This is a genomic window from Herbaspirillum rhizosphaerae (assembly GCF_001189965.1).
Taxonomy (GTDB): domain Bacteria; phylum Pseudomonadota; class Gammaproteobacteria; order Burkholderiales; family Burkholderiaceae_D; genus Herbaspirillum; species Herbaspirillum rhizosphaerae.
The window spans coordinates 1-57384 of sequence record NZ_LFLU01000005.1 but is presented as its reverse complement, the minus strand read 5'-3'; the positions used below and the strand labels follow the sequence as shown (position 1 = coordinate 57384).

Genomic DNA, 57384 nt, shown 5'->3' with positions numbered 1-57384 from the left:
GGCCTGGCGCTCGGTATTGACCTTGAGCGGCGATCCTTCGTCAGACCAGATCGAGGCGTATTTCTCCGCCGATTTGCCGGAGCGAAACGGCAGGATGATGCCGTTCAGGATGAACCACCACACTGCCTTCGGAATCTCCACCACCCGCGGATCCGACAGGAATTGCTTCAGATAGCGGCGCACCGCGCGCGCGGTCGGCGCGTCAGGGGTGCCGAGATTGACCAGCACGATCGCCGTGCCGGCCGGCGTGCCGTGGGTATAAGGAGGTTCTTGGCGAAATGACATGGAAGTCCGTGATGGTCTGAATCTGGATCTGGCGATGGCTGGGAGGCAGCGGCCTCAGAGCGCGAGTAATTCGCGCGCGTGCTTGCGCGTGGTCGCGGTAATTTCCAGGCCGCCCAGCATGCGGGCGATTTCTTCCACGCGCGACTTGGCGTCCAGCGCCTCAATCTGCGACACGGTCTTGCCGCCGTCGTTGCGCTTGCTGACCTGGAAGTGCTGATTGCCCTGGCTGGCGACTTGCGGCAAATGCGTCACGCACAGCACCTGGCGATCCTGGCCGAGGCGTTTGAGCAGGCGGCCGACCACTTCGGCCACGCCGCCGCCGATGCCGCTGTCGACTTCGTCGAAAATCAGGGTCGGCGTCGCCGTCGAGCTCGATGCGATCACGGAAATCGCCAGCGCGATACGCGCCAGTTCGCCGCCGGAAGCCACCTTCGCCAGCGGCCGCGGCGCCACGCCGGCATGGCCGGCAACCAGGAACTCGACCTGCTCCAGACCGTAAGCCGCAGGCTCGCCGGCTTCCAGTGCAATCGAAAAGCGTCCGCCGGACATGCTCAGATCCTGCATCGCCGCGGTCACCGCTTCGCTCAACGCCTTGGCGGCTTTGGTGCGGCCTTTGGACAATTTCATCGCAGCGCCGGTGTAAGCCGCCTTGAGTTTTTCTTCCTGCGCCCGCAAGGCGTCGAGGTCGCTGGCGTCGGCCAGCTGCTTCAACTCTTCGGCCAGCTTGACGTGTTCCTGCGGTAGTTCATCGGGCGTGACGCGGAATTTGCGCGCGGTCGAATGGATCGCTTCGAGACGCCCTTCCACCTGCTGCAAACGCGCCGGATCAAGCTCAACCCGGCCCAGGTAATCGTTGAGCGCGTAGACCGCTTCCTGCAATTGAATCTGTGCGGGTTCCAGCGCATCCATGACAGGTTTCAGAGCGGCGTCGACGTCGGTCAGCTTGCTCAGTTTTTGCGTCAGCGACGAGAGTTGCGACAGGATCGGCGACTCCGATTCGGAAATCGCGCTGAGCGCCTCCTGCGCGCCCTCGATCAGGCTCGCAGCGTGCGACAGGCGGCTGTGTTCGTTGCTGATGTCGGTCCACTCGCCGGGCTTGACGGCCAGTTTTTCCAATTCGTTGACCTGCCACTCGAGACGTTCGCGTTCAAGCAGGACGTTCTTGGCGTTGATTTCAAATTCTTCGCGTTGCTTCGCCAGCGCGCGCCAGGTTTTGTAGGCGGCGGCAACGGCCTTTGCCTCATCCAGCAAACAAGCCTGATTGTCCAGCAACTGGCGCTGCGCATCGGCCTTGAGCAAGGACTGGTGCGCATGCTGACCGTGAATATCAACCAGCAGTTCGCCCAGTTCGCGCAACTGCGTCGCAGTGGCGGCAATGCCGTTAATGAAGGCCTTGGAGCGTCCGGCGTTGTCGATCACGCGGCGCAACAGCACCGCGCCGTCTTCGTCGGCGAACTCATGCGCTTCCAGCCAGGCGGCGGCATCGTCGCTCACGCTGAAGTCGGCCGTGATATCGGCCTTGGCCGCGCCCTCGCGCACCACGCTGGCGTCGCCGCGTCCGCCAAGGGCCAGCGCCAGCGCATCGATCAGGATCGACTTGCCCGCGCCGGTTTCGCCGGTGAAGACGGAAAATCCGGGTGCGAACTCAAGTTCAATGGCATCGACGATAACGAAATCACGAATCGACAGGGTACGCAGCATGGGATTTTGTAGTGATGTTTTGGAAATATTGCTTGCTGCATCCGCGCAGACACAAGCCGCGGGCGCAGAGATTGGTCGTTATTGTAAACGGCCTTCTACGGAGGGGTATTCGTTCCAGTGAAGTTTCTGCCGCAAGGTGTCGTAATAGCTCCAGCCCTCAGGATGCAGGAAAGTGATCTTGTGCGCCGAGCGCTTGATCACGATCAGGTCGCCATGGGTCAGGCTGGTCAGCGACTGCATATCGAAATTGGCGCTGATGTCGCGGCCGTTGACGACGCGGATCGAGATTTCACAGGAATCGGGAATCACGATCGGACGATTCGACAAGGCATGCGGCGCAATCGGCACCAGCACGATACCGTGCAGGCTTGGATGCAGGATCGGACCGCCGGCCGACAAGGCGTAGGCGGTCGAACCGGTCGGCGTGGCCACGATCAAACCGTCGGAGCGCTGGTTGTACATGAAGCGACCGTCGACTTCGACGGTCAGCTCGACCATGCCCGAAGAGGCGCCGCGCGCCACCACCACGTCATTGAACGCCAGCGCATTGAAAATCTGTTCGCCGTCGCGGAACACCGTCGCCTCCAGCAGCGAGCGCGTCTCGGCGTCTACCTTCCCGTCCAGCATGTCGGCCAATACCGGTATCATGCGGTCTAGCGAAATATCCGTCATGAAGCCCAGCCGGCCCTGGTTGATGCCGATCAGCGGGACATTGAACGGCGCCAGCTGGCGGGCAATCCCGAGCATGGTGCCGTCGCCGCCGACCACGATGGCGGCGTCGGCGAACTGGCCGATCTGTTCCGGCGACATGGCGTCGTAGCCTTCCAGCGCGACGTTCTGCGCGGTCTCGGCTTCAAACACGATGGTGTGGCCATGCGCTTCCAGGAAAGCGGCGATGTCCGACAAGGATTGGGCGATACCGACGGCATGAAATTTGCCGACGATTGCAATGGTTTTAGGCGTTGCCGCCTGCACGGGTAATTTGATGGGCCACATGCTGCGGATTAAAGCATAATTCGGGGCCTGTTAACAATGAATTTACGAATGCGAACGCGCGGCAGGCGTTGACTGCCTAGGCGCAGCGACGCGTCGTAGCGGTGCTACGGCAAGGAGCTGCAACAACGGCAGGCGACGCCTGCAGCCGTTCCCGAAGGGTTTCAGCCAGGCAGTGCGCTGGCGGCGTTGCATGGCTTGCAGGTGGGCCCGCCACCTGCTACGCCACGCGCCTTGCCAGCACACTGCCTGGCTGAAACGCATCTCGTAAATTCATTGTTAACAGGCCCCAGACGACTTTGAATCGATTTTGATGAACAAAACAAACATACAGGCGGTCCTGTTCGACCTTGACGATACGCTGTGGGCCATCGAGCCGGTGCTGCATCTCGCCGAAAGCCAGTTGTACGACTGGCTGCGCCAGCATGCGCCGAATGTGGTCGAACGGGAAACGATAGAAAGCCTGCGCGCACGCCGCATCCTGCTGGCGAAAAGCGATCCGAAGTACAAGATCAACCTGTGGGCCTTGCGCCATGCCGCGTTGATCGCGGTGCTGAGCGAACATGGCGAAGATCCGGCGCTCGCCGATCCGGCCATGGAAGTTTTCACCACCGGCCGCAATGCGGTCACGCCCTTCGACGATGTGGTTCCGGGCTTGCTCCAGCTGAAACCGCGCGTCCGGCTCGGCACCGTCTCCAACGGTTTTGCCGATCTCGGCCGCATCGGGCTGGCGGAGCATTTCGAGATTTCCATTGCCGCGCACCAATTCGGCACGGCAAAACCCGATCCAACCATCTTCCACGCGGCCTGCACGGCGCTGGACGTGGCCCCGGAGCACACCGTCTACGTCGGCGACGACCTCACGCTGGACGTGCTGGGCGCTCAGCAGGCCGGCTTGCGCGCGGTCTGGATGAACCGTTTCAAACGCGAGCTGCCCGACCATGTGCGCCCCGATGCGGTCTGCGCCGACCTGAGCGAACTGGCCAGCTGGCTGGCGGCATGATGCATATAAATGAGAAGACGCTGGCAGGCCTGCCGCCGGGTCGTTAGAATGAAGACATGCAACTAGACAATCGCGCTCAAACCCTGCTCAAGGCACTGGTCGAACGGTATATCGCCGACGGCCAGCCGGTCGGCTCGCGCGCGCTCTCCAAGATTTCGGGACTCGAACTGTCGCCGGCGACTATCCGCAACGTCATGGCCGACCTGGAAGACATGGGCTTCGTCGCCAGCCCGCACACTTCCGCCGGACGGATTCCGACGCCGCGCGGCTATCGCGTGTTCGTCGACACGCTGCTGACCATCGAGTCGATCGACGCCATCGACGAAGCGACGCTGGAAACCAAACTGCAATCGCGCTCGCAGCTCAACTCGCCGCAGAAGATCATTTCCAATGCGGCGCAGGTGCTGTCGTCGCTGTCGCAATTTGCCGGCGTGGTCATGACGCCCAAGCGCGAATCGATTTTCCAGCAAATCGAATTCCTGCGCCTGTCCGAAAAACGCATCCTGCTGGTGATCGTCGGCCCGCGCGGCGATGTGCAAAACCGCCTGCTGCTGACCGATGTCGACTACACGCCGTCGCAACTGGTGCAGGCCGCCAACTACATCAACCAGCACTACGGCGGCCTCGGCTTCGATGAAGTGCGCCTGCGCCTGCAGAACGAACTGCGCCAGCTGCGCGACGACATGACCAGCCTGATGCAGGCCGCGGTCGAAGCCGGCAGCGACGCCATGGCGGACGAATCCGACAACGTGGTGATTTCCGGCGAGCGCAATCTGCTGAGCGTCTCCGACCTCTCGTCGAACATGACATCCCTGCGCAAGCTGTTCGACATGTTCGAACAGAAGACCAGCCTGATGCAGTTGCTGGACGTATCGAGCAAGGCCACCGGCGTGCAGATTTTCATCGGCGGCGAATCGCAACTGGTGCCGATGGACGACATGAGCATCGTCACCGCGCCGTATGAAGTCAACGGCAAGATCGTCGGCACGCTGGGCGTGATCGGTCCGACGCGCATGGCGTACGAACGCGTGATTCCGATTGTCGACATCACCGCCAAATTGCTGTCGAGCGCGCTGAGCAATAATTGAGCGATAACTGAACGCCGCGGCGACAGGCAACGGGAATGTTGCAAACGCCTTACCCAACTTTACGCGCGCAGGACCGACAATAAAAAAGCCATCCGGCCTTACCGCCGGATGGCTTTTTTACACATGACGCTGAATTGCTGCTGAACGCCGAACCTGCTGCCTGGTTACTTCTTGGTTTTCTGGCAATCCCGGCAATGTCCGTAGAGCGCCAGCGCATGGTCGGCAATCTCGAAACCGTGCTCCTGGGCAATCTTGACCTGGCGCTTTTCGATTTCGGCATCGAAGAATTCTTCGACCTTGCCGCAATCCAGGCAGACCAGATGGTCATGGTGCGAGCCTTCGTTCAGTTCGAACACGGCCTTGCCGGTTTCGAAGTGATTGCGCTGCAGCAGGCCGGCCTGCTCGAACTGAGTCAGCACGCGGTAGACCGTCGCCAGTCCCACGTCCAGATTGTCGGCCAGCAGGATTTTGTAGACATCTTCGGCACTGAGGTGGCGCACCTCGGTGTTTTGGAAGATTTCCAGGATTTTCAGACGCGGCAAAGTAGCTTTGAGGCCGCTGGCTTTCAGTTCGGATGGATTATTAGGCATGTTTCAGTAAAAATCGGGTTATCTGCTTTATCATATAGCGTTTTAGCACAATTGCTCAACCAATTGAAATCTTTATGCGAATGTTGCCTTCCTACCGTATTACCGCCCTCGCGCTGATCGCGCTGGGCTCCCTGCTGTCCGGCTGTGCATCTAACAAACCGGCAGAAGGCGCAGCATCGGCTGACGCAAGCGGCGTACATGTGATCAAGAAGGACGGCAGCCTGTTCGGCTTCTTCAAACCTTATCGTATCGATATCCAGCAAGGCAACTTCGTTTCCAAGGAAATGGTCGCCCAGCTCAAACCCGGCATGACGCGCGAACAGGTTCGCTTCGTGCTCGGCACGCCGCTGCTGACCGACGTGTTCCACTCGGACCGCTGGGATTATGAATTCCGCCTGGCCAAGGGCAACGGCGAAATCATGAGCAGCCGCGTTTCGGTGTTCTTCAAGGACAATCTGATGGACCGCTACGAAGGCGGCGACAACCTGCCGACCGAGCAGGAATACCTGTCGCTGATCGCCGGTTCGAAGAAAGGCGCGATGCCTGAGCTGTCCGACACGCCGATCGCCCCCACCATCACGAACAAGTAAGAAGATTTAGCAATATGAGCGCACTGAAAATCGCCGTAGCCGGCGCTTCCGGCCGTATGGGCCGCATGCTGATCGAAGCCATCCAGAACGCCGACGACATGGTATTGGCCGGCGCGCTGGACGTGCCGGGCTCGCCGAGCCTGGGCACCGATGCTGCCTCTTTCCTCGGCAAGCCCGCCAACGTGGCGATTGAATCCGACCTGGCCAAAGGTCTGGCCGATGTCGACGTCCTGATCGACTTCACGCGTCCGGAAGGTACGCTGAAGCACGCCGAATACTGCGCCGCGCACGGCATCAAGATGGTCATCGGCACCACCGGCCTGGAACAGGAAGCCAAGGACGCCATCGCCGCCGCCGCGACCAAAACCGCGATCATGCAGGCGCCCAACATGAGCATCGGCGTCAACGTCACGCTCAAGCTGCTGGAAATGGCCGCCAAGAGTTTCACCCACGGCTACGACATTGAAATTATCGAAGCCCACCATCGTCACAAGGTCGATGCACCGTCCGGTACTGCGCTGAAGATGGGCGAAGTGATTGCCGACGCCATCGGCGTCAAACTCGACGACGTCGCCGTCTACGCCCGCGAAGGCATCACCGGCGAACGCGATCCGTCGTCGATCGGCTTCTCCGCCATCCGCGGCGGCGACATCGTCGGCGACCATACCGTGCTGTTTGCCGGCATCGGCGAGCGTATCGAAATCACCCACAAATCGTCCAGCCGCGTCACCTACGCCCACGGCAGCCTGCGCGCCGCGCGCTTCCTGGCTGACAAGTCGACCGGCCTGTACGACATGCAGGACGTGCTGGGACTGAAGTAAGTCATCTTCGATCCGGCGCGCTTGTTTCTATCGCGCGTCGGATCAGATCCGCCGCAAATCTGCTGAGAATCTTTTGACGGATGACCGCTCCAACGGATTGCCATCAACTCTGTCGTTAACCAAGAGAACACACCATGGAACAAACCGTTGGATTCGCCCATTACTGGGCACAAGGCGATGCCATTTCACATGCCGTCGCTTACGCCTTGCTGCTGATGTCCATCGCCAGCTGGTATTACATTCTTTCCAAAACCTGGAGTTCCTGGCGTATCCGCCGCAGCAGCAACGCGCTGGACGGCTTCTGGAAAGCGCCGACGCTGACCGACGCCATTGCCGTGATGCAAACCGTCGACAGCGAAGAAATCTATGTTCCCCTGGCGCTGCGCTCGTCCGAAGCCGCCAGCATTTCCTCCAAACAGCAAGGCGCGCCGTCGCTGAATGCCGCCACCGATCCCGGCGAACTGATCACGCGCACCCTGCGCCGTGAAATCAACCGCGTCTCGGCGCGGCTGGAACGCGGCCTGACGCTGCTGGCCTCGGTCGGTTCGACGGCGCCCTTCGTCGGCCTGTTCGGTACGGTCTGGGGTATTTATCATGCGCTGGCGGCGGTATCGGCCAGCGGTACGGTGCAGATCGACAAGGTCGCAGGTCCCGTCGGCGAAGCACTGATCATGACCGCGCTCGGCCTGGTGGTGGCGATTCCCGCGGTGCTGGCCTATAACGCCTTCACGCGCATCAACCGCCTGACACTGGCGGAGCTGGACGGCTTCGCGCACGACCTGCATGCTTACCTGACGACCGGCGAACGCGTCGGCGAGAGGCAATCATGAGCTTCGGCGGCTTCAACGACAATCAGCATTCCGGCCCGATGGCAGAGATCAACGTCACGCCGATGGTCGACGTGATGCTGGTGCTGCTGGTGATTTTCATCCTCTCGGCGCCGCTGTTTACACATTCGCTGCAACTCGACCTGCCGACCGCCAAATCCGCGCCGGCGCCGGAAAAGCCGCAGACCGTCAGCGTCGCCATCGATGCCGCCGGCAAACTGTACTGGCAAGACCAGCCCGTCACGCTGGCCGAACTCACCAACCGCATGAGCGCGGCCGCCGCCAAACAGCCGCAGCCGGAAGTCCAACTGCGCGCCGACAAAGCCACGCGTTATGAAGTGATTGCGGATGTGATGTCGGCCGCGCAAAGCAACGGCCTGAACAAACTCGGTTTCGTCACCGATCCCAAACCCGATACGCCTGCAGGCGCGGAGAAAAAATAATCATGCCAACCGCCCGCCTGAACGGCGAACTCATCACCGACTGGGACAGCTTCCATAGCGAATGCGAGAAAGTATTCGGTTTTCCCGATTTCTACGGCCGCAACATGAACGCCTGGGTCGACTGCCTCAGCTACCTGCGCGATGACGACGGCATGAGCAAATTCGTACTGAAGGAAAATGAAGTGCTGACGATCGAAGTCCAGCACAGCGACAAACTGCGCGCCGCCGCACCGGACATCGTGGAAGAACTGCAATTCTGCGTCGCCATGATCAACGAACGCTGCGAAGACTACGAAGAAACGGCAACGCTCAAGCTGGCGTTGCTGTAATCCCCTCGCCGCCGTCCGGCGATGGCTTGATCAGTCGATCATTCAGTCGATCACTCAGTCAATCAAATTATCGCCGTCATAAAACGGATACGGCCCGTCGAACTCGCCAACGTAAGCGGTGTGACTGATCAGCCCGGCCTGCCCGTCCCACAGATGCAACTGGAATCCCGGCGGTTCCATGACGAACTGCGACGCCGCCTGCGGATCCAGATCCAGCATCACCTGATGCGACACGCCCGGGCAGGTTGACGCTATCGTGCCGCCGAAACGCGCAGTGATCGGCCGGTGCAAATGGCCGCACAAGACGCGCTCCACCTGCGGATGGCGCCGCACGACCTCTTCCAGCAACTGCGGATTCGCCAGCCCGATATCGTCCATGTGACCGATGCCGGTTTTGAACGGCGGATGATGCATCACGATCACCGTCGGGCGCTGCGGCTGTTCGCTCAGCACGCGATCCAGCCACACCATGCTGGCAGACGCAAGCTCGCCGTTGCTGGAACGCGGGATCACCGTGTCGAGCGCAACGATGCGTAGTGCATGATCGTCGATGACGTACTCGATGCGCTCGCTGTTCTGCCGCAGATAGGCATGCTCCGGAAATGCCTCACGCAGCGCCTGGCGCTCATCGTGATTGCCCGGCAGCAGGTAGTAAGGCACGCTCAGCGGCGCCAGCAAGCTGCGCAGCATCGCATACTCTTCCGCCAGGCCGAAGTCGACCAGGTCGCCCGTAAACACGACGGCATCGGGACGCTGCTTCAGTTGATTCACCTGCGCGATGCAGCGGCGCAGGCTTTCTGCCGTATCGACCACCTTGTAGGATTTTTTGCCTGCGGCCTTGATGTGCAGGTCGGAAATTTGACAGAGGATCATGGACGCTCCTCCCCTTCCCATGGCTTGCCGGGCAACTGCATGACGGCATGCTCAGGCACGCGCAGACCGATGCGTTCGCCTGCATGCCAGACGCCGCGGCGGCGCGTTTCCACGATCACCGGCAGCTCGTCGCCGATGTCCACCAGCAAACGCGTGCGATCGCCCATGAAGAAGGTCGACATGACGTCGCCGAAGATTTCCGCGCCGACGGTTTCCAGCGGCACGATGTCGACGTCCTCGGGACGGAACATCGCGGTCATGGTCTGGTTGTCCCTCACCGACGCCATCGGCACCGCACCAGCAGCGAACGACAGCTGGCCTGCGCGGCCGATGCCCGTGACGCGATTCATCGTGCCGATGAAGTCGGCGACGAAGGCGTTGACCGGACGATAGTAAATGTCCTGCGGACTGCCGATCTGCGCGATCTTGCCGCGTTCCATCACCACCACGCGGTCGCCCAGCGCCATGGCTTCGCCCTGATCGTGCGTGACGTAAATCGCCGTGATGCCGAGCTTGCGCAGCAACTGATTGAGATCGGCGCGCAGGGTTTCGCGCAGCTTGGCGTCGAGCGCCGTCAACGGCTCGTCCAGCAGCAAGACTTTCGGCTCCACCGCCAGCGCGCGCGCCAGGGCGACACGCTGCTTCTGGCCGCCCGACAACTGGTCGATGCGCCGATGGCTGAGCCCTTGCAGGTGCACCATTTCCAGCAGCGTCTCTATCTTTGCCAGCCGCTCGGCAGACGCCATTTTGCGAATCTTGAGGCCGTAGGCGATGTTCTCGCCGACCGTCATGTTGGGAAACAAGGCGTAATTCTGGAACACCATGCCGACGCCGCGTTTTTCGATCGGCAAGTCGGTCACGTCGTCGTTGCCGAACATCACGCGGCCGCCGGCGTCGGGAAACTCCAGGCCGGCGATCAGCCGCAAGGTGGTAGTCTTGCCGCAGCCTGAAGGTCCGAGCAGGACCAGCGTCTCGCCGGGATGGATTTCCAGGTCGATCGGTTCCAGCGCAGGCGCGCCATTGCCGAAAGTCTTGGCGCAGTGAACCAGCCTGATGGAGAGCGGCGGGGCCGACATGGCGGACATGAACGACGGAGATGTTGTATTCAAAGGCTTGCTCATAAGCGTACTCGTGCGCGTGTAGTCTGCGTCACCCATTGCATGGCGATCAGCAGCGGAATAATCATGAAAAGAAAAATCAGGGTGTACGCCGAACCGACTTCCAGGCGCATCGAGGCGTAGCTGTCGGCCAAGCCCACCGGCAAGGTCATGGTCAGCGGCGTATGCAGCATCCAGGTGATGTTGAACTCGCCGACCGACAACGTCACCACCATCAGCGCACCGGCCAGGATGCCGGACATCACGTTGGGGATCACCACGCCGAAGAAGCGCTGCGACATGCTCGCACCGAGGCTGGCGGCGGCTTCTTCCAGGACCGCCAGTTGCGACGATTGCATCACCGCCAGCACCGGCCGCACCATGAACGGCAGCGTGAACAGCACGTGCCCCACCAGGATGAACAGCAGGCTGCCGCGAAACGCGCGGTATTGGCCATAGGCCATGATCAGCGCCAGCGCCGTCGCCAGCCCGGGAACCGCCACCGGCATCATCAGCAGTTCTTCGAACACGCGCGCCAGACGACTGTTGCCGCCTTTGTAGCGCGCCAGCATGTAGGCCAGCGGCACACCGGCGACCAGCGTCACCGCCAGGCAGGCCAGCGCGATGACGATGGAACGCCAGATGGTCATCTGGTAGGTGTCCCACACCTGCGCCACCCAGCGCAAGGTGAAGCCGCTGGACAAGCCGACGAAGAAATTCTCCGTCACGCCGGCCAGCATCGACAGCACCACCGGCACGATCAGGAAGGCGCACACCAGCAAGGTGAACGCCAGTTGCAGATAAAAACGAAAAGATCGCTTCACAGTCTCTCTCCCTAAGCCGTCGCCGGCACAGTGCTGCCGGACAGGGAACGCGCCAGCGCCAGGGCGATCCAGGTGATCACGCCGAGCACGATCGACAAGGCTGCCGACATTGCAAAATTGGCGTAGCTGGTGAATTCGTTATAGATCGCCATCGGCAAGACATCAATATTGGTCGCCAGCGTGAACGCGGTGCCGAAAGCGCCGACGCTGGTGGCGAAGCAAATCGCCCCGGACGAAATCAGCGCAGGCGTCAGCGCCGGCACCACGACGTCAAGGAATACCCGCGCCGGATTCGCACCGAGCGATCGGGCGGCTTCTTCCAGCGAAGGATCGAGCTTTTCCGCCGCGGCAATCACCGTCAGGATCACGCGCGGAATCGAAAAATACAGATAGCCCAAAAACAAACCGGCCAGCGAGTAGGCAAACACCAGCGATTCACCGAACAGCTTGTCGGTCAGCGCGCCGATCAGCCCCTGGCGTCCGGCCAGCATGATGACCATGAAGCCGACCACCACGCCGGGGAAGGCCAGCGGAAACGTCAGCATCGCCAGCAGCAGCGGCTTGCCGGGAAAACGGTTGCGTTGCAGGAACAGGCCGACGAAGGACGAAATCGCCAGCGTCGCCACGGTGACGACGCCCGACAGCACCAGCGTCGACACCAGGCTCCACAAATAGTGGCGATTGGTGACGACGGCCAGATAGGCCATCGCACCCGTCGGTCCGCTGGCGCCGACGCCGACCAGACGCAGCATCGGCAGCAGCCAGAACGCTGCGAACAGCGTCATGCCCGGCACCGCAAACAGCCAGACTTTGCTGCCCGGGCGTTTGCGGTTCGAGCGATGAGACTTGTTGGTCACGTGCGACGACATGGTTACTTCACTTCAGCCAGGTAACGTTCGCTGAACTGGCGCTGTACTTCAGCCATCTTGCCGTAGTCGACCGATTTGGCGCGGGCGTAGTCGGCTGCCGGCAGGAAGCGTGCTTCGGCTTCTTTCGAAATGGCCGAGGCGCGCACCGGACGCAGATAGGCGTTGGCCCAGATTGCCTGGCCTTCGTTCGACAGCAGGAAGTCCAGCACCTTCTTGGCGTTGGCCTGGTTCGGACCGTTCTTCACGAGGCTGACGACGTAAGGCACGGTGACGCTGCCTTCGGCCGGGATCACGAATGCGACGTTGGCCTTGTCCTTGTACTTGGCGCGATAAGCGTCGAAGTCGTAGCCGAACAGGATAGGAATTTCACCCGAGATCAGGCGTGCGTAGGAAGTTTGCTTCGGCACAATCGGTTGATTTTTTTGCAGCGACTTGAAGAAGTTGATGCCGGGCGTGAAGTTGTCCAGCGTACCGCCCAGCGCCTGGTTCACCGCCACGGCGCCGACATAGCCGACGAAGGCGCTGGCCGGATCGAGGTAACCGATCAGCCCCTTGTATTCAGGCTTGAGCAGGTCCGCCCACGAGCGCGGCACCGGCTTGCCTTTCAATGCATCGACATTGACCATGAGGCCCATGGTACCCGAATGGATCGTGGTCCAGTAACCTTCCGGATCTTTCAGACCGGCAGGCACGTCATTCCAGCCGGCCGGCTTGTACGGGGTGATGATGTCGTTTTTCCTGGCTTCGATGCCGAAGGTCACGCCGACATAGGTGAAGTCGGCAACCGGGCTGGCCTTCTCGGCCATGATCTGGGCCAGCGCCTGACCGCTGTTCTTGTTGTCGGGCGGCACGGTGATGCCGGTCTTTTCCTTGATGGTCTTGATCTGGGTCGCCCAGTCAGCCCATTCCGGCGGACAGTTGTAGCAGATGACGTTTTGCGCCGCGACGCTGAACGAGGCCGCGAGCGCCGCACCGGCTGCCAGCGTCTGAAGAACTTTGGACGATTTTGCAAATAAACGCATTTGGATTCCTTTCTGTTGCTGTTGATATTGTGTAAAACGAGAGCGGGTGAGGCAAAACGAAAAACTCAGGGAACAAACCGCTGCACCGACCCGCCGTCGCGGATCGCATGCGCGAGAATGCTGGAAGCAGGCTGACCGGCTTCGCCGATACCGGCTTGCTCGATCGCCGCCACCAGCGTGCGCAGCGCGACCTCGCCGATCTGTTCCGACGGCTGCACGGCGCTGGCCAGCACGGGCGACATCATTTCGCCCAGCGGAATGCCGTCGAAGCCCATCACCGAAATATCCTGCGGCACGCGCAAACCCAGCGCGCGCAAGTCGCGCATGGCGGAGAACGCCAGCAGATCGTTGGAACAGAACAAGGCGCTCGGCCGTTGTCCGGCATCGGCAAAAGACTGCAGGTGGTCGACGCCAAGGCCGGTGTGGCGCGGGACTTCGATCGGCGTCATCGGCGCCAGCCCGCGTTCGCGCATGGCGTCGAGATAGCCGTGGTAGCGCTGGATCGCCCGGTCGGAAGCGTGGAAATAACCGGTTAGCATCTGGATGCGGGTATGTCCCAGCGCGATCAGATGCGCCACCGCATCGTGCGCTGCAGCGCGGTTGTCGACCGAGACCGACAAACGCGACGTCTGCTGCGGCTGGTTGTAGGTCAGCACATAAGGAATACCTTCGCTGTCGAGCACGTCCAGCGTGTTGCTGGCGCTGGCGTCGGCGACCGTCAGGATGACGCCGTCGACGCGATGGCTCAACAGCAGATCAACCGCGGCGGCCTCGTCTTCCTGGCGGTATTCGGTAGCGGTGAACATCACCGAATAATCCAGCGCGCGCGCCGCCAGTTCGATGCCCTGCAGGCATTGCGCAAACACCGTATTGGACAGCGTCGGCACCACCACGCCGACGGTGCGCGAGCGCCCGGCGCGCAGGTTGCGGCCGTTGAAGTTGGGCCGGAAGCCCAAGGCGGCGATGGCCTGATTGATCTTGTCGGCGGTATCCGAACTCACTGATTCCGGCTTGTTGAGCAAGCGCGACACCGTCGCGGTGGAGACGCCGGCTTGCTGGGCAACTTGTTTGATGGATGGCGGCACGATGTCGGATGATGACCGTTATGAAAACGATTACATCGTGCCAGCACAATATGACGAGCCTATGACGATGAACATGTCCGATCGCATTGGCAATTATTTCACCCAGGAAATAAAAAACAGTTTCCGCCTGGTCATTTTTCATGGCCAAACTGACATCAACGCTAAACTGCGTGGACACAGGGGCGAGCCAGTATAATGTCGGGTTTCGATCTTTCCTTTGCCTCAACCCGTCATGCAAGATAAATATAGCCCCGCAGAAGTAGAACAATCCGCGCAGCAGCACTGGATCGCGACCGACGCCTACAAAACCGTCGAACACGCGAAAGACAAGAACGGCCGCGACAAGAAGAAGTTCTACGCCTGTTCGATGCTGCCCTACCCATCGGGCAAGCTGCACATGGGCCACGTGCGCAATTACACGATCAACGACGTGATGTACCGCTACCTGCGCATGAGCGGCTACAACGTGCTCATGCCGATGGGCTGGGATGCGTTCGGCATGCCGGCAGAAAACGCGGCAATGGCCAACGGCGTGCCGCCGGCGCAATGGACTTACTCGAACATCGAGTACATGAAGAAGCAAATGGCTTCCATGGGCCTGGCGATCGACTGGTCGCGCGAAATGACGGCCTGCTCGCCTGAATACTACAAGTGGAACCAGTGGATGTTCCTGAAGATGCTCGAAAAAGGCATCATCTACAAGAAGACCGGCACCGTGAACTGGGATCCGATCGACCAGACCGTGCTGGCCAACGAACAGGTCATCGACGGCAAGGGCTGGCGCTCGGGCGCGGTCATCGAGAAGCGTGAAATCCCGATGTACTACGCCAAGATCACCGACTACGCCGACGAGCTGCTGGAACACGTCGAAACCAAACTGCCGGGCTGGCCCGAGCGCGTGCGCCTGATGCAGGCCAACTGGATCGGCAAGTCGACCGGCGTGCGTTTCGCCTTCCCGCATGACATCAAGGATGACGGCAACGAAGGTAAACTCATCAACGACGGCAAGCTGTGGGTCTTCACCACGCGCGCCGACACCGTCATGGGCGTGACCTTCTGCGCCGTAGCGCCGGAACATGCGCTGGCGACTTACGCCGCGAAGAACAATCCTGCGCTGCAAGACTTCATCGCCGAATGCAAAAAGGGCAGCGTCATCGAAGCCGACATGGCAACGATGGAAAAAAAGGGCATGCCGACCGGCCTGTTCGTCACGCATCCGCTGACCGGCGCACAAGTTGAAGTGTGGGTCGGCAACTACGTGCTGATCACCTACGGCGACGGCGCCGTGATGGGCGTGCCTGCGCATGACGAACGCGATTTCGCCTTCGCCAGGAAATACAATCTGGCGATCAAGCAAGTCGTGGCCGTCGAAGGCAAGACCTACTCCACCGACGCGTGGGAAGAATGGTACGGCGACAAAGAAGGCGGCAAGACCGTAGCCTCCGGCAAATACGACGGCCTCGGCTATCAGGCTGCGGTCGATGCGGTTGCCGCCGACCTGGCCGCCAAGGGCCTGGGTGAAAAGAAAGTCACCTTCCGCCTGCGCGACTGGGGCATCTCTCGCCAGCGCTACTGGGGCACGCCTATCCCGATCATCCATTGCGCCGATTGCGGCGACGTGCCGGTGCCGGAAAAAGATCTGCCGGTCGTGTTGCCGGAAGACTGCGTGCCGGACGGCAGCGGCAACCCGCTCAACAAGCATGAAAAATTCCTGCACGTCGATTGCCCAAGCTGCGGCAAACCGGCGCGCCGTGAAACCGACACGATGGATACCTTCGTCGACTCGTCGTGGTACTACATGCGTTATACGTCCCCGAAGAGCAACGACGCGATGGTCGATTCGCGCAACGATTACTGGATGCCGATGGACCAGTACATCGGCGGTATCGAACACGCCGTGTTGCACTTGCTGTACGCGCGCTTCTGGACCAAGGTCATGCGCGACTTCGGCCTGGTGAAATTCGACGAACCGTTCACCAACCTGCTCACGCAAGGCATGGTGCTCAACGAAACCTACTATCGCGAAGACGCCGCCGGCAAGAAGACCTGGATCAATCCTGCCGACGTCGAACTGACGCACGACGACAAGGGCCGTCCGGTCTCGGCCATCCTCAGGGAAGACGGCCAGCCGGTCATCATCGGCGGCACCGAGAAGATGTCGAAGTCCAAGAACAACGGCATCGATCCGCAAGCGCAGATCGACCAGTACGGCGCCGACACCGCGCGCCTGTTCACCATGTTCGCTTCGCCGCCGGAGCAGACGCTGGAATGGTCGGGCACCGGCGTCGAAGGCGCCAACCGTTTCCTGCGCCGCGTGTGGGCGTTTGCGTATAACAACGCGGCCCGCATTCAAGCTGCCGGTACAGTCGACGCTGCACAACTGACCGACGCGCTGAAGACATTGCGCCGTGAAGTACACAAGGTGTTGCAGCAGGCCGATCATGACCTGAAGCGCATCCAGTACAACACCGTGGTGTCGGCCTGCATGAAGATGCTCAACACGCTCGAAGCCGCCAAGCTGGAAGACAGCCCGGCTGCCAACGCCGTGCTGGCGGAATGCACCTCGATTTTCCTGCGCATCCTCAATCCGATCACGCCGCACATTACGCACGCGCTGTGGCAGGAACTGGGCTTCGCCAAGCAGCAAGGCGACATCCTCGACGCCGAGTGGCCGCAAGTCGACGCCGCCGCGCTGGAGCAAAGCGAGATCGAGATGATGATCCAGGTCAACGGCAAACTGCGCGGCAGCATCACCGTCGCCAAGAACGCCGACAAGGCCGCCATCGAAGCGCTGGCGCTGGCCAACGAAAGCGTGCAGAAATTCCTGACCGGCGCACCGAAGAAAGTGATCGTCGTGCCGGGCAAGCTGATCAACATCGTTGCCTGATATCGATAGTCGTCACGATACGCAAAACATCACGCCCACGAACCTGAACACGGACATCTACATGCCATTTCAACTTCACCGACGCAAAGCGCTGCAATGGTTCCTGATGCTGCTGGCAGCGGGCATGCTCAGCGCCTGCGGCTTTCACATGCGCGGACCGGCGCAGCTGCCCTTCAAGTCGATTTACCTCGGCTTTTCCGGCAACTCGTCGCTGGGCACTGAACTGAAACGTTACATCCGCGCCAGCGGCGTGCAGGTCACTGACAGCGCCACCGAAGCGGAAGCCATCCTGCAGGTGTTGGCCGACACGCGCGAGAAGAAGATCCTGTCCCTGAACACCAACGGCCAGGTGCGCGAATACAGCCTGTATCAACGCTTCAGCTTCCTGGTCAAGGATCAGGCCGGCAAGGTGCTGATTGCACCGGCGTCCATCGTGCTCAAGCGCGACATCACCTATGACGCCAACCAGGAACTGGCGAAGCAGGCCGAAGAAGCGCTGCTGTACCGCGACATGCAGACCGACCTGGTGCAACAGATCCTGCGCCGCCTGTCCGCGACCAAGACCAACATCGACGAAACCGTCGAGGAATAACAGATGCAGCTGCGGCTAGACGCGCTCGACACGCACCTGGCGAAATCCTTGTCGCCGCTGTATGTCATCGCCAGCGACGAACATCTGCTGGCACTGGAAGCCGCCGACAAGATCCGCAAGACCGCGCGCGCCAACGGCTACACCGAGCGCGACGTGCTGGTGGTCGAACGCAGCTTCAAATGGGGCGAGCTGCTGGCCGCCAACCAGTCGCAATCGCTGTTCGGCGACAAGAAACTGATCGAGCTGCGCATCCCCACCGGCAAACCCGGCAAGGATGGCGGCCAGGCGCTGCAGGAATATGCCGCCAACCTGAACCCGGACAACCTGACCATCATCAGCCTGCCCAAGCTGGACTGGGCCACCGCCAAAGCGGCGTGGGTCGGCACCTTGCAGCAGGCCGGCGTGTACATCGACATCCCGCTGGTCGAACGCGCGCATCTGCCCGGCTGGATAGCCAATCGCCTCACCGCGCAGCAGCAGAGCGCCGACCGCCAGTGCATGGATTTCATCGCCGACCGCGTCGAAGGCAATCTGCTCGCCGCGCATCAGGAGATTCAAAAACTCGGCCTGCTCTACCCGACCGGCAAGCTGAGCTTCGAACAAGTGCACGACGCCGTGCTGAACGTGGCGCGCTACGACGTCTTCAAGCTCAACGAAGCCATGCTGTCGGGCGACGCCGCGCGGCTCATGCGCATGATGGATGGCCTGAAGGGTGAAGGCGAAGCCCTGCCGCTGGTGCTGTGGGCCGTGGCCGAAGAAGTGCGCACGCTGCTCAAGCTGAAGTCCGGCGTCACCCAGGGCAAGCAACTGGGCATGCTGCTCAAGGAATACCGCATCTGGGGTCCGCGCGAGAAACTGATGGAACCGGCGTTGCGCCGCATCAGCCTGGCGACGCTGCAGACCGCGTTGCAGGAAGCCGCGCAGATCGACAAGATGGTCAAGGGCTTGCGCGCCAAAGCATTTTCCGGTGATGCCTGGGATGCGCTGTCGCAGCTGGGCCTCAAGCTCGCGCGCGGCTATTGAAGAATACTTAAGCTTAAATACTCATCATGACGATCGACATCGAACACTACATGACCGACATCGGCCGGCGCGCCCGCAAGGCGTCGCGCGCCATGGCCAAGGCGGATACCGCCGCGAAAAACCGCGCGCTGACGCTGATCGCCGCCGCCATCCGCCGCGATGCAGATACGCTGCGCGCCGCCAACCAACAAGACCTGGCCGCTGCACGCGCCAACGGTTTATCGGAGGCCATGCTGGACCGCCTGACACTGTCCGACAAAGCCATCGCCACCATGGCCGAAGGCCTGGAACAGATCGTCGCCCTGCCCGATCCTATCGGCGAAATCTCCAACATGAAATACCGCCCGACCGGCATCCAGGTTGGCCAGATGCGCGTCCCGCTGGGCGTCATCGGCATCATCTACGAAGCGCGTCCGAACGTCACCGTCGACGCCGCCGGCCTGTGCATCAAGAGCGGCAACGCCACCATCCTGCGTGGCGGTTCCGAAGCGATCCACTGCAACCAGGCGTTGTCGAAACTGGTCAAGGAAGGCCTGGCCGGCGCCGGTTTGCCGCAGGATGCGGTGCAGGTAGTCGAGACCACCGACCGCGCTGCCGTCGGTGCGCTGATCACCATGACCGAGTACGTCGACGTCATCGTGCCGCGCGGCGGCAAGGGATTGATCGAACGCCTGATCAAGGAATCCAAGGTGCCGATGATCAAGCATCTGGACGGCATCTGCCACGTCTACATCGACGACAAGGCCGACCTGCAAAAAGCGCTGGATGTCGCTTTCAACGCCAAGTGCCATCGCTACGGCACCTGCAACACCATGGAAACCCTGCTGGTGGCGCGCGCCATCGCGGCCGATGTGCTGCCGAAGCTGGCCGAGCTGTACCGCGCCAAGGACGTCGAGCTGCGCGGCGACGCCGAAAGCCGCCTGATACTGGCCGGCTATCCGCTGCTGAAAGAAGCCGTCGAAGAAGACTGGCGCACCGAATACCTTGCGCCTATCCTGGCAGTGAAGATCGTCGCCGACATGGACGAAGCGATCGAGCACATCAATACTTACTCGTCGCAGCATACCGACGCCATCGTCACGGAAGACTACACCCGCGCCATGCGTTTCCTGCGCGAAGTCGATTCGGCCTCGGTCATGGTCAACGCTTCGACGCGTTTTGCCGACGGTTTCGAATACGGCCTCGGCGCCGAGATCGGCATCTCCAACGACAAGCTGCACGCACGCGGCCCGGTCGGACTGGAAGGCCTGACCTCACTCAAATACGTGGTGCTGGGACAAGGGCAAGTACGTCAGTAAGCACACAACCGTCGTCCTCCCTTAATAGCCGTCGCCAAAGGAAACTGCATGCTCTGGATCAAAGCCCTGCACATCGTGTTCATCGCCTCGTGGTTCGCCGGTTTGTTCTACCTGCCGCGCATCTTCGTCAATCTGGCGCAGGAAACCGAAACCCTGGTCACGGAACGCCTGCTCGGCATGGCGCGCCGCCTGTATCGCTTCACCACCATCCTGGCGATTCCGGCGATTGCGCTGGGCCTGTACCTGTATCTGGTTATCGGCATCGGCAAAGGCCCCGAAGGCAAAGGAACGGCGGGCTGGATGCATGCCAAGCTGGCACTGGTGATTCTGGTGATCGGCTATCACCATGCCTGCGGTTCGCTGCTCAAAAAATTCGAAAATGGTCAAAACAAGCGCAGCCACAAGTGGTTCCGCTGGTTCAACGAAGTCCCGGTATTATTGCTGCTGGCGATCGTGATTCTGGTCGTCGTCAAACCGTTCTGATTTTTATCTGTATTTTGCTGGTCCATCTTCGATTCACCCGACCCACCTTTTACGGAGTCCTTCATGGGCAAAGTATGTGAATATTTCTTCGCGCCGCATTCTCCCTTTGCCTATCTGGGGCACGCGCGTTTTGTCGCTATGGCCAAGCAATACGACGTGCAGGTCGTGCTCAAGCCCTTCGACCTGAGCAAGATTTTCGGCCAGTCCGGCGGCTTGCCGCTGGCCAAGCGTGCGCCGCAACGCCAGGCGTATCGCCTCAAGGAACTGGCGCGCTGGAGCAAATTCCTCGGCCTGCCGATGAACCTGCAGCCGACTTATTTTCCGGTGCAGAGCGACGCCGCCGCGCGCCTGATCATCGCCACGCAACTGGCGCACGGCACCAACGCAGCGCTCGAGCTGACCGGCGCCGTCATGCGTGCGATCTGGGAAGAAGAAAAGAACATCGCCGACACCGACACGCTGCTGGCCATCGCCAACGGCCTCGGCCACGATGGCGCCAGCCTGCTGAAGTCTTCCGAGACCGCCAGCGTGCAGGCCGAGTTCGATCGCTTCAGCGAAGAAGCGACGGCGGCCAATGTCTTCGGCGCACCATGGTTTGTAGTTGACGGCGAAGGTTATTGGGGCCAGGATCGACTCGATTTCGTCGAACGCGCATTTGCAGAAAAGTAAGTAGCAGACGTAAGCAACAAGCAGCAGTAAAGAAGCAAAGCCGTCGTTCCCGCGCGGGCAGGAGCGGCGGTTTGGCATTTATGCCGTTATCATTTTTATGCCCGGCACACACTGATTTATCAACGGACAAAAGGTACCCCTCATGAGCACCAACTATTCCTATTTTTGCCCCTGCCCGCGCGGCCTTGAAATCGCCCTCGCGGAAGAACTCAACGAAATCGCCCAACTGGCCGGCCCCGACGCCAACCTGAAAGTACACACTCAGGTTCCCGGCGGCGTGCATTGCTCCGGCAGCATCATCGGCGCCTACCAGCTGAACCTGCGCTCGCGCATCGCCAGCCGCGTGCTGCTACGCCTGGCGCACGGTTCGTACAAGAACGAAAACGACATCTACGACATGACCCTCGAACAGGAGTGGGAAAACTGGTTCGAGGTGTCGCACACGATTCGCGTTGACGTCACCGCGGTCAAGTCGCCGCTGCGCAGCCTCGAATTCGCCACGCTGAAAATCAAGGACGCCATCTGCGACCGTTTCCGCGAACGTTTCGACGAGCGCCCATCGGTCAACACCAAGACGCCGGACATGCGTATCTCCGGCTTCCTCGACGCACACACCTTCACCCTCTATATCGACACCTCCGGCGAAGCCCTGTTCAAGCGCGGCTGGCGCGATGACACCGGCGAGGCGCCGCTGCGCGAAAACCTCGCTGCCGGCCTGTTGCGCACCAGCGGCTGGAAACCCGGCATGGTGCTGTTCGACCCGATGTGCGGCTCCGGCACCATCCTGGCCGAAGCGGCGCAAATGCTGGCCGGCATCCCGCCGGGCGCACGCCGCCGTTTTGCGTTTGAGAAATTCGACAACTTCGACGCCGAAGCCTGGCTGGCGATCAAGGGCGATTTCAAGCCGAATCCCTTGCCGACCGTGCCGACGATTTTCGGCAGCGACATCTCGGGCGACATGGTCAACATCGCGCGCAATAATCTGCGCAAGGCCGGCATCCAGTTCGAGGTGCCGCTGAAACAGATCGAAGCGCAGGAGGTCAAACCACCAGTCGACGCCGACGGCAACCCGGCCACCGGCATCATGCTGACCAATCCGCCGTATGGCGAGCGTCTGAGCGTGCGCGGCGATGCCGCCGTCCCGACCGACGAGCTGTTCGCCGCCTTCTTCAGCGCCTTCGGCACCACGCTCAAGCAGCGTTTCGCCGGTTGGAGCGTGTTCTTGTTCTCGGCCGACCTCGGCCTGCCGAAATTGTTGCGCCTGAAAGAAGCTCGCAAGACGCCTTTCTTCAATGGCGCCCTGGAATGCCGTTTGTTCCGCTTCGACATGGTGGAAGGCTTCAATCGCCGCGAGGCAGCCAAACCCAAGCCGGATCAGACTTAAGCATTGTCGACGGGATGATTTTCCTTGATTGTCAATGCAATCGAGACAATTCATCCCGCTGCGCCTTATTTATCCCGGACTCGCTTTTCCTTAAAGTTGCTCTCAACGAAGTCAATCACGACTTCATTCTTTTTGGGAGCCAACATGACCACCACTACCATCAATACCAAAGCCGACTACGCCGCCTTCCTGCTGCGCGTGACGTCCGGTTTGTTTTTCCTGGCCCACGCCGCGATGAAAATTTTTGTCTTCACCCTGCCCGGCACCGCTGCTTTCTTTGAATCGCTGGGCCTGCCCGGCTTCCTCGCGTATCTGGTCATCCTGCTGGAAGTGATCGGCGGCGTCGCGCTGGTGATCGGCTTCTACGGCGACCTGCTGGCCATTCCGCTGGCCATCGACCTGGTCGGAGCCATCGTCACCGTGCACGGCAAGAACGGCTTCTTCTTCAGCAACCCCAAGGGCGGCTGGGAATATCTGGTCATGTGGATTGTTGCGCTGGTCGCGGTCTATCTGCTCGGCAACGGCGCCTTCGCCGTCAAGCGCGAGAGTCTGAGCAAGGCTGCATAATCGTCTGCAAAGCACGTCAGCACATCGTTTTCCCCCGGGGCTGCGGCCCCGCGATTCCGGATTGGAGCACATCATGTCTATCGCACTGCCTTCGCTTTTCGTTTCCCACGGTTCGCCCATGCTGGCGGTTGAACCGGGCAAGACCGGTCCGCTGTTGCGCAGCATCGGCGAACGCCTGCCGGCGCCGAAAGCCATCCTCATCGTATCGCCGCACTGGGAAACCCAGACCCCGCGCGTCGGCAACCTGCCCAAACAGCGCGTGATCCACGATTTCGGCGGTTTTCCGCGCGAGCTGTATGAGCTGGATTACCCCGCCGCCGGTTCGCCGGATCTGGCGGAGCGTGTCGCCGGCCTGCTGCGCGATGCCGGCCTGCATGCGCAGACCGACGACGGCTGGGGCCTCGACCACGGCGCTTGGGTGCCGCTGCGCTATCTGTATCCGCAAGCCGATATCCCGGTGGTGCAGCTGTCGCTGCAAGCGCATCAGCCGCCGGCCTATCACTACAAGATCGGCCAGTTGTTGGCGCCGCTGGCGCAGGAAGGCATCCTGCTGGTCGGTTCGGGCAGTTTCACGCACAACCTGCGCGAACTGCGCCGCAACGATCCGGACTCCGGCGATGCGCCGCACACGATCGAGTTCCTGCAATGGTTCCTGACGCAGATGCAGGCCGGCAATCTGGAAGCGCTGCTGGACTATCGCCATTCAGCGCCGCACGCGGTGCGCACGCATCCGACCGACGAACATCTGCTGACCTTGTTCTTCGCCATGGGCGCCGCCGACGACTGGACCCAACTGGTGCATCTGGACAGCGGATCGACGTATCATAGCCTGCGCATGGATGCCTTCGCCTTCGGCGCACAGTCGTCCATCCTCGCGGATCTGCCTGCCGCCGCCTGAACCTGCCCGGAGAGAATCGCTTGAACAAACTGCGCGAAATCGAATGCTTCATTGCTGTCGCCGAGCTGGGCAGCTTCGTCAAGGCGGCGGATGCCCTGAATGTTTCCAAGGCGGCGGTTTCGCGCACGATTCTTGAACTGGAAGCGCGGCTCGGTGCACGCCTGATGCAACGCACGACGCGCCGGCTGTCGCTGACCGAGGCCGGCTCCCTGTATCTGGAACGCTGCAAGCACATCGTCTCGGCGCTGGAAGACGCCGACCAGATGCTCACCGTCGGCAACACCGATCCGACCGGCCTGTTGCGCATCAACGTGCCGCAGACCTTCGGCGTGCTGCATCTGGTCAATGTCTGGCCGTGCCTGCTGCGCCGCTATCCCGGCATCAAGCTCGACATCACGCTGTCGGACCGCATCGTCGACATCATCGAAGAAGGCTACGACCTTGCGATCCGTATCGCGCGCCTGCCGAACTCGTCGCTGATCTACCGCAAGCTGGCGTCGACCCGCATCGTGGTCTGCGCCTCGCCCGCATATCTCGAAAAGCACGGCACGCCGCAGCATCCGGATGATCTCAAGGATCACATGGTGATGGGCTACAGCTACTCGGCCGATAAGGACGAATGGCATTTCGAAGGCCCCGAGGGCGCCGTCAGCGTCAAGACCAACGTGCGCATGCACGCCAACAACGGCGACACCTGCGTCGCCGCCGCGCTGGCCGGCATCGGCATCACGCGCCAGCCGACCTTCATGCTGAGCGAGCATATCCGCAGCGGCAAGCTGGTGCCGATCATGCCCGATTACATGTCGGCCGAACTGGGCATCTATGCGGTCTACCCGAGCCGCACTCACTTGCCCGCCAAGGTGCGCGCGACCATCGACTTCCTCGTGCATGCGTTTGAGGAAGTGCAGTGGGAAGACAAATAGCGCTTCAAATCTGGTCGCGTCGAACAGCCGTTGGATGTGCAATAAAAGACCATGGCGGGCTCGTATAAAGATCACTCATTTCTCAATCACTTCCTGACCGTTTCCTGACCAGGTGAAAAAATCCGCAGCCTTGCGGATTTTTTTTCATCTCCCTTTTCAGCGGCGCGCTTAAGGCGCACAATCCGCGCTCGCCATCAGTGGTCTGACCATTGGACCGATTTCCTTTTCTCTCAATGTGCATGCCGATTTTGCTCGTATCTGCGTGCACCGGCTCCGTGTGAACGGCTTGACATACTCTTCGGATTGATTCAAAGTGACCACATTACAGACTTAATGTCCACATATTGGACATTAAAAATAGTCCGAAGCAACCGGAATCGCTGAACATCTGAGGAGAAGACACATGCAAGCCACGACCCCTGAGGCATCGAAAATGATGCCCTACCAATATCCGAACCCGAAAGAAGCGCCGCTCGAAATCGTGGTCGGCTCCGCCATTCCCGAAGACGAAAAAGTCTGGGTGCCGCAAGCCGAGAACGTCTGGTTCCGTCCGCTGTGCCTGAATGTGTCGCAAGGCTACTGGACCAACCTGCTGCGCGTGCGCAAGTCCGGCGTGCTGAGCCGCCATCGCCATCCGGCGCCGGTGCACGGCATGGTGCTCAAGGGCCGCTGGCGCTATCTGGAACACAACTGGATCGCCGAACAAGGCAGCTACGTGTTCGAACCGCCGGGCGAAACCCACACCCTGTACGTGCCGGAAGACGTCGAAGAAATGATCACCTATTTCCACATCACCGGCGTGATGTACTACTGCGATCCGTTCGGCAAGTTCGAAGGCTACGAAGACGTCTTCACCAAACTAGAAATGTGCAAGGCACACTACGAGAAGGTCGGCCTGGGCGCCGATTTCGTGCAGCAGTTCGTGCGTTGATTGCCGTTGATTGCCTAAAGGAATGACCGACGCCATGAGCTACGCACAAGCCGATTACAACTTCCAGGGCGCAGTCGCCGTGGTCACCGGCGGTACCGGCGGCATCGGCGCCGCCATCAGCGCGCGCCTGGCGCAGGCCGGCGCCGAGGTGGTCTGCTGGGACCTGAAGCCTGCGATCGATGCGCTCTACCCTCAAGACACCGTCGACGTCACCGACCCGGCTTCAGTCGAGGCGGCGACACAGCGCCTGCTGGCCTCGCGCGGCCGCATCGATTTCCTGATCAACAACGCCGGCTATGCCGGTTCGACCGTGCCGCTGGATGAATACGACGTCGCCGAGTGGCATCGCATCGTTGAAGTCAATCTGATGGGCGTGTTCCATACCTGCCGCTCGGTAGTCCCTGCCATGCGCGCCGCCGGCCAGGGCCGCATCGTCAACATCGCCTCGCTGGCCGGCAAGGAAGGCACGCCCAACGCGTCCGCCTACAGCGCCTCCAAGGCTGGCGTGCTGGCGCTGACCAAATCGCTCGGCAAGGAACTGGCCAATGCCGGCATCCTGGTCAACGCACTGGCGCCGGCCGCAGTCAAGACCACGCTGCTGGAACAGATGAGCCCGGCGCACGTCGCCACCATGATCAGCAAGAGCCCGATGGGTCGCTTAGGCTATGTCGAGGAAGTGGCCGAGATGGTGGCCTGGCTGTGCTCCGGTTCATGCACGTTCAACACCGGCGCTGTGTTCGATTTATCCGGAGGACGCGCGACTTACTAAGTCGCCACAACGAACAGTATTAGTACTACCCGTCCGGCTGTCACAAGCGGCCGGACATTTCTTTCGCAGCACGGCACATAAGCACCGCAAAGACGGCGCAAGCAGGTGATGTAGCTCAGAAGCTGTTTGCCTGCAGCGCTTTACATTTACATTGGAGACAACATGGAAGTCCAAAAGAGCAGCAAGCTCAAACGTATTCAGTGGGTCGCACTGACCTTCCTGATGCTTGCCGGCATCGTCAATTACCTCGACCGCAGCACGCTGTCCATCGCCAACCATTCCGTCAGCCAGGAGCTGGGATTGAGCGCATCGGAAATGGGCCTGCTGCTGTCCGCATTTTCACTCGCCTACGCATTCTCGCAATTGCCGATCGGCGCGATGCTCGACAAGTTCGGCGCGCGCGTGATGCTCGGCGCCGGCATGATGGTGTGGTCGGTGGCGCAACTGGCCGGCGGCTTCGTCGGTTCGCTGCATCAGTTCCTGGTGGCGCGCGTGTTCCTCGGCCTGGGCGAAGCGCCGCAGTTCCCGGCCGGCGCCAAGGTGGTTTCCGAATGGTTCGCCGTGCGCGAACGCGGCGGCCCGACCGGCATCTTCGTCGCCTCGTCGACCATCGGCCCGGCGCTCGCGCCGCCGATCCTGACCGTGCTGATGCTGTCGTTCGGCTGGCGCATGATGTTCGTCATCATGGGTATCGCCGGTATCGCCGTCGCAGTGGGCTGGTACATTTTCTACCGCAACCGCAATGAAGTCGAACTGACGCCATCCGAAATGCTGTACCTGGCCGACGGTACCGACAACGATCCGAACGCCAACGCCAAGCTGACCTGGCACGAGTGGAAAGGCCTGTTCAAATACCGCACCACCTGGGGCATGCTGTTCGGCTTCATGGGCGTGATCTACATGGTCTGGCTGTACCTGACATGGCTGCCGGCCTACCTGGAACATGAACGTCACCTCAGCATCGCGCGCACCGGCTGGGTCGTCGTCATTCCTTACATCTTCGGCACGCTGGGCATGCTGTCTTCCGGCTACATCGCCGACGGCCTGATGAAACGCGGCATGGCGCCGATCCGCAGCCGCAAATGGCCGATCTGCGCCGGTCTGATCGGTGCGGGCGCGTTCACCATTCCTGCTGCGTACACACCAAGCACCACCATGGCGATCGTCTACATCTCGCTGGCGATGGCGTTCGTGAACATGGCAAGCGGCGGCGCATGGGCGCTGGTCAGCGTGGCGATTCCACGCCGCCTGGTGGCTTCGCTGGGCAGCCTGCAAAACTTCGGCGGCTATCTCGGCGGCTCGCTGGCGCCGTTGATTACCGGCGTCGTGGTCGACAAGACGCACTCGTTCGTCAACGCCCTGCTAATCAGCGCCGCAGTCGCGTTCGCTGCTGCGCTGGTGTACATGTTCGTGGTGAACAAGCCGATCGAAGGCGACGGCGCGACAGCCTGATGTTTGATTCACCCTATAAGGAAAAGCACATGACATTTACTCCCAACCTGTTCCAGGGCAAGACCGCCCTGGTCACCGGCGGCACGCAAGGCATCGGCGGCGCAGTCGCCCGCCAGCTGGCCGCCATGGGGGCGAAGGTAATCGCGGCAGGCCTGCCGCCGTTCGCCACCGAAGAGTTCACCGGCACCGGCGTCACGCTGGCCGAACTCAACGTGGCCTCCGACGACAGCGTCAAGAACCTGTTTGCAGGCATCGGGCAACTCGACATCGTGATCAACTGCGCCGGCATCATCAAGCGCGGCGCCGAACATGAAGTCGATGTCTTCGAACAGGTGATCGCAGTCAACCTGACCGGCACCATGCGTGTCTGCTCAGCGGCGCGTCCGCTGCTGAAGGAAAGCAAGGGCTGCATCGTCAACCTGGCGTCGATGCTGAGCTTTTTCGGCGGCGGCCTGGTGCCGGGCTACAGCGCCAGCAAAGGCGGCGTCGCGCAACTGACCAAGTCGCTGGCGATCGCCTATGCCGCCGACGGCATCCGCGTCAACGCGGTGGCGCCGGGATGGATTGCAACGCCGTTGACCAAGGCACTGCAGGAAGATCCGGCGCGCTCGGGTCCCATCCTGCAACGCACGCCGCTCAATCGCTGGGGCACACCGGAAGACATCGGCAATGTCGCCGCCTTCCTGTGCACGCCGGCCTCCTCCTTCATGACCGGCGCCGTGGTGCCTGTCGATGGCGGCTATCTGGTGTCGTAGCATTTTCCTGAAATCATCGCATCACCCGCTTCACCTTTTCCGGCGCCGCCTGCGCAGTTTGTAATGGCGGCGCCGGAAAATCCCTCGGCTATAATGCGCCTCTGCAGCAGCCATCTTCCCGTCATTTGCGCCCGACCAGCCTGAAACCATGCCGACTTCCGACACCGCCGCCGAAGACAATCCGAAAATCGCCGGTACGGCTGCGTTCTCCAAATTCATGGTGGTGCTGCAACTGATCGCCGACCAGGAAGCGCCGCTGTCGATTGCGCAATTGAGCGCGCAAAGCGGCTATCCGCGCCCCACCGTCTATCGCATCCTCGCCGCCCTGATGGCCGAAGGCATGGTGGTGGAAAACCCGCGCACCAAAAATTTTGAACTGGGCCCGCGCCTGATCAACCTGGCCAGCAAATCGTGGGCCAAGTCCGACATCCGCACCGCCGCCATCGACGCCCTGCACACGCTGCGCGACACCACGCGCGAAACCGTCCACCTGGCCGTGCCCAGCGACAACGGCATGGTCTACATCGAAAAGCTGGAAAGCCCGCAAGCCGTCCGCATGACCTCGCGCGTCGGCACGCGTGTGACGCTGTACTCCAGCTCGGTCGGCAAAGCCTACCTTGCCGCGCTCGGCGAAGAACAGCGCCGCAGCCTGCTGCGCGCCGTCAAGATGCAGAAGTTCACCGAGCACACCATCACCGATCCGGAAGCCCTGCGCGCCGAAATCGCCATGACCGGACAACGCGGCTATGCCGAAGACCGCGAAGAAAACGAAGCGCAGATCTTTTGCCTCGGCGCCGCCATCCGCGGCAGCGACGGCGCACCGGTGGCCTGCATCAGCATCAGCATCCCGGTTTTCCGCAAGCATGAAAATTTGCACGCCACCTATATCGAACCGCTGCTGGCGACGTGCAAGGCCATCTCGCTGAAACTGGCCGGTCCGCGTTGAACGCCGGCCGGTAGCCTGCGCCGATCGCGCATTTCATTTACACAGCTTAACGAAGTGTTACCAATTGCTTCCTCAGCGCCGGACGCGCGAGGGAACTGGTTAAATCCTGCTTTCCGTTCGACGAAAGCAAGCCATGAAGCATCCGTTCTTTCCGTACCGTTTTAGCCATTGCCTGCACGCTACAGCACTCGCGCTGAGCCTGCTGAGCTTGACGCCGCTGCCGGCGCACGCAACCCCGCTCATGGATCTGTTCCCGGAAGACATCATCAGCACGGTGCAGCAGCTCAAACCTGAACTGAACCTCAATCCCAATCAACAAATCCTGTGGCGCCAGACGGAGCAAAAGACGCAGGCCATCGTACGCCGGCATCAACTGCGGCGCGATCGTCTGCAGGCAGAGACCGCGCGCAACATGAGCAAACCCGGCTTTGAACTGCGCGAACTCGGACGCGCCGTCGATCAGGAATCGGCGCTCTCGGAAGAAGACAGCCGCCAACTGCGCGAACTCTGGCTGACCGTCGCCGATGCGCTGGACGATACGCAGCGGCAGGCGGTCCAGTCGTTCATCGCCGACCGTTTGCAGCGCGTCGCCGAACATGGCGGCGGCGCGCCGGAAAAGAGCGAAGGCGGCCGCATGGGCGGCAAACGCGGCGGGGCCGGCGGCGGCATGGGAGGTTCTGGCGGCATGGGTGGCACCGGTGGCGGATCGCAATTCTGATCCGATGCCGTGTAGTGCAAGATTGCCGATAGAGCGGCCTCCGCCAATGCCGGAAGCCGCTGCACTCAAACCTCGGGCGGCAAATCGACGGTGAACAGATTCTTGCCGTCGACATTGTGCAGGGACACCGTCATCACCCTGGTCTTCGCGTCGATCTTGCCGATGCCGAAGAATTGATACAAGTCGGCCGGCGAGCGGTTCTGCTTCATGTCGGCAGGAATGCTCACATAGCGCACATCCGGACCGAATGTCCGGTCGATCTCGCCGGGACCGAAAGTACCGGCATGCAAAGGTCCACCGACGAATTCCCAGAACGGTTTGAAGTCGGTGAACTGCGCCTTCTCCGGCATGTAGTAAGTCGCCGATGCATAGTGCACGTCGGCCGTCACCCACACCACGTTCTTGATGTTGTGGCGCTTGATGAAGCGCAGCAGCTCCGCGACTTCCAGCTCGCGTCCGGACGGCTTGCCGTTGTCGGCATTGGCCCACGCCTCGAAGGTGCCTTGCGGCACATCGGGATTCAGATCCGGCACGACGATTGAAATCGGCATGTCGCTGGCGATCACTTTCCAGGTCGAACGCGACCGCAGCAGCGCCTGCTTGATCCAGCGCATCTGCGCTGCACCGAGGAAGGCTGCGTCGGGGCCCTGCGTGGGCTGACGGTTAGGTGAATTAGCGCCGCGATAGCTGCGCTCGTCGAGCATGAAGACTTCCAGCAGCGGGCCGTAATTGAAAGCGCGGTAAATGCGCTCCGGATCGGCCACATCGATGCGGAACGGGTTGTACTCGAACATCGCCTGCCGCGCGCGTTGCTTCAGCACGTTCAGCGCACGCTCCTGATAGCGTTTCTCCGCCTCGCCGATAACCTGGCCGGGATACCAGTTGTTGCGCACCTCGTGGTCGTCCCACTGCACCAGGAACGGCACTTCCGCCATGAAGCGTTTCTTGTTGGCGTCCATCAGGTTATAGGCGAAGTTGCCGCGGTAGTCGTCGAGCGTCTCCGCAACTTTTGACTTGGCCGGTGTCACCAGATTGCGCCAGAGGCTGCCGTCGTCCAGCGTCACCTCGGCCTGGATCGGACCGTCGGCGTAAATCTGGTCGCCCGAGTGGATGAAGAAATCCGGCTTGAAGCGGCGCATGGTTTCATACACGCGATAGCCGCCCCAGGCTTCATTGATGCCCCAGCCCTGCCCCGCCTCATCGCCGGAAAACGCGAAGCTGATGTCGCGCTCGCTGCCGCCGGGGATGATCAGGCTGCCGCTCACCGGCGCGCTCCATGCCGACTCGTGCTGCAAGTCCTGGAAGCGCACGCGATAGAACAGCCGCTGCGATACCGGCAAGCCGCGCAGATCCACACGTGCGGTGTAATCGTTGCGCGCCAGCGCCGCCGGACCGGCGACAGTGATCGCATCCTTGAAATTTTCGTTGACCGAATACTCCACCACCATGCGTGCCGCGCGGTCGGTGCGGCTCCATAGCATCGCCGTGTCGCGCGTGATGTCGCCGCTCATGGCGCCGCTGTCGACTTGCGGACGCAAACGCTCCGAGGTCACGACGGCTGGCGCTTGCTGTGCGAATGCGGGCGTCAGTGTGCCGGCGGTCAGCAACGCGCCGGTGCCGAGCGCGGCGTCGCGCAGGAAGTCGCGGCGGCCGTTGCCGTCGTTGTTGCTGGAAGATGAAGAGGAAAGATCGTCGGACATGGCGGACTCCTTGGCTGGCTGCACGGAAAATTGCAATGTAGCAATGCAATATGACCGTTCCATGAACAGATGCCGATCTCTGGGAGCGGTACGCACTCGCCTTTGAATTTTCGATGTGGCCCGAAGAAAACCTCGAATTGCTTCCACTTGTCCTCGCCGAGACGATCAAAACGCCGATATTTGCGCAAACAGCTCGTTTTTTACTACGCACCAAGCGGACGCATCGTTTCGCACGATTTGCGTGCGGTTTGCCTCCGTCTCTGCGAGCTTCGAAAAATTTTCCTTTAAATTCAATTGTTTAAAATTTTGCACCGAAATGGAATGATTTTTGCTTTATTAGGTGCTTTTTAAACTTTTTTGCACAATTATTGGGAGATTTTTCTGTGGACGATCACAAAAATGGTGCCGATGCGCTCTTCATTTTGCTCGGCGCAATCATGATCCTGGCGATGCATGCCGGCTTTGCCTTCCTGGAACTGGGAACGGTGCGCCGCAAAAACCAGGTCAACGCGCTGGTCAAGATCCTCGCCGATTTTGCGGTATCGACCATCGCCTATTTTTTTGTCGGCTACTACGTCGCCTACGGCGTCAGTTTCTTTAGCGGCGCCGAAACGCTGGCGGCACGCAGCGGCTTCGAGCTGGTCAAGTTCTTCTTCCTGCTGACCTTTGCTGCCGCGATTCCCGCCATCATTTCCGGCGGCATCGCCGAGCGCTCCAAATTCCACCCGCAACTGATCGCTACCGCGGTGCTGGTCGGCCTGGTGTATCCCTTCTTCGAAGGCATCGCCTGGAACCAGCACTTCGGCGTGCAGGCGTGGATCAAGAGCGTCTTCGGCGCAGAATTCCACGACTTCGCCGGCTCCATCGTGGTCCACGCGGTCGGCGGCTGGATCGCCCTGCCCGCGGTGTTGCTGCTGGGCGCACGCCGCGGCCGCTACACCAGGGACGGCAACATCGCCGCGCACCCGCCGTCGAACATCCCCTTCCTCGCACTGGGCGCCTGGATCCTCACGGTCGGCTGGTTCGGCTTCAACGTCATGAGCGCGCAAACCCTGGACAAGATGAACGGCCTGGTCGCACTCAATTCCCTCATGGCCATGGCCGGCGGCACGCTGGTGGCGCTGATCATGGGCAAGAACGATCCCGGCTTCGTCTACAACGGTCCGCTGGCCGGGCTGGTCGCCGTGTGCGCCGGCTCCGACCTGATGCATCCGCTTGGCGCGCTGGTCACCGGCGGCATCGCCGGCGCCATCTTCGTGTGGATGTTCACGCGCACGCAGAACAAATGGAAGATCGACGACGTGCTCGGCGTCTGGCCGCTGCACGGCCTGTGCGGCGCCTGGGGTGGGCTGGCCGCCGGCATCTTCGGCACGAAAGCGCTGGGCGGCATCGGCGGCGTGTCCGTCATGGCGCAGTTGTGCGGCACCGTGCTGGGCATCGCCATCGCCTCCCTCGGCGGCTGGATCGTCTACGGCCTGCTCAAGAAAGCCATCGGCATCCGCCTCGATGCGGAACAGGAGTTCGAGGGTGCGGATTTGTCGATACACAAGATTTCATCGACGGCGGAGCGTGAGACCAGTTGGTAGTCTGGCCGCACCTCAGACTACACCTCAGCCCGCTGACTTGTCCTTGATCTGCTCGCTGAACACCGCGCCCAGCATCTTGGACAAATCGGGGTTGCCCTTGCTGTCGCGAAACCGTACATCGACCTGCGCTGCTATATCGGTCGGCGCTGTATCTGCGGGCTTGCGCTTGCGGTGGCGATGGCGCGGTCCGACGGGCAGCATTTCCAGTTGACGCCTGAGAAAGCCGGAGCCTGCAACGATATCGTTCATGACCGACAATAACTGTGTCTTGAGATCTTTGCCCTGCCCCGCAATGCCGCTCACTGACGCCTGGTCACGGCCCAGCGTCGGTGGCGCAGATCCCTCCGAAGGCACAATCGGAACGTCCTGAAGCTGCCCCTTGTACTGGACCTTCGGCAACGCAAGATCCGATACAGAAAGCAAACGCTGCAACATCAGCAGATTGCCGGATTTCTTGTCGTCGGCCACCGTGTCCTTTTGCAGCGTGGTGGTGGCAAGCTCTTGCCCCTGCCTGTCTCTGGTCACATACACGGTAGGAAGCGGAAATGCCGCGTCGCCCGATTCCGCAGTATCGGAAGCAGCCGCACTCGCCAAATTTGCCGCCAGCACATTGATGCTCATGCCTGTCTCATCGCCCACCGGAATCATCGGCATCCAGTTGCCGAGCAGCTGCCGTCTGCGTTCAGCTTCTTCCGCACGCGGGCCGCGTCCGCGCACCTCTGCTTCTTCAATGTAGTCGAGCAGCGTCTTGGGCTTTTTTTGCTGCTTCCATTCTTTCGGATTGAGCAGCGTCGCCACTGCAGCATCGAGTTTCGCCAGCTGTTGCGCCTGCGGCGAGATCTGCACAATGGTGTCGATGTCCTGCGCCGAAGCCGACACAGCGGGTGTCGTCGCATCCGATTGCGCCGCGGTCTTCTGCGAAGAATAAGACGTATCGTTCAGCGGCGCCTGGCCGGCAGGGAGTCCAGAGATCATTTTATTTTCCTGGTTGCTGCAGCGGTATCGGAGATGCAGAGCCATGTCGGAAGGCTCGCCGGCATATCGATTCAGCCCGCCGCTTTATAGGAAAATTTATCGTGCAGGCTTGTCAGTCTATCGTCATGTTTTCAAGAATCTTTACGCTTGTTAAGGCCGCATCTGCAGGAAATCTGCCGATAAAAATGCATCCACAAACCTGCCGCCGCGTAGGTTGACGAAGCTGGTCCGAGACATTCTTCTCCATAAAAAAAGCCCGGCATCAACCGGGCCGGTCATTGAAGAAAAAGTCACTACGTATCGTCTCGCTGCACCGGATCCACATGCGTCATCACATCCAGCACATGATGCTGCTCCATCACCCGCTGGCGCGCCGATGTGGCGATGGCGTGGCCTTCAGTGACGGTCTGGTTGCCGTCGAGTTCGAGATGCACGTCGACGATGGTCATGTCGCCCATCTTGCGCGTGCGCAGGTCGTGCACGCCGAAGACCCCGGGCGTCGCCAGCAGCGTTTCGCGTATCGCCTCGGACTCTTCTTCGGATACGGCCTTGTCCATCAGGTCATTCAAGGCCTGCCAGAAAAATACCGCGCCGGTGCGCACGATCATCAGTCCGACGATCAGCGCGGCGATCGGGTCGAGCAAGGGAAAACCGAGCAGGTTGCCGGCGATCCCCAGCGCCACCACCAGCGATGACACGGCGTCCGAACGGGCATGCCAGGCATTGGCCACCAGCATGCTGGAACGCACTCGCTCGGCGATGCCCAGCATGTAGCGAAACAGGATCTCCTTGCTCACCAGCGTCGCCAGCGCCACCCAGAGCGCCGTCATGTGCACCACCTGCGCGTTGAGCGCATACAGTTTGAAGAAGGCCGACACCAGCATGCCGAGACCGACGGCCAGCAAGGTGCCGCCCAGCGCCAGCGACGCCGCCGTTTCAAACCGCTGATGGCCGTATTGGTGATCGGCGTCGGCCGGCGTCCTGCTTTGCCATGCGGCAAACAGGACGACGAAATCGGCCACCAGGTCGGACAGCGAATGCACGCCGTCGGCGACCAGCGCCTGCGATCCGGAAAACAGACCTACCAGGATCTGCAGCGTGGTCAGCACCAGATTGACGACGATGCTGACCAGGGTGCTTTTGCGCCCGGCCTGATAACGCTGTTCCGTGGCGGTGGCGTCGTTTTTTTCTACAATTATCATATTGACAAGTCGGCGGTAACGTCCTAAACAAACCTTGTACTTAACGGCGATTTACAGGATGATCTTGCCACACAACAAAATCACATTTAAAGGAACCGGAATTCTTGCCGATTAGCTAAGCATAAGGACTTCCGAGAAATATCATGGAACAAACAAGGCCGCAATCGCTGTCGTTCAACTTCGACAGAGTCAGCGGAGAACTGGTAGCGGCATTCACCCCGGTTGAGGGTGTGCAAGTCCCCAATCTCGTGATTCTGAAACAAGCACTCACCGACGGCGGCTTTACCAAGCTCTATATCGACGAAGCCATGCTGGGCGATTTTGCCGCCAAGGTCGCCACGGCCAAGGAAGCCTTTTCGCAAAAAATCGGCGAGCGCCGCGACGGCGAGTTCCTGCTGGAAATTTCCGACGACCTGATGGGCGCCTACCTGACGCTGGTGCCGCCGCAAGGCGGCCGCGCCCGCGCCGTTGAAGTAGTCAACGAGATCCGCGCACGCGGCATCACGCACGGCATCATGCACGAAAAACTGCGTGGCGCACTGAGCACCGGCCACTGTTCCCAATTGCTGATCGCCAAAGGCGATGAACCGATCGAAGGCCAGCAGGCGCGCTTTGAAAGCCTGCTGGAAGAAAAGGAAGACGAACTCTCGGAAGTCGATGAAGATGCCGTCGTCAGCTATGCCGACCTCGGCCATCTGTTGCTGATCAATGTCGGCGACCCGCTGATGCGCCGCATCCCGACCGTCGAAGGCGTCAACGGCGTCAACATCAAAGGCCAGGCGGTACCGGCCAAACCGATTACCGAAATCACCTTCAACAAGGATTGCGTCGGCGCCGAAGTCAAGGAAGACAATCCCGATCTGCTGGTCGCCGCCATCGCCGGCCAGCCGTCGCTGATCACCAACGGCGTCAAGATCAATCCTATCGTTGAAATCGAAGACGTCGACCTCAGCACCGGCAACGTCACTTTCTCCGGCACCGTCAAGATCAAGGGCGACGTCAAGACCGGCATGCGTCTGCATGTGTCGGGCGACGTGTTCGTCAACGGCACCGTGGAAGCGGCCGAGATCATTGCCGGCGGCAACGTGTTCGTCAAGGGCGGCATCATCGGCCACTCGGAAACGCAACCGGGCGTCACCTCTTCGATCGCCGCACGCATCAAGGCCGAAGGTTCGGTGCAGGCGCTGTTCGCCGAAAGCGCGCTGATCGAAGCGCGCCAGGACATCATGATCGCCGGCAACGCGCGCCAGTGCGAAATGATGGCCGGCAACGAAATCCTGGTCGGCAAGACCAATCCCAAGCTGGGCCAGATCATCGGCGGCCGCGCGCAAGCGACCATGATGGTCAAGGCGGTTGCCTTCGGTTCGCCGAGCGCGGCGACCACCAAGATCCAGGTCGGCCTCGACCCGTATCTGGAAGAAAAGCTGCGCGCCAAGGAACAGGAATTCCAGAAAAAGCTGGATGAACTCGACCGCACCATCAAGCAGCTTGCCCACTACAAACAGAATCCGGAAAAAGCCAAGAATGGCGTCGGTGAAGAAACCGAGCTGAAGCGCAAGATGCTGGCGCAGGAAGTCAAAGACCTGATCGCCGAACAGGCCGACATGAAGGAAGACCTGATCGCTGCGGAATCGGCGCGCATCGTCGCCGTCAAGATGGTCTACGAAGGCGTGGAAATGCGCATCGCCCGCCAGGTCTGGCAGGTGCTCAGCGACCTCGGCGGCGGCACCGCGCAACTGCAGGGCGGAAAAATTTCCTTCGGCGGAAAGTAAGCAACTGCATGGCCGATTTACCTTTGCTCGACGGCGAGCAACTGCGCGCACTGGCGCAACGCAGCGCCGCTGTGACAAACGCATGTTCCTGCACCGAACCTGCGCTGGCGGCGTGGACCAGCACACCGCTGTCCTTCCCTGAATCGCAGTTAAAGGACATCGGCACGCTGTACGTCGATCCTTACGACGAACCCGGCTTTGCCGAGTACCATCCGGACGGCACGCGCTACGACTCCGCCGATGCCCCCGTTGCGCCGCGCTACTTTCCTTACAACCGCTGCAACGTTGCGGCCTGCGACGTTTGCGGCCGCTGCTACCTGCGCTACACCGAAGCAGGCGGCTATTTCGTCGATCGCCGCATTCGCGCGCTCAACCGGCCTGAGCTGATCGTCGACGCCGCCTTGCCGGTGTAACTTCCGCGTACTTCCGCTCGATTACTGCTCGGTTACTGCTTGGGCGGCAGCATGCGCATGGCCGTCATCAGGCCGTAGGCGCACAAGGATTCAATACCGTTGCGGAATGCCGCGACCTCGATCTGGCAGATGCTCAGGGTTCTTCCGCTTTTGATGACCTTGCCGCGCGCGATGAAGTATTCCCCCTGCGCAGGCGCCAGCAGATTGAGCTTGAACTCCGTGGTCAGCACGTCCTCGCCCTCGCCGAACAAGCTCATTGCCGCATAACCGCCTGCCGTGTCGGCAATCGTGGCGCTCATGCCGGCATGCAGGAAACCGTTTTGCTGGCCCAGCTCGGGACGAAAATCCAGGCGTATCTCCACCGCTCCCGGCGCCACTGCCTGCAATCGCGCGCCTATCGTCTGCAAGGCGCGCTGGCGCGCAAAACTCTCTTCAACGCGCGCCGCGAATTGTGCGTCGGCCGCTTGCATGCTCTTTCCTGCCATCCTGATCTCCCGGTTTTTCTCGTTGACTGATCCGACGATCTTACTGCAAGACGTTCACTTGCCCGGCAGCGCGTGCAATTCGCTCTCCATCAGGATCTGGAACAGCGTATCGGCCGGACGGCTCAGGCGCTTGGCCGTCAGCGCCACATATTCGACGTCGGGAAACACCGGCAGGCTGGCGTGGTTGAGCGGCAAAGTGAGTTCGCGCGTAGCCAGATGCTGCGGCAGGATCGTCAGCCCCAGCCCGCCGCGCGCCGCCGCCATGCAGCCGGCGTGGCTGCCGCTGGTGCAGACGATGCGCCAGTGGTGTCCCGAGGCGCCCAAGGTGTTGAGGATGGCGGCGCGCGTCACGCTCGGCTCGGGCAGCAGGATCAGCGGCAGCGGCTGGTTGAGGTCCACGGTGGTTTCCGGCCGCGCCAGCCACACCAGCGGCGTGCGGAACATCGCCTGGCCGCGCTGTTCGCCGGGACGGCGTTTGCCGACGATCAGGTCGAGCTCGCCGTTGTCCAGGTGCTGGTAGAGCTCGCCGGTCAGGCCGATGGTGATTTCAAGTTCGACCTCGGGGTGCTTGTTGCGGAACAACGCCAGCATGTCGGGCAACGGCCCCATCGCCAGATCGTCCGAAGTGCCGAAGCGCACCCGGCCGCGCAGCCGCGGCGCATTGAACTGCGCCTCGGCGCGGGCATGGGCTTCCAGGATCAGGCGCGCATGGATCAGCAGGCTCTCGCCGTCCGCAGTCAGCGCCAGTGAATGCGTGTCGCGCACGAACAGGCGGCGCCCGGTGCTGTCTTCCAGCCGGCGGATGTGGTCGCTCACGCTCGATTGCGTGAGGCCGAGCCGGCGCCCGGCTTCCGTAAAACTGCTGGAGGCGGCGACGGTGCTGAATGTTTTCAGCCAGACGGGGTTGAACATGGCGGCTCCTGACTATTGCCGGTCATCGGGATATCCGATCACAGTCAACGCTATCAAAGGGGTTCCCGATGATAGCCGGTTTTCCTATCATGTGACAAAGGGCCGGCATTGTCTGACTTCGCCGCTGTGGCAACCGCTGCGGCTTGCGCACAAGGCTTCGGATCCGGCCCGCCGTCTTTTGCCATTTTTTTCCTGCCATCATGAAACGTTACCTCCCCGACACCTTTACGCTGATGCTGCTCAGCACGGTCTTGCTCGCCACCCTGCTGCCGGCCACCGGCGCCTTCGAAAACTTCATGCATCTGGCCAGCAATACCGCCATCGCGCTGCTGTTCTTCCTGCACGGCGCGCGCCTGTCGCGTGAAGCGGCGCTGTCCGGCTTCAAGCAGCCGCGCCTGCACCTGCTGACGCTGAGCAGCACCTTCATCCTGTTCCCGCTGCTGGGCCTGGCGCTGCAAGCCTTGTTCCCGGGCCTGCTGACGCCGGATCTGTGGCTGGGCGTGCTGTTCGTCTGCACCCTGTCGTCCACGGTGCAATCGTCGATCGCCTTCACCTCGATCGCGCGCGGCAACGTGCCGGCCGCCATCTGCGGCGCCACCGCATCGAACCTGCTGGGCATCGTCATCACGCCGATTCTGGTGACCTTGCTGCTGCATCGCCATCAAGACGGCGGCGGCATCGAACAAGTCACCGGCATCCTGCTGCAACTGCTGCTGCCGTTCGTGCTCGGCAACGTGCTGCGCCCCTGGATCGGCGACTGGGTCTTGCGCAAGAAAAGCCTGCTGGCCGTGGTCGATCGCGGCGGCATCTTGCTGGCGGTGTATGCGGCCTTCAGCGCCGCAGTCGTGCAAGGGGTATGGCATCTGTTCCCGCCGCAACAACTGGCGCTGCTGGTGCTGGTCAATGCGATCCTGCTGGGCGGCGTGCTGGTGCTGACCACTTTCGGCAGCCGCGCGCTGGGCTTCTCGCGCGAAGATGAAATCGTACTGGTGTTCTGCGGCTCGAAAAAATCGCTCGCCTCCGGCATCCCGATGGCGTCGGTGCTGTTCAGCAGCAGCGGCGTGGGCATCGTGCTGTTGCCGATCATGGTGTTCCACCAGATGCAGCTGATGCTGTGCGCCGTGCTGGCGCGCCGCTATGCGGAGCGCGCAGACGAGAAAGCAGCACGTGAAGCCGGTATCATCGCCTGATTGAATTTCCGCCGAACTCCTTGCTTGTGGCAAGGGCGAGCTGGCAAGGCGCGCCGACGCAGACAGTAGGCCAGTACCGAAGAAAACTATAATCCGGAGAAACAACGCCGCCAGATCACGTTTGCGGCAAGCAAGGAAAGGCTACTGACACAATGGTGTCAGTAGCCCTCCCTCATGATGTCTTCCATGCCAACCGGCATACCAACCAAGACAACAAGGAAGACATCATGACTACCCACATCAACTGGTTCGAAATCCCCGTCACCAACCTGTCCCGCGCCGCCAAATTCTACGAAGCCGTTTTCAACGACAAGCTGCGCATCGAAACCGATTTCGATTCGGCGCCGATGGCGATCTTCAATGATGTCGCCGGCGAGTCCTGCGGCTGCCTGACCGAGACGCAAGCGTTCAAGGCAAGCACCGACGGCGTATTGGTCTACCTCGACGCGGGCCCGTCGATCCAGAAGGCCATCGACCGTATTGTTCCCGCCGGCGGCAAGGTGGTGCTGGACAAGCTCGAACTGCCCAAGCAACTCGGCTACATCGCCCACTTCATCGATACCGAAGGCAACCGTATCGCGCTGCACGCCATGCAATAAACGGCGGCCCGTCGTCGCGCAATGATGATGGGTAGCACCTCCGAGTCATGCCAGAATGGCAGCCTACCCCTTTCTGGCAGAACCCATGCGCCGAGCCGACCGCCTGTTTCAGATCACCCAATACCTGCGCGGGCGCCGTCTCACCACGGCGCGCCAGCTGGCCGAATGGCTGTCGGTGTCGGAGCGCACGGTGTACCGCGACGTGCGCGATCTGTCGCTGTCGGGCGTGCCGGTGGAGGGCGAAGCAGGCGTCGGCTATCGCATCAACAAATCGGCTTTCGACTTGCCTCCGCTCATGTTCTCTCCTGACGAAATCGACGCGCTGGTGATCGGCATGCGCATGGTGCAGGCCTGGGGCGGCCCGCAACTGGCGGCCTCGGCCGCGGCATCGCTGGCCAAGATCGTGCTGGCGCTGCCCAAGGACAAACGCGACTTCGTCGAGAACACCGCGCTGTTCGCACCCAGCTTCCATATCGAAGCGGCCCACGGCGAACGGCTGGAAGAAATCCGCCAGGCCATCGGCAGACGCTGCAAGCTGCAGCTCGACTACGTCGACGCGCGCGGCCAGGCGACGCAGCGCGTGATCTGGCCGCTGGCCTTGTACTTCTGGGGCGGCGGCTGGTCGATTGCAGCGTGGTGCGAAACCCGCAGCGACTTTCGCTCGTTCCGCCTCGATCGCGTCAGCCGCATGGCCGATGCTGACAACTACCCGGACCAGAGCGGCCGCCGTCTTGCCGATTTTGTCCGCGCAGTAAAGAAATCCTAGGCCCTGCTATTAAAAATCCGCATATCCAGATGCCAATATCTTCGTTCGCGCGCGAGAACTAAGGGTTTAGTCTGTGGACACGTCTCCTCCGAGGCGCGCCCACGACAACCGAGGTCTCCATGCATCGCGCGACGAACAAGAACAGCCACGCCCCCGCTGCATCGGCCGCAGCCGCCGTCATCAATGCACCCGGCTTCAGCCTGGCCGACCGCTGTGTGCTGTGCGTCGGCGGCCTGACCGGCGCGCGCAACCACTACCGCCACGCCATCGAAGAACGCCAGGGCCGCTTCATCCATCACGACGGCGGCCGCGAAGACAGCCTGCATCGCCTGCAGCCGATGCTCAACGGCGCCGACATGGTGCTCTGCGCCTCCGGCAACATCAGCCACAACGCCTACCACCTGGTCAAGCAACTCTGCAAGAAAATGGGCAAGCCCTGCGTCATGGTCAAAGGCACCGGCATCGCCTCCTTCATCGACGGCCTCGGCAGCCTCAGCGGCAAGTTAGCATCTTCGCAACGCGGCGAGACCGTCCTTAAATCGGGACGGCACGCATAGAGCACTCGTCTGACGCAAGGCTGCGATGCATACGACAGCCGTGAAAACACTTCTCCGTCGCAAGGCTGTGGTTCAGACCGGCTGGCTAGGCGCAGTGGCGCAGGCAGTACTCAGGTACGACAAGCCGCTGCAACAACGCCAGACGGTCTGAACCACAGCCTTGCATTAGCAAAAAAAGGAAAAGCCCCCTACAATCTGCGCATTGCACCATTCACTACTGACGGCGTCTTCCAGAAAAACGCCGCGCGCACCAGGGAGTTTGTTTGAAAATCATCCATCGCATCGCGTTCGCCTGCGCGCTGCTGGCGCCGGGCATTACCGGCATTGCCAACGCGGCGCCGGCGGCGACCTTTGGCATCGAAGTCGGCAACGCTCTGCTGTGCCTGAACCAGCTCAACAGCAAATACTTCTACGACTATCTCTTCGAAGCGTTCGGCAAGCCGTATAAAAACGAAGGCGGCGCCTACTGGTTCAAGGCCGCCGGCAGCAATATCTGGGGCATGGAAATCACCGACGTGCTGGTCAACGACAGCAGCAGCCCGGCAGACTTCATCGGCGCCGTGGTCAACAGCACGCCGCAAGCCCTGTCCGACGCCATCGGCAAAAGCGTCGGCATCCGCTATTCGCTGGAAGACAACAGCAAATATTCGCAACGCCAGTCGCAAGCCGGCAGCATCATCGCCTATGCCGACACCAAGGCCAAGATCTACTGCGCGAAATCCAAATACCTGGTGCCCGGCAAACAATAAGTCGCCGCTTCCGTACGACAAAAAACGGCCTCCGCAGGAAATCCCTGCGGAGGCCGTCTTATTTTTGCCTGAGCCGTATCAGGATCAATCTGCGGCAGGGAAATCCACCACGGTGTCGTTGACGCGGTTGAACAGATTGGTCAGGTTGATGGCAGCCATCGCCAGCAAGGTGTCGACGATCTGGGTATCGGTGTAACCGGCGGCCTTGACGGCATCGACCACTTCCACCGGCACGGTGCCCTTGGTCGTAGCCAGATAGTGCGCGAAGGCAGCCAGCGCATCCAGTTGCGCGTCGCCCGAGCTTTCGGCGCGGCGCAGGCCGATGACGGCTTCGCTGCTAAGGCCCAGACGCTTGGCGGCAAAGCTGTGTGCGGCGAGGCAATAGTCGCAACCGGCGGCTTCGCTGACGGCCAGCTTGACGGCTTCGACCTGCTTGCCTTTCAGCGAGCTCTTGCGCAGGGCGGCATCCATGCTGAGCACGGTTTCCAGCACGATAGGACTGTTGCTGCCGATGGTGGCGTAGGCATTCGGCACTTTGCCGATGGCGGCCTTGATGACGCCGAACAGTTGTGCGGCCTGGCCGGTGGCGGAGGCGATATCCTGAGTATGAAGACGGGACATGATGAATCCTTTCAATAACGTTCAATGAGTAGTCGATAAGAGAATCGCGGCAACCGGCCTGGCGCTGCATTTCCGTTTGCGTTTGCAGTCAGGCGCGGTATGGAATGAAGTATAGGGAGGCGCGATGAAACTTTTAATGGCAAAATACGTCAATAAATTGACCAATCGTACCAATCCAACCCACACCGATTAACGTGAACACTTCTTCAGACGCCTTGAGCCGCCTGCTGGCGCTGTATCCGGTGCGCACCGTGCTGGATATCCACTGCCATTTCGGCGCGCCCTGGCGCATGGATGAACAACCGGCTGCAGCCGGCGTCGCCCGCTATCACATGATCCTCGCCGGCAGCGCCCTGCTCGATGCCGAAGGACAGCAAGGCACGCCGCTGCAAGCCGGCGATATCGTGTTCTTTCCGCATGGCTCGGCGCATACCCTGCACGCCGCCGGACGCGGCAGGCAGGCGCTGCCGCAAGACGCGCCGCGCCATGCAGAAGACTTCGTGATCCGCAAGGAAACCGCCAACGTCGATAGCGGCGCCAGGCAGCACACCGACATCCTGTGCGGCCAGTTCCATTTCGATGCGGAAACGGCCGCGGCCCTGCTGCGCTCCCTGCCGCCGGTGATGCTGGTGCGCACTGCCGGCCGCGCCGACTTCGCCGGCCTCGGCGCCCTGATGAACATGCTGAACGTCGAAACGGAAACGCCGCGCCCCGGCGCACACGCGGTGACGATGCAATTGTCGTCGGCCTTGTTCGCCCTGCTCATGCGCGCCTGGCTGGATCAGGAAGAAGCGCAACAAGTCCCGGGCCTGTTCGCCCTGCTGGCCTCGCCGCGCCTGCAACGCGCACTGCAATGCATGCTGAGCGAACCGGGCCGCGCCTGGTCGCTGGAAGAACTGGCCGACGCCTGCCATCTGTCGCGCACCACCTTTGCACGGTTGTTCCGCGCCACCGCAGGCGCCACGCCGGGAGAAGTCCTCACCCGCACGCGCATGGCGCAGGCCGGCTACCTGCTGGCGGAGCGCCAGCGCAGCGTGGCGGATGTGGCCGAAGCGGTCGGCTACCAGTCGGAAGCCTCATTCAACCGCGTCTTCAAACGCCACTTCCATATCGGCCCCGGCCAATACCGCCGTGAAGCGCGCCAGGCCGCCGACGCAAAGGTCAACGCCAATGCATGACAATACTTTTAAAGTATCAAGATATATAAATCGAGATATTTTACATAGCAAAATACGGCTCCTATAATCGCCCCAACAAGAACAATAATGCTCAGGGATGGATGCCGGTGATCCGGCTGCATGAGCAGGAGACCGCAACAGCACACGACTTGGCGCCTCAATACGCGCAAGCACGCCGCCCGGCTTTCTGCCCGTCGAAAGACCTTGCCTCCCTGTCGATCCGAATCGTTTGTCGATGCAAGGGAAGTCACTATGGCCATGGCCGCTGGTAAAAAAATCGCAAGTACCTCGTTGCTGGCAGCCGCCCTGCTGCTGCCGCCGGCGAGCTACGCAAAAAAATCCGCCGAAGACATTCCTCCGCCGCAAATCGTCACGCTCGCGCCAGGCGCGCAGCAATACGCTTTCGCCATCTACGCCAACAACACGCTGAGCGAAACCAACACCTCCATCACGCGCGCCGTCATCCTGGAACACGGCGTCAAGCGCGACGGCGACCGCTACTTCGAAACCGGCCTGGAATTCCTGCGCAAGGCCGGACTCGATCCCGCGCACAATCTGTTGCTGACACCCAATTTCCTGACCGAAGGCGACAGCTTGTCGGACAGCAAGATGGCCTTGTGGCGCGGCGACAACTGGATGCAGGGCCAAGATTCCACGCACGGCAAGACCGGCGTCAGCTCGTTCCGCGTGTTCGACGACATCGCCGCCTTCCTGACCTCGGGACGCTTTCCGGCGTTGAAGGAAATCGTCTTCATCGGCCACTCGGCCGGTGCGCAACTGATGCAACGCTATGCCGTGCTGAACAACACCGACGAAAAACTCCGGCAAGCCGGCGTCAAGGTGCGCTATGTCATCTCCAGCCCCTCGTCCTACCTGTATCTGGACAACAACCGTCCGACCGACGCAGGCTTTGCACCGGCCGGCGGCATCACCTGCCCCGGCTACGACAACTACCGCTACGGCCTCGGCGAGATGCTGCCTTACGGCCAGGGCAAGGATGGACAAGTAAGCGGCGAAGCCCTGTTCAAACGTTACGCCGCACGCGACGTCACCTACATGGTCGGCAGCAAGGACAACAACCCGAATCACCGCTTCCTCGACAAGGCCTGCGGCGCACGCCTGCAGGGTTCCAACCGTGTCGAGCGCCACGACAACTACGTGCGCTACGAACAATTCCTCGCACAAAAATGGCAGACGCCGGTGCACCATCCCGACTTCGAAGTGCCGGGCGCGGGCCATGAAGCCGGCGGTCTGTTCGGATCGGACATCGCTGCGGAAAAAATCTTCCCGGCCAGGTAAGCGTGAAATAAGCAGCGAACACAACGACGGCGCCGCATTGACGAGCGCCGCGTAAAAAACAGAAGAATCAGGAGACAGGGAAAATGAACAAACCACGTTTTGCCACGCATCGTCATCGTCGACAGATGCTGGCAATGCAGGTATTGACCATGCTGGCCGCCGCGCCGGTGGCGGTCTACGCACAAACGCCGCCGAGCTCCGGCAGCATCTTCGACGCCAATCGCCAGCAACTGACGCCGACCGACCGCGAGCGCCTGCAACAGCAGGATCAGGGGCAACCGCGCCAACGCGTGCAGATCGAAAAAGAAACCCAGGATAGCGACGACGCCGCTTCTTCGGTAACGCAGCAGGCCGCCGTCAGCATCAAGGTCAACAGCTTCATCCTGAGCGGCAACGCCTCCATTCACGACGCCGCACTGCAAGCCGAGCTGAGCGAATTCATCGGACAAGAGCTGGACTTCAACGGCCTGCGCAAAGCCGCCTCGCGCATCACCAATCTTTATCGCGCGCGCGGCTACCTGGTGGCGCGTGCTTACCTGCCGGCGCAAGAAATCCGCGACGGCAAGGTCGCCATCGCCGTGCGCGAAGGCGTCATCGGCCAGGTCATCGCCGATGCCGACAGCAATGTGCGTCTCGACAAGAGCATCATCCAGTGCTTCCTCGACGAACTCAAGCCCGGCGCCGTAATCCGCGAGAGCGAGCTGGAAGGCACGCTGCTGCGCCTGTCCGACATCTCCGGCGTCTCGGTGCGCGCCCTGCTGCGCCCGGCGTCGGTCGCCGGCGCCACCGACATCGTGCTCAAGATCAGCGAGATGACCGCGATCACGTCGCGCGTCTCCATCGACAACTACGGCAACTATTACACCGGCGCCAACCGCCTGTCGGCCAACCTCAACCTGAACGACGCCCTGGGCCTGGGCGAAAGCTTCGGCCTCAATACGCAGAATTCGTTTGAAGGCTTGCGCATCGCCGGGCTGAGTTTTTCGCTGCCGCTGGGCAGCAGCGGCGTCTCCATCGGCGCCAGCACCGCCGAGCTGGAATACAACGTCGGCAAGAATCTGAAAGACGCGCAAGCCAGCGGCTCGGCCCGGGTGTCGAGTTTCTTCGTTAACGACTCGCTGTACCGCAGCCGCAAGGCCAACGTCAATCTGTCGCTGGCTGCCGAATTCCGTCACTTCCAGGACATCACCTCGGCCACCGCGGTGAACAAGTCGGCGCGTTTCTGGAGCGCCACGCTGTACGGCGATTGGCGCGACAACCTGTTCGGCGCGCCAGGCAACAACAGCTGGAGCCTGCGCTACGGCCGCGGCCAGCTCGACAAGGAAACACCCACCGACGCTGCGCTCGACGCCATCACCTCCAAGGCCGCCGGCAACTACGAGAAGACCAATATCGCCTACAGCCGCCTGCAACAACTCGGCGGCGGCTACTCGCTGCTGGCGGCGGTCAATGCGCAGTACGCCAACAAGAATCTCGACGCCTCGGAAAAAATGAGCCTGGGCGGCCCCAACGGCGTGCGCGCCTATCCGGTCGGCGAAGCCGCCGGCGATGAAGGCGTGCTCGGCCGCGTGGAGCTGCGCAAGCTGATCGGCGTGTATGGCGGCGCAGTGGTCGAAGGCGCGCTGTTCGCCGACGCCGGCCGCGTCACCGTCAACAAATCACCCTGGGACACCACGCAGAATTCGCAGTCGCGCTCCGGCTATGGTGTCGGCCTCAACGTGTATAGCAAGGATCTGGTCTTCAACGCCAGCGCCGCCTATTCGCCCGGCGTCAATCCGACCACCGAGCAACGCAACGCGCGCCGCCTGTGGGTGTCGGTGTCGGGTTCGCCGCAGGCATTCTCCAGCTTCGGCGCCGACACCACCGGCAAGGGCGAGGATTTCGAAGAACCGGAAACCGCCTTCGTCCTCTACGGCTCGCTCGGCCTGGTGCCGGAATTCGTCAACCGCGACGGCGCCACACCGGCAGCAGCGGCCGACCAAAGCAAACTGGCCACGCCCAACGGCCGCAACATGCCGGGCTTCTGGCGCGTGCGCGACAACGTCTCCTACATCGGCGCCCACAGCGGCATCCAGCTGTACGACCAATGGAAGTTCCTGTGGCAGCTGGAAGTCGGCCTGTCGCTCAACTACACCAACCGCAGCGCCGAGGCCGTGCCGGACTGGACCCACGCGCAAGACCTGCGCAACACCGGCGTCGCCTTCAACAATCCGTCCGCAGGCACACTGATGTACGGCCGCTGGGATACGCCGATGAAAGAGAGCACGACCTCCTTCGATCCCTTCCAGGGCCTGACCAGCGCCGCGCATTACAACATCATCGGCTCGCCGGGTTTCGTCACCAGCATCACCAAAAACTCCGGCCCGGTCGGCGACGCCATCAACTCCAACAACGACGATGCCGCCTTCAACCGCCGCCAGGATGGCCTGATCGGCTACTGGTCGCCGAAGCTCTACGGTTTCCAGCTCAAGCTGATGTATTCCAACAATGGCATGAAAGCGGCCTCGGACGTCGCCACCGGCTATATCTACGGCGGCAGCCTGGCGTATGAACACGGCGGTTTCTCGGCGGTGTTCGCGGCGGAACAGCACATCAATTACTTCGGCATCGCCAGCCTGGGGCGCGATGCGCGCGGCGTCGGCAGCAGCACGCACGTGACGGCAGGCACCTCATCGAGCGACTTCAGCTTCCGCTACGGCCTCGCCTACGATTTCGGCAAGACCAAGATTTCGCTGATCGCCGACGACCTGTCGTATTCGGAGTCGGGCGTGGTCAACACCAGCACCACTTCCAGCGACTTGTCCAACTATCGCCGCCGCGCCTACATGCTCGGCATCTCGCAGCAGATCGGCGCACTGGAATTGCGCGCCAGCTACGCCAAGGCGCTGGCCGGCGACTGCAGCATGATCGGCGGCAGCACCTCAGGCAACATCAAATGCTCGACCGACGGCATGGGCGCCACATCGCAAGCGGTCGGCTTCTCGTACAAGTACAGCAAACAGACGCGCTTCTTCGGCCAGTATGTGGTCTTGCGCAATGAGGCGCTGGCCAACTACAACTTCGCCGTCTCCGGCGTGCTCGGCGCCACGGGTCTCTCGCCCGGCGTCGGCACCACCATCCGCGCCGTCGGCGTGGGCGTCAACTACACTTTCTGAGGCCTGTCATGACAACGATGCACAAGCTCACCCGTACCCGTCCGGTCAAAAAAATCAATCCGGCGCTCAAGCCGGCCTGCGTCGCCGTGCTTACCGCGTGGTGCGGCCTGACGGTGCTGCCGGCGCATGCGCTGGACGCCGGCGCCTTGCCGACCAACGGCCAGATCACCGCCGGCAGCGGCAGCATCAGCCAGAGCGGCAACACCATGACGGTCACGCAAAGCTCCGACCGCATGGCGGCGACCTGGAACACCTTCAACATCGGCAACAGCGCGACGGTCAACTTCGTGCAGCCGACATCGTCCTCGGTCGCGCTCAATCGCGTGACCTCGGGCGACGCCTCGCAAATCCTCGGCCAGCTCAACGCCAACGGCCAGGTCTATCTGGTCAATCCGTCCGGCATCCTGTTCGGCGCCGGCTCGTCGGTCAACGTCGGCGGCCTGGTCGCCAGCACGCTGAATATCTCCGACGCCAACTTCATGGCCGGCAAGAACGTCTTTGAAGCCGAAGGCGCCGGCGGCTCGGTTATCAATCAGGGCAACATCACCGCAGCCGACGGCGGCTATGTCGCGCTGCTCGGCGCGCAGGTGCGCAACGAAGGCAACATCGTCGCGCGCCTCGGCAGCGTGGTGCTGGCCGCCGGCGAAAAGATGTCGCTGGACTTCAACGGCGACGGCCTGATCAATGTCGAAGTCAGCAACGCCACGCTCAACGCCAACGTCGTCAACCAGGGTCTGCTGCAAGCCGACGGCGGCACCGTCATCATGACGGCACGCGCCACCGACGCCATGCTGTCGAACGTGGTCAACAACAGCGGCGTGATCGAAGCGCGCAGCCTGCAGAGCCGCAACGGCAGCATCCTGCTCGACGGCGGAGATTCGGGCATCGTCGCCAACAGCGGCACGTTGAATGTCTCGGGCATGAACAGCGGCGAGACCGGCGGCACGGCAAAGGTGCTGGGCCAGTACGTCGGCCTGTTCGACGGCACCCGCATCGACGCCTCCGGCGACGCCGGCGGCGGCACCGTGCTGGTCGGCGGCAACTACCAGGGCAGCGGCGCCGAACGCCAGGCCGAAGCGGTCTACATGGGCGGCGACGCCACCATCAAGGCCGACGCCATCAATAGCGGCAACGGCGGCTCGGTGGTGCTGTGGTCGACTGGCAGCACGCAGTTTTATGGCGATATCAGTGCACAAGGCGCCGGCGCGACAGGCCGTGGCGGTGTGGTGGAAACTTCCGGACATGATCTCGAAGTCAACGGCCTGGTCCACCTCGGCGCAGCATCCGGACTGGGCGGCGACTGGCTGATCGATCCTTACAATATCAATATCACCAGTGCGGCCAGCTCCGGCTCCACCTCGACTTCCCCGTTCACATCGACCGGAAACGCCAGCTCCACACTCAGCTCGGCCACACTCAACGCCTCGCTGTCGGAAGGCGCCAACGTGCTCGTCTGCACCACGTCGGCAGCCAGCGGCACCTCGGGCGACATCAACGTACTCGATAACGTCAAGGCGGTCGGCAATGCCACGCTGACCTTGCAGGCGCATCGCAATATCGTGATGAGCAATGTTTCAATCAGCAACGCCACCGGCAAGACGCTGAACGTCACGCTGTCTTCCAATTTCAACAATTCCGGCAACGGCTCCATTTCGCTGACCAACAGCACCATCTCGACCAACGGCGGCAAGCTGACCATGAGCGGCGGCCTGGATCCGGCCACCGGCTCGGCAGGTACCGCCGTCAACAGTAGCTCGGCCATCCTGATCAGCGGCTCGACACTCAATACCAGCGGCGGCGACATTACCATCCGGGGCGCCATCGCCAGCAATGTGACCACCAATAGCAGCGCCGTACAAATCACCGGTTCGACTGTCGATGCCGGCGGCGGCAGCATCACGATTCTTGCCAATCAGTCCAGCACAACCAGTACCGGGGACGCCTTCATCCTCACCGGCGGCAGCCGCGTCGTCACCAACGGCAGCGGCTCGGTCAGTGTCGACAGCACCAATCTGGGCAATGGCAACGGCACGCGCATCTTCAGCACCAACAACACCATTGCAGCGACCGGCTCCGGCAATGTCACCATCAGCGGCAATGCGACGTCCGGCTTCGGTGTGCTGGTATGCGCCAGCGCAGCCACCTCGTCACAGACAATCACGGTCGGCAGCGGCAACCTGACCATCAAGGGCAACAGTAACGGATTCGCCGGCTCAGGTCGGGGCGTTGTTATTGCCGCCAATACCACCGGTTCGGTAACGCTCAATGCCACTGCGGGCGGCGCTATCACTGTCGGTGGCAGCAGTACCGGCAGCTATGGCACGCTACTCAATTCTATCGGCGCCAGCTCACAGATCAACGTCTCCACCTCAGGCGATATTAATCTCATCGGCACTACTTCCGGCACCAGTACTACGCCCGCTCTGGCGTTGAACAGTTCCGGAAGCGGGACCATCTCGGCCCCTGGTGCGCAAGTCAATATCACCAGCACCGCCGGCAACATCACGATGACGGCCAACAACAACGTAGTCAACAACTCCAGCGGCTCATTCAAGGCCTTGTCGCTGGACGTCGGCGGCCAATACGCTGCAGTGAATATCAAGACCACCACCGGCAACATCAGCCTCAACGGCACCAGCGCCTCCGGTCGCGGCGTCGACATCGCGCCGTCGGCGCTGAATGCCGTCATCAATATCGGCTCCACCAGCGGCAACATCGCGATCAACGGCAACAGCACCAACAGCTTCGGCGGCTATGGCATCTTCTTCAATTCGACCGGCAGCGCCACCGGCGTGAATGTCACCACCGTGAGCGGCGACATCACACTGCGCGGCGATTCGGTCGGCACCTCGGATGCGATCGCGCTGGGCGGCAACGGCACGGCATCCGTCAACAACATTTCTTCGCAGGGCGGCAACATCACGCTCAACGGCAATTTCCATTCGCCCAATGTGCCTGAACTGGATCACGGCATCGCGATTCTGAACGTCACCAACAAGATCCAGACCACGGGGTCCGGCAATGTCACGCTGATCGGCAATGCGGCCGATCAGGGCGATGGCGTCAGTTTCTACAGCAGCGGCAACGCCTTGGTGAGCGTGGAAAACGGCGCCTTGAGCATCACCGGCAGCAGCGTCTACGGCGACGGCATCAGCGTGCTGACCGGCAACAGCGTCATCCGCGCCACCGGCAGCGGCTCGGTCAGCCTGGCCGGGACCTCGGTCAATGCCGGCGGCATCACGATTTATCCATCGACCAATGCCAGCAGCACCGTCATCTCGACCAACACCGGCAAGCTGGCGCTGACCGGCACCAGCGGCAGCGCATCAAGCACCGCCGGCATCACCATCCGCAGCCCGAGCTCGGGCGCGGCAGCCGGCGTCAAGATCCAGTCGAACAGCGGCGATATCGCGCTGACCGGCACCGGCAACGGCGCCGGCGAAGGCATCGCCTTTGTCGGCAGCAGCACCAACGGTTTCAACACGGTGAGCACCGGCGGCAGCGGCAACATGACCGTCAATGCCACCGGCAACGGCAGCTACGGCCTGCGCTTCAACGGCGGCAGCAATACGCTGCAGGTGAGCGACGGCATCCTGTTCGTCACTGCCAGCGCACCGAACGGTGCGGCCCTGGGGCAGGCGGGCGACGCCACCACCTTCACCGCCATCGGCTCGGGCGTGGTCATACTGAATTTCGGCAAAGGCATCAGCAACATCCTGACCAATGCGACCACCGCCCCCACTACCGCGGCGCTGCAAACCCAGCAAGCCGGCAACGCCTGGAATCGCCCCAGCGGCAACAGCAACGTGTTCTCGCCGTTCAATGAAAGCGCGCGCCGCATGAATATCGAACTGGCTTCCGCCGGTGCAGCTGCTACCGAACCACAACCTGACTCTTCTGCAACGACAACTCCGACCAACACCAGTACTCAAGGTAACCAATGATGCTGACCAAATCCTCCTCCCTTCGCGCCGTGCTACCGCGTCACACAGCGCGCATCGCCAGACTCGCACTTGTTCCGCTGGCGCTGATGACCCTCGGCGGCGCCGTTGCCGCCGACAAGAAGCCGACCTATCACGACGCTTTTTATTTCCTCGGCGAGATGAACAAGGCCTCGACCGTGATGGTGATCGAAAACAAGATCGTGCCGCCCGATCTCGGCAAGAAGATCGTCTCGGCCGTCGATCAGGTCATCAAGAACGGCGATGAACCGGGCGCCAGGCGTCCGGCCGATTACCTGCAATACGAACCGCTGATCCTGGCCATCGCCGGCCCCGACGGTTCGCGCATGCACTCCGGCCGCAGCCGCCAGGACATCCTGTCGACCAACCGCCGCCTGATGCAGCGCGAGCGCACGCTGGACCTGATGGATGCAATGAACAAGTCGAAGGCGGAAGTGCTGGAACTGGCCGGGAAAAACCTCGACACCATCGTGCCGGCCTACACCAACGGCGTGCAGGCGCAACCGACCACCTTTGCGCATTACCTGCTGGCGTTCTCTTCCGCATTCGGCCGCGACAGCACCCGTCTGCAAGAAGCTTATGCGCGCCTGAACCTGAGTCCGCTGGGCGCGGCCGCATTGGGCACCTCGAGCTTCCCGGTCGATCGCAAGCGCCTGGCGGAGCTGCTGGGCTTCGACGGGCCGATTGAAAACTCCTACGATGCGGCGCAACTCGGCGCGCTCGACCAGGGCGTGGAACTGGTCAGCCTGTGCAGCAATGCTGCGCTGACCATCGGCATCCTGATGCAGGACTTCCACACGCAATATCATCAGCCCTACCCCTGGATCATGATCCAGGAAGGCCGCCTCACCGGCACCAGCAGCATCATGCCGCAGAAGCGCAACCCCTACGGCCTGAACGTGCTGCGCCTGCAAGCCAGCGACATCGTCGGCGGCGCCATGACCTTCCAGCTGGAAGCGCACAACGTCTCGCCGGGCATGCCCGACTACAAGCGCGACCAGGTTGAGAAGACGCTGGAACTGACGTCCAACGCCTTCGTCAAACTGGCCGACTTGCTCGACAACCTGGTGATCGACAAGGACCGCGCATTGCAGGAAGTGGACGCCGACTACTCGACCACGACCGAGCTGGCCGACATCCTGCAACGCGATTCCGACGTGCCGTTCCGCGTTGGCCATCACTTCGCTTCGGATCTGGTCACCTACGGCCGCACCAACAAGATGAAGCCTGCGGATATTCCGTTCGATATCGTGCAGCAAATCTACACCGAGGCCGTGAAGAAGTTCGACTTCGAACGCACGCAGTTCCCGCTGACGCAGGAACAGTACAAGAAGTCGTTGACGGCGCAAAACATGCTGGCGTCGAGCAAGGGCCTGGGCGGTCCGCAACGCGCGGAAGTCATGCGCATGCTGGGCGTGGAGAAAGCCAAGCTGGACAAGGATATGGCATGGGTGCAGCTGCAGCGCCAGAAACTGGCGAAGGCATCCGCCAACCTCGATCAGACCTTCTACAAGCTGGGCAAATAGCCCGGCCGGTAAAGAAGCAAGAAGTTGTAACCTGGTAGGAAGGATTTGTCCCGGCATTGCCGGGACTTTTTTATTGCGGTGATGACGATGATTGCGACAGCGCCTGCGCCATCACCTTGCGATCCAATGCCTTGTCCCACGCACACACCACTACGCAGGCCAGGCAATTGCCGATCACATTGCTGAGCGAACGGCATTTCATCAATCGTTCGACACCCAGCAGCAACACGATGCCGCCGACCGGAACGATCTGCAGGGTGCTCAGGGTTGCCGCCAGGGCGATGAAGCCGGAGCCGGTCACGCTGGTTGCGCCCTTGGACGTCAGCATCGCAATCGCCAGCAGCGACAATTGCTGCCACACGCCAACTTCAATTCCACCCGCCTGCGCCAGGAACATCGCCGCCATGGTCAGGTAGATGTTGGTGCCGTTGAGGTTGAAGGTATAACCGGTCGGCAGCACCAGCCGCACGACAGCCTTGGCGCATCCCATGCGCTCCATCTTCTCGATCAGACCGGGCAGCGCCGCCATCGACGAGGTGGTGAAAAACACCAGCAGCAATTCTTCCTTGATGTAGGCGATCAGGCGAAAAATGTTCACGCCCGCCACCCGCGCAATCAGCCCCATCACCACGCATACGAACAGGATGCTGGCAACGTAGATCGCGCCGACAAAATGCAGCAGCGGCAATACCGACGCCATGCCGTAGCGTCCGATGGTGTAGGCCATCGCGCCGAACGCCGCCAGCGGCGCCGCTTTGAGGATCAGGTTGATCATGCCGAACAGGATGCGTAGGATCGCTTCGATGAAACCGACCACGCTGCGACCGCGTTCGCCCTGCCGCGCCAACGCAACGCCGAACAGCACCGCCAGCAACAGGATCTGCAAGCTGCTGTTGCGCAGGAAAGCGTCGACGAAACTGTTCGGGATGATGTTCAGCAGGAAGTCGGCGACGCTGGTGGTAGTCAGCTTCGCCGCGTACTGCGCACCGCTCTCGGTCAGATGCGAGAGATCGAGATTGGAACCGGCGCCGGGTTGCAGGATATTCGCCGCCAGCATGCCGAAGCCGAGCGAGACGAAGGTCATGATCTCGAAATACACGATCGCCTTGCCGCCCACCTTGGCGGCATGCATCTTGTCCTGCATGCCGGCGATGCCGAGCACCACCAGCGCAAACATGACCACACCGATCAGCATGCCGATCAGGCGCACGAAGCCATCGCTCAAGGGTTTCATCTGCACCGCGAGATGCGGATCGAGATGGCCGAGCAGGATGCCTATCGCGATGGCGACGAGCATCTGGACGAAGGCGTTCTTGTAGAAGGCGGGCTTCATTGGTTTTCTTGGGCGGCCTGGTGGGTGCGGTCTCCGAATGTTGTTTTTGGTTTTTTGCGCCGTTTCGGGCGATCTTGTTGTGGGGGAATTTTATCTTGTTTGGGGGGCTTGGCGGGGGTGGTGGGGATTAGGGGTATCCGCAATTGCGGGTTGGTGGAAATGCTTTGTGTTTTGTCTGTTTTTTGTTCCAACGGACTGTATACGGTAATTTCTAATTTTCTTTCTTCGATCAGCCCTTCGCCGGGGGCGGCCCGGCAGCCGCTCACTTTTCTTGCTCCGCCAAGAAAAGTAAGCAAAAGAAGGCGGCCGCGGTTCGTAGCCCCCTTCGGGGGTTCCCGGCGCCGTCAGGCGCAAATCGGGAAGGGAAAACAACTCGCTTCGCTCAGACATTTTTCCCTTCTTCATCCGCTTTTCACCTGCTGACGCCGGCTACTCTCAAGCGGACTTCGAGACTGGCTCGCTTCGCATCGCCAGGGGACTAAGGTGGTTTTTACTTCTCCGGTCTCTTCTGCTTTGTCGTTCCAACGAAAGTTGGAACCCAGTGTCGTGACGAAGTTTGAAGATGCGCTGACGCCACTGGGTCCCAGCGTTCGCTGGGACGACGGATTAAATGGTGACGACAGAAGATGAAAATCACGAAGCCGCAGGCGAGTCACCCCTGGCGAGGCG

55 protein-coding genes (1 of these 55 only partly in view) are annotated in these 57384 nt (G+C 61.4%); 37 read left to right on the top strand and 18 right to left on the bottom strand.

Features of this window, described 5'->3' with window-relative positions; genetic code table 11:
- From hemH to AKL25_RS09215, 3 genes are all read right to left on the bottom strand, one after another.
- Positions 1-285 carry the beginning of a ferrochelatase gene (gene hemH / locus AKL25_RS09225; protein WP_050477357.1) on the bottom strand. 822 nt of this gene lie to the left of the window's left edge, so 285 of the gene's 1107 nt are visible here — the first part of the coding sequence; it begins with the start codon at positions 283-285; its stop codon lies beyond the left edge, outside the window.
- Positions 286-339: 54 nt separating this feature from the next.
- Entirely contained in the window at positions 340-1986 is a 1647-nt protein-coding gene (gene recN / locus AKL25_RS09220) for a DNA repair protein RecN (RefSeq protein ID WP_050477356.1), read from the bottom strand.
- A gap of 78 nt (positions 1987-2064) precedes the next feature.
- Entirely contained in the window at positions 2065-2982 is a 918-nt protein-coding gene (locus AKL25_RS09215; protein ID WP_050477355.1) for an NAD kinase, read from the bottom strand.
- Between the two features lie 310 nt (positions 2983-3292).
- On the opposite strand from AKL25_RS09215, the gene AKL25_RS09210 reads away from it, so the two are divergent.
- The gene (locus AKL25_RS09210) at positions 3293-3982 is read left to right on the top strand and encodes an HAD family hydrolase (protein ID WP_050477354.1); all 690 of its coding nucleotides are present in this window, start codon (positions 3293-3295) and stop codon (positions 3980-3982) included.
- A gap of 56 nt (positions 3983-4038) precedes the next feature.
- Complete coding sequence (gene hrcA / locus AKL25_RS09205) at positions 4039-5070, top strand: heat-inducible transcriptional repressor HrcA (protein ID WP_050477353.1); 1032 nt, start codon at positions 4039-4041, stop codon at positions 5068-5070.
- Positions 5071-5234: 164 nt separating this feature from the next.
- On the opposite strand, the gene fur is transcribed toward hrcA, so the two are convergent.
- On the bottom strand, positions 5235-5660 hold the full coding sequence (gene fur / locus AKL25_RS09200; protein WP_007881067.1) for a ferric iron uptake transcriptional regulator: 426 nt from the start codon (positions 5658-5660) through the stop codon (positions 5235-5237).
- A gap of 80 nt (positions 5661-5740) precedes the next feature.
- Between fur and AKL25_RS09195 the strand changes: the two genes are divergently transcribed.
- From AKL25_RS09195 to AKL25_RS09175, 5 genes are all read left to right on the top strand, one after another.
- Positions 5741-6250, top strand: a complete 510-nt coding sequence (locus AKL25_RS09195) for an outer membrane protein assembly factor BamE (RefSeq protein ID WP_050477352.1) — start codon at positions 5741-5743, stop codon at positions 6248-6250.
- Between the two features lie 14 nt (positions 6251-6264).
- Complete coding sequence (gene dapB, locus AKL25_RS09190) at positions 6265-7071, top strand: 4-hydroxy-tetrahydrodipicolinate reductase (protein ID WP_050477351.1); 807 nt, start codon at positions 6265-6267, stop codon at positions 7069-7071.
- Between the two features lie 134 nt (positions 7072-7205).
- Positions 7206-7901 (top strand): MotA/TolQ/ExbB proton channel family protein, encoded by a 696-nt coding sequence (locus AKL25_RS09185; protein ID WP_050477350.1) that lies wholly within the window; start codon positions 7206-7208, stop codon positions 7899-7901.
- Positions 7898-8341: an ExbD/TolR family protein gene (locus AKL25_RS09180; RefSeq protein WP_050477349.1), complete on the top strand. Its 444-nt coding sequence runs from the start codon at positions 7898-7900 to the stop codon at positions 8339-8341. Before AKL25_RS09185 ends, AKL25_RS09180 begins: the two co-directional genes overlap by 4 nt.
- A gap of 2 nt (positions 8342-8343) precedes the next feature.
- A complete protein-coding gene (locus AKL25_RS09175; protein WP_050477348.1) occupies positions 8344-8670 on the top strand; it encodes a barstar family protein in 327 nt (108 codons plus the stop codon).
- A gap of 54 nt (positions 8671-8724) precedes the next feature.
- Here AKL25_RS09175 and AKL25_RS09170 read toward each other — a convergent pair whose 3' ends face one another.
- The 6 genes from AKL25_RS09170 to AKL25_RS09145 all read right to left on the bottom strand — a co-directional run bounded on the left by AKL25_RS09170 (position 8725) and on the right by AKL25_RS09145 (position 14440).
- The gene (locus AKL25_RS09170; protein ID WP_050477347.1) at positions 8725-9543 is read right to left on the bottom strand and encodes a phosphodiesterase; all 819 of its coding nucleotides are present in this window, start codon (positions 9541-9543) and stop codon (positions 8725-8727) included.
- Positions 9540-10619, bottom strand: a complete 1080-nt coding sequence (locus AKL25_RS09165; protein ID WP_050477557.1) for an ABC transporter ATP-binding protein — start codon at positions 10617-10619, stop codon at positions 9540-9542. The genes AKL25_RS09170 and AKL25_RS09165 overlap by 4 nt, the downstream gene beginning before the upstream one ends.
- A gap of 41 nt (positions 10620-10660) precedes the next feature.
- The gene (locus tag AKL25_RS09160) at positions 10661-11464 is read right to left on the bottom strand and encodes an ABC transporter permease (protein WP_050477346.1); all 804 of its coding nucleotides are present in this window, start codon (positions 11462-11464) and stop codon (positions 10661-10663) included.
- A gap of 11 nt (positions 11465-11475) precedes the next feature.
- Positions 11476-12333 carry an ABC transporter permease gene (locus AKL25_RS09155; protein ID WP_050477345.1) on the bottom strand — a complete coding sequence of 286 codons (858 nt, stop codon included), beginning with the start codon at positions 12331-12333 and terminating at the stop codon, positions 11476-11478.
- Positions 12334-12335: 2 nt separating this feature from the next.
- Positions 12336-13355: an ABC transporter substrate-binding protein gene (locus AKL25_RS09150; RefSeq protein WP_050477344.1), complete on the bottom strand. Its 1020-nt coding sequence runs from the start codon at positions 13353-13355 to the stop codon at positions 12336-12338.
- A 65-nt stretch (positions 13356-13420) separates the two neighbouring features.
- Complete coding sequence (locus AKL25_RS09145; protein ID WP_050477343.1) at positions 13421-14440, bottom strand: LacI family DNA-binding transcriptional regulator; 1020 nt, start codon at positions 14438-14440, stop codon at positions 13421-13423.
- Between the two features lies 1 nt (position 14441).
- On the opposite strand from AKL25_RS09145, the gene AKL25_RS09140 reads away from it, so the two are divergent.
- The 17 genes from AKL25_RS09140 to AKL25_RS09060 all read left to right on the top strand — a co-directional run bounded on the left by AKL25_RS09140 (position 14442) and on the right by AKL25_RS09060 (position 30735).
- Positions 14442-14636: a hypothetical protein gene (locus AKL25_RS09140; RefSeq protein ID WP_050477342.1), complete on the top strand. Its 195-nt coding sequence runs from the start codon at positions 14442-14444 to the stop codon at positions 14634-14636.
- Positions 14637-14672: 36 nt separating this feature from the next.
- Entirely contained in the window at positions 14673-17327 is a 2655-nt protein-coding gene (gene leuS / locus AKL25_RS09135; protein WP_050477341.1) for a leucine--tRNA ligase, read from the top strand.
- 61 nt (positions 17328-17388) lie between these two features.
- Positions 17389-17919, top strand: coding sequence for an LPS-assembly lipoprotein LptE (locus tag AKL25_RS09130; protein WP_050477556.1), 531 nt, complete (start codon positions 17389-17391; stop codon positions 17917-17919).
- 3 nt (positions 17920-17922) lie between these two features.
- Positions 17923-18942 carry a DNA polymerase III subunit delta gene (gene holA, locus AKL25_RS09125; RefSeq protein ID WP_050477340.1) on the top strand — a complete coding sequence of 340 codons (1020 nt, stop codon included), beginning with the start codon at positions 17923-17925 and terminating at the stop codon, positions 18940-18942.
- A 26-nt stretch (positions 18943-18968) separates the two neighbouring features.
- Positions 18969-20240 carry a glutamate-5-semialdehyde dehydrogenase gene (locus AKL25_RS09120; RefSeq protein ID WP_050477339.1) on the top strand — a complete coding sequence of 424 codons (1272 nt, stop codon included), beginning with the start codon at positions 18969-18971 and terminating at the stop codon, positions 20238-20240.
- Positions 20241-20288: 48 nt separating this feature from the next.
- Entirely contained in the window at positions 20289-20723 is a 435-nt protein-coding gene (locus AKL25_RS09115) for a CopD family protein (protein WP_050477338.1), read from the top strand.
- A 63-nt stretch (positions 20724-20786) separates the two neighbouring features.
- Positions 20787-21392 (top strand): 2-hydroxychromene-2-carboxylate isomerase, encoded by a 606-nt coding sequence (locus tag AKL25_RS09110; protein ID WP_050477337.1) that lies wholly within the window; start codon positions 20787-20789, stop codon positions 21390-21392.
- 142 nt (positions 21393-21534) lie between these two features.
- A complete protein-coding gene (locus AKL25_RS09105) occupies positions 21535-22776 on the top strand; it encodes a THUMP domain-containing class I SAM-dependent RNA methyltransferase (protein WP_050477336.1) in 1242 nt (413 codons plus the stop codon).
- A gap of 144 nt (positions 22777-22920) precedes the next feature.
- Positions 22921-23343 carry a DoxX family protein gene (locus tag AKL25_RS09100; protein ID WP_050477335.1) on the top strand — a complete coding sequence of 141 codons (423 nt, stop codon included), beginning with the start codon at positions 22921-22923 and terminating at the stop codon, positions 23341-23343.
- Positions 23344-23416: 73 nt separating this feature from the next.
- The gene (locus AKL25_RS09095) at positions 23417-24241 is read left to right on the top strand and encodes a dioxygenase family protein (RefSeq protein ID WP_050477334.1); all 825 of its coding nucleotides are present in this window, start codon (positions 23417-23419) and stop codon (positions 24239-24241) included.
- Positions 24242-24261: 20 nt separating this feature from the next.
- The gene (locus tag AKL25_RS09090; protein WP_050477333.1) at positions 24262-25164 is read left to right on the top strand and encodes a LysR family transcriptional regulator; all 903 of its coding nucleotides are present in this window, start codon (positions 24262-24264) and stop codon (positions 25162-25164) included.
- A 403-nt stretch (positions 25165-25567) separates the two neighbouring features.
- Positions 25568-26095: a 2,4'-dihydroxyacetophenone dioxygenase family protein gene (locus tag AKL25_RS09085; RefSeq protein WP_050477332.1), complete on the top strand. Its 528-nt coding sequence runs from the start codon at positions 25568-25570 to the stop codon at positions 26093-26095.
- A 34-nt stretch (positions 26096-26129) separates the two neighbouring features.
- Positions 26130-26864 (top strand): SDR family NAD(P)-dependent oxidoreductase, encoded by a 735-nt coding sequence (locus AKL25_RS09080; protein WP_050477555.1) that lies wholly within the window; start codon positions 26130-26132, stop codon positions 26862-26864.
- Between the two features lie 162 nt (positions 26865-27026).
- On the top strand, positions 27027-28316 hold the full coding sequence (locus AKL25_RS09075) for an MFS transporter (RefSeq protein WP_050477331.1): 1290 nt from the start codon (positions 27027-27029) through the stop codon (positions 28314-28316).
- A 29-nt stretch (positions 28317-28345) separates the two neighbouring features.
- Positions 28346-29071, top strand: coding sequence for an SDR family NAD(P)-dependent oxidoreductase (locus tag AKL25_RS09070; RefSeq protein WP_050477330.1), 726 nt, complete (start codon positions 28346-28348; stop codon positions 29069-29071).
- Between the two features lie 148 nt (positions 29072-29219).
- The gene (locus AKL25_RS09065; RefSeq protein WP_050477329.1) at positions 29220-30017 is read left to right on the top strand and encodes an IclR family transcriptional regulator; all 798 of its coding nucleotides are present in this window, start codon (positions 29220-29222) and stop codon (positions 30015-30017) included.
- Between the two features lie 133 nt (positions 30018-30150).
- Positions 30151-30735: a hypothetical protein gene (locus tag AKL25_RS09060; RefSeq protein WP_050477328.1), complete on the top strand. Its 585-nt coding sequence runs from the start codon at positions 30151-30153 to the stop codon at positions 30733-30735.
- A gap of 65 nt (positions 30736-30800) precedes the next feature.
- Here AKL25_RS09060 and AKL25_RS09055 read toward each other — a convergent pair whose 3' ends face one another.
- Complete coding sequence (locus tag AKL25_RS09055) at positions 30801-32435, bottom strand: alkaline phosphatase D family protein (RefSeq protein WP_050477327.1); 1635 nt, start codon at positions 32433-32435, stop codon at positions 30801-30803.
- Positions 32436-32818: 383 nt separating this feature from the next.
- Here AKL25_RS09055 and AKL25_RS09050 point away from each other — a divergent pair, with 383 nt between their 5' ends.
- On the top strand, positions 32819-34021 hold the full coding sequence (locus tag AKL25_RS09050; protein WP_050477326.1) for an ammonium transporter: 1203 nt from the start codon (positions 32819-32821) through the stop codon (positions 34019-34021).
- A gap of 24 nt (positions 34022-34045) precedes the next feature.
- Here the strand turns inward: AKL25_RS09050 and AKL25_RS09045 are convergent, their stop codons facing one another.
- Positions 34046-34996, bottom strand: coding sequence for a flagellar biosynthesis anti-sigma factor FlgM (locus tag AKL25_RS09045; RefSeq protein ID WP_050477325.1), 951 nt, complete (start codon positions 34994-34996; stop codon positions 34046-34048).
- 293 nt (positions 34997-35289) lie between these two features.
- Entirely contained in the window at positions 35290-36198 is a 909-nt protein-coding gene (locus AKL25_RS09040) for a cation diffusion facilitator family transporter (RefSeq protein ID WP_050477324.1), read from the bottom strand.
- A gap of 143 nt (positions 36199-36341) precedes the next feature.
- Here AKL25_RS09040 and AKL25_RS09035 point away from each other — a divergent pair, with 143 nt between their 5' ends.
- Together AKL25_RS09035 and AKL25_RS09030 are read left to right on the top strand one after the other, a co-directional pair.
- A complete protein-coding gene (locus tag AKL25_RS09035; RefSeq protein ID WP_050477323.1) occupies positions 36342-37970 on the top strand; it encodes a DUF342 domain-containing protein in 1629 nt (542 codons plus the stop codon).
- Between the two features lie 8 nt (positions 37971-37978).
- Positions 37979-38383, top strand: coding sequence for a hypothetical protein (locus tag AKL25_RS09030; RefSeq protein WP_050477322.1), 405 nt, complete (start codon positions 37979-37981; stop codon positions 38381-38383).
- 32 nt (positions 38384-38415) lie between these two features.
- Here AKL25_RS09030 and AKL25_RS09025 read toward each other — a convergent pair whose 3' ends face one another.
- Positions 38416-38853 carry a PaaI family thioesterase gene (locus tag AKL25_RS09025; RefSeq protein ID WP_050477321.1) on the bottom strand — a complete coding sequence of 146 codons (438 nt, stop codon included), beginning with the start codon at positions 38851-38853 and terminating at the stop codon, positions 38416-38418.
- A gap of 69 nt (positions 38854-38922) precedes the next feature.
- On the bottom strand, positions 38923-39780 hold the full coding sequence (locus AKL25_RS09020; protein ID WP_050477320.1) for a LysR family transcriptional regulator: 858 nt from the start codon (positions 39778-39780) through the stop codon (positions 38923-38925).
- A gap of 200 nt (positions 39781-39980) precedes the next feature.
- Here AKL25_RS09020 and AKL25_RS09015 point away from each other — a divergent pair, with 200 nt between their 5' ends.
- From AKL25_RS09015 to AKL25_RS08995, 5 genes are all read left to right on the top strand, one after another.
- The gene (locus tag AKL25_RS09015) at positions 39981-40970 is read left to right on the top strand and encodes a bile acid:sodium symporter family protein (protein ID WP_050477319.1); all 990 of its coding nucleotides are present in this window, start codon (positions 39981-39983) and stop codon (positions 40968-40970) included.
- Positions 40971-41197: 227 nt separating this feature from the next.
- A complete protein-coding gene (locus AKL25_RS09010; protein ID WP_050477554.1) occupies positions 41198-41569 on the top strand; it encodes a VOC family protein in 372 nt (123 codons plus the stop codon).
- Positions 41570-41654: 85 nt separating this feature from the next.
- The gene (locus tag AKL25_RS09005) at positions 41655-42335 is read left to right on the top strand and encodes a helix-turn-helix transcriptional regulator (RefSeq protein ID WP_050477553.1); all 681 of its coding nucleotides are present in this window, start codon (positions 41655-41657) and stop codon (positions 42333-42335) included.
- A gap of 119 nt (positions 42336-42454) precedes the next feature.
- Positions 42455-42892: a DUF2325 domain-containing protein gene (locus AKL25_RS09000; protein ID WP_050477318.1), complete on the top strand. Its 438-nt coding sequence runs from the start codon at positions 42455-42457 to the stop codon at positions 42890-42892.
- A 263-nt stretch (positions 42893-43155) separates the two neighbouring features.
- Complete coding sequence (locus AKL25_RS08995; RefSeq protein WP_050477317.1) at positions 43156-43641, top strand: hypothetical protein; 486 nt, start codon at positions 43156-43158, stop codon at positions 43639-43641.
- Positions 43642-43725: 84 nt separating this feature from the next.
- Here AKL25_RS08995 and AKL25_RS08990 read toward each other — a convergent pair whose 3' ends face one another.
- Complete coding sequence (locus tag AKL25_RS08990; RefSeq protein ID WP_050477552.1) at positions 43726-44262, bottom strand: carboxymuconolactone decarboxylase family protein; 537 nt, start codon at positions 44260-44262, stop codon at positions 43726-43728.
- 194 nt (positions 44263-44456) lie between these two features.
- Here AKL25_RS08990 and AKL25_RS08985 point away from each other — a divergent pair, with 194 nt between their 5' ends.
- The 5 genes from AKL25_RS08985 to AKL25_RS08965 all read left to right on the top strand — a co-directional run bounded on the left by AKL25_RS08985 (position 44457) and on the right by AKL25_RS08965 (position 55382).
- Positions 44457-45440 (top strand): AraC family transcriptional regulator, encoded by a 984-nt coding sequence (locus AKL25_RS08985; RefSeq protein ID WP_050477316.1) that lies wholly within the window; start codon positions 44457-44459, stop codon positions 45438-45440.
- Between the two features lie 252 nt (positions 45441-45692).
- Positions 45693-46739, top strand: coding sequence for an alpha/beta fold hydrolase (locus AKL25_RS08980; protein ID WP_050477315.1), 1047 nt, complete (start codon positions 45693-45695; stop codon positions 46737-46739).
- A gap of 83 nt (positions 46740-46822) precedes the next feature.
- Positions 46823-49894 carry a porin gene (locus tag AKL25_RS08975; RefSeq protein WP_050477314.1) on the top strand — a complete coding sequence of 1024 codons (3072 nt, stop codon included), beginning with the start codon at positions 46823-46825 and terminating at the stop codon, positions 49892-49894.
- Between the two features lie 8 nt (positions 49895-49902).
- Positions 49903-53838 (top strand): beta strand repeat-containing protein, encoded by a 3936-nt coding sequence (locus AKL25_RS08970; protein ID WP_050477313.1) that lies wholly within the window; start codon positions 49903-49905, stop codon positions 53836-53838.
- Positions 53835-55382 (top strand): argininosuccinate lyase, encoded by a 1548-nt coding sequence (locus AKL25_RS08965; protein ID WP_083444625.1) that lies wholly within the window; start codon positions 53835-53837, stop codon positions 55380-55382. The genes AKL25_RS08970 and AKL25_RS08965 overlap by 4 nt, the downstream gene beginning before the upstream one ends.
- Before the next feature lie 70 nt (positions 55383-55452).
- On the opposite strand, the gene dctA is transcribed toward AKL25_RS08965, so the two are convergent.
- Both dctA and AKL25_RS24160 read right to left on the bottom strand, forming a co-directional pair.
- Positions 55453-56715 (bottom strand): C4-dicarboxylate transporter DctA, encoded by a 1263-nt coding sequence (gene dctA, locus AKL25_RS08960; RefSeq protein WP_050477312.1) that lies wholly within the window; start codon positions 56713-56715, stop codon positions 55453-55455.
- Positions 56712-57011, bottom strand: a complete 300-nt coding sequence (locus AKL25_RS24160; protein WP_157050555.1) for a hypothetical protein — start codon at positions 57009-57011, stop codon at positions 56712-56714. The genes dctA and AKL25_RS24160 overlap by 4 nt, the downstream gene beginning before the upstream one ends.
- Positions 57012-57384 lie beyond the last annotated feature (373 nt).

Bases quoted from the DNA above. Each gene is read 5' to 3' on its own strand.
- AKL25_RS09115 (WP_050477338.1), top strand. From the start codon at position 20,289: ATGCTCTGGATCAAAGCCCTGCACATCGTGTTCATCGCCTCGTGGTTC.
- hrcA (WP_050477353.1), top strand. From the start codon at position 4,039: ATGCAACTAGACAATCGCGCTCAAACCCTGCTCAAGGCACTGGTCGAA.
- AKL25_RS09175 (WP_050477348.1), top strand. From the start codon at position 8,344: ATGCCAACCGCCCGCCTGAACGGCGAACTCATCACCGACTGGGACAGC.
- AKL25_RS08990 (WP_050477552.1), bottom strand. From the start codon at position 44,262: ATGTCCCGTCTTCATACTCAGGATATCGCCTCCGCCACCGGCCAGGCC.
- AKL25_RS09095 (WP_050477334.1), top strand. From the start codon at position 23,417: ATGTCTATCGCACTGCCTTCGCTTTTCGTTTCCCACGGTTCGCCCATG.
- AKL25_RS09040 (WP_050477324.1), bottom strand. From the start codon at position 36,198: ATGATAATTGTAGAAAAAAACGACGCCACCGCCACGGAACAGCGTTAT.
- AKL25_RS09195 (WP_050477352.1), top strand. From the start codon at position 5,741: ATGTTGCCTTCCTACCGTATTACCGCCCTCGCGCTGATCGCGCTGGGC.
- AKL25_RS08975 (WP_050477314.1), top strand. From the start codon at position 46,823: ATGAACAAACCACGTTTTGCCACGCATCGTCATCGTCGACAGATGCTG.
- AKL25_RS09130 (WP_050477556.1), top strand. From the start codon at position 17,389: ATGCCATTTCAACTTCACCGACGCAAAGCGCTGCAATGGTTCCTGATG.
- AKL25_RS09000 (WP_050477318.1), top strand. From the start codon at position 42,455: ATGCATCGCGCGACGAACAAGAACAGCCACGCCCCCGCTGCATCGGCC.
- AKL25_RS08965 (WP_083444625.1), top strand. From the start codon at position 53,835: ATGATGCTGACCAAATCCTCCTCCCTTCGCGCCGTGCTACCGCGTCAC.
- AKL25_RS09020 (WP_050477320.1), bottom strand. From the start codon at position 39,780: ATGTTCAACCCCGTCTGGCTGAAAACATTCAGCACCGTCGCCGCCTCC.
- AKL25_RS09185 (WP_050477350.1), top strand. From the start codon at position 7,206: ATGGAACAAACCGTTGGATTCGCCCATTACTGGGCACAAGGCGATGCC.
- AKL25_RS09155 (WP_050477345.1), bottom strand. From the start codon at position 12,333: ATGTCGTCGCACGTGACCAACAAGTCTCATCGCTCGAACCGCAAACGC.
- AKL25_RS09025 (WP_050477321.1), bottom strand. From the start codon at position 38,853: ATGCAAGCGGCCGACGCACAATTCGCGGCGCGCGTTGAAGAGAGTTTT.
- dapB (WP_050477351.1), top strand. From the start codon at position 6,265: ATGAGCGCACTGAAAATCGCCGTAGCCGGCGCTTCCGGCCGTATGGGC.
- AKL25_RS09110 (WP_050477337.1), top strand. From the start codon at position 20,787: ATGGGCAAAGTATGTGAATATTTCTTCGCGCCGCATTCTCCCTTTGCC.
- AKL25_RS09105 (WP_050477336.1), top strand. From the start codon at position 21,535: ATGAGCACCAACTATTCCTATTTTTGCCCCTGCCCGCGCGGCCTTGAA.
- AKL25_RS09065 (WP_050477329.1), top strand. From the start codon at position 29,220: ATGCCGACTTCCGACACCGCCGCCGAAGACAATCCGAAAATCGCCGGT.
- AKL25_RS09150 (WP_050477344.1), bottom strand. From the start codon at position 13,355: ATGCGTTTATTTGCAAAATCGTCCAAAGTTCTTCAGACGCTGGCAGCC.
- AKL25_RS09010 (WP_050477554.1), top strand. From the start codon at position 41,198: ATGACTACCCACATCAACTGGTTCGAAATCCCCGTCACCAACCTGTCC.
- AKL25_RS09180 (WP_050477349.1), top strand. From the start codon at position 7,898: ATGAGCTTCGGCGGCTTCAACGACAATCAGCATTCCGGCCCGATGGCA.
- AKL25_RS09170 (WP_050477347.1), bottom strand. From the start codon at position 9,543: ATGATCCTCTGTCAAATTTCCGACCTGCACATCAAGGCCGCAGGCAAA.
- AKL25_RS09035 (WP_050477323.1), top strand. From the start codon at position 36,342: ATGGAACAAACAAGGCCGCAATCGCTGTCGTTCAACTTCGACAGAGTC.
- AKL25_RS08970 (WP_050477313.1), top strand. From the start codon at position 49,903: ATGACAACGATGCACAAGCTCACCCGTACCCGTCCGGTCAAAAAAATC.
- AKL25_RS09070 (WP_050477330.1), top strand. From the start codon at position 28,346: ATGACATTTACTCCCAACCTGTTCCAGGGCAAGACCGCCCTGGTCACC.
- AKL25_RS09215 (WP_050477355.1), bottom strand. From the start codon at position 2,982: ATGTGGCCCATCAAATTACCCGTGCAGGCGGCAACGCCTAAAACCATT.
- AKL25_RS09030 (WP_050477322.1), top strand. From the start codon at position 37,979: ATGGCCGATTTACCTTTGCTCGACGGCGAGCAACTGCGCGCACTGGCG.
- AKL25_RS09055 (WP_050477327.1), bottom strand. From the start codon at position 32,435: ATGTCCGACGATCTTTCCTCTTCATCTTCCAGCAACAACGACGGCAAC.
- leuS (WP_050477341.1), top strand. From the start codon at position 14,673: ATGCAAGATAAATATAGCCCCGCAGAAGTAGAACAATCCGCGCAGCAG.
- AKL25_RS09210 (WP_050477354.1), top strand. From the start codon at position 3,293: ATGAACAAAACAAACATACAGGCGGTCCTGTTCGACCTTGACGATACG.
- AKL25_RS09015 (WP_050477319.1), top strand. From the start codon at position 39,981: ATGAAACGTTACCTCCCCGACACCTTTACGCTGATGCTGCTCAGCACG.
- AKL25_RS09060 (WP_050477328.1), top strand. From the start codon at position 30,151: ATGAAGCATCCGTTCTTTCCGTACCGTTTTAGCCATTGCCTGCACGCT.
- AKL25_RS08980 (WP_050477315.1), top strand. From the start codon at position 45,693: ATGGCCATGGCCGCTGGTAAAAAAATCGCAAGTACCTCGTTGCTGGCA.
- AKL25_RS09120 (WP_050477339.1), top strand. From the start codon at position 18,969: ATGACGATCGACATCGAACACTACATGACCGACATCGGCCGGCGCGCC.
- dctA (WP_050477312.1), bottom strand. From the start codon at position 56,715: ATGAAGCCCGCCTTCTACAAGAACGCCTTCGTCCAGATGCTCGTCGCC.
- fur (WP_007881067.1), bottom strand. From the start codon at position 5,660: ATGCCTAATAATCCATCCGAACTGAAAGCCAGCGGCCTCAAAGCTACT.
- AKL25_RS09080 (WP_050477555.1), top strand. From the start codon at position 26,130: ATGAGCTACGCACAAGCCGATTACAACTTCCAGGGCGCAGTCGCCGTG.
- AKL25_RS09075 (WP_050477331.1), top strand. From the start codon at position 27,027: ATGGAAGTCCAAAAGAGCAGCAAGCTCAAACGTATTCAGTGGGTCGCA.
- AKL25_RS09005 (WP_050477553.1), top strand. From the start codon at position 41,655: ATGCGCCGAGCCGACCGCCTGTTTCAGATCACCCAATACCTGCGCGGG.
- AKL25_RS09165 (WP_050477557.1), bottom strand. From the start codon at position 10,619: ATGTCGGCCCCGCCGCTCTCCATCAGGCTGGTTCACTGCGCCAAGACT.
- AKL25_RS09140 (WP_050477342.1), top strand. From the start codon at position 14,442: ATGTCGGATGATGACCGTTATGAAAACGATTACATCGTGCCAGCACAA.
- AKL25_RS09085 (WP_050477332.1), top strand. From the start codon at position 25,568: ATGCAAGCCACGACCCCTGAGGCATCGAAAATGATGCCCTACCAATAT.
- holA (WP_050477340.1), top strand. From the start codon at position 17,923: ATGCAGCTGCGGCTAGACGCGCTCGACACGCACCTGGCGAAATCCTTG.
- AKL25_RS09100 (WP_050477335.1), top strand. From the start codon at position 22,921: ATGACCACCACTACCATCAATACCAAAGCCGACTACGCCGCCTTCCTG.
- AKL25_RS09045 (WP_050477325.1), bottom strand. From the start codon at position 34,996: ATGATCTCTGGACTCCCTGCCGGCCAGGCGCCGCTGAACGATACGTCT.
- recN (WP_050477356.1), bottom strand. From the start codon at position 1,986: ATGCTGCGTACCCTGTCGATTCGTGATTTCGTTATCGTCGATGCCATT.